Genomic DNA, 54,899 nt, shown 5'->3' with positions numbered 1-54,899 from the left:
CTCGGCTTCCATGCGGTGATGAGCGGCGCCTTCCTGACCGCCTATCTTTCGGGCGGCGAGGATTCCTACGGCATCCACGTCTTCGCTGGCTATACGGTGATCGCGGCGCTGGCCGCGCGCCTGCTGATGGCCGCCTTTGCACCGCGTGGCAGCATGCTGCGCCTGCCCCGGCCTTCGCTCCAGGCGGCGGCGCGCTGGCTCGGCCGCGTGCTGCGGCTGGAGCGGCGGGCGATGGGCGAGCGGAGCCCGCTGCTGCCCTGGATCGCCGTCCTGATCCTGGCCGGCACCGCGGCCGCGGCCCTCTCCGGTGCCGTCGCCGACTATGTCGTCCAGCTCGAGCACCTGCACGAGGCGCTGGGCGACATCGCCCTCTTCCTGGCGATCGGCCATGGCGTCGCGATGTTCCTGCTGGCCGGCCTGAAGCGCCTTTCCATCAAGCGACTGCCGGCCGCCGTCATCACCAAACCCCGCGAGGTCCTGCCGTGAAGAAATTCGTCCTGCCCACCGCCGTCGCCGTCCTGCTCGCCGTCTCGGCGGGCGCCCTCGCGGCCGGTAACGATGCCGCCCGCAAGGCGATCGTCGACGGTTATGCGGCTGCCGCCGGCCCCGGTTTCGCCGGCTTCTCGGCCGACCGCGGCCGCGCCCTCTACATGGGCCCGCATACCGGCGGCAAGCCGGAGACGCCGGCCTGCGCCACCTGCCACGGCCCCGATCCCAGGCTCGCCGGCAAGCATTACCGGACCGGGCGCGAGATCCTGCCCATGGCGGTCTCGACCAACCCGGACCGCTTCACCGTGACGGCCGACGTGGAGAAGCATTTCGCGCGCGATTGCATGAGCGTGCTCGGCCGCGAGTGCACGCCGATCGAACGGGGCGACTTCATCGCCTATCTCTCGGGGCTCTGACCATGCGCCGCCTGTTGCTCGCCACCGCCCTGCTGTTCGCCGGCGGCACCGCCGCGCTCGCCGAGGATTACATTCCCCCGGTGAACGATCCGACCACCGCCAAGGAATGCGGCGAGTGCCACATGGCGTTCCAGCCGGCCCTGCTGCCGGCCGGGAGCTGGCACCGCATCATGGGCAATCTCAGCGATCACTTCGGCGAGAATGCCAGCCTGCCGCCCGCCACCGCGACGGCGATCGAGAGCTATCTCACGGCCAATGCGGGACGCGGCGATCCCAACGTGCTGCGCATCACCGAACAACGTTGGTGGCGGCACGAGCATGACTTCTCGGACCGCGCCTGGAAACGCTCGGGTGCCGCCTCGAAGATCGATTGCGTCGCCTGCCACCGCGACGCCGCAGCCGGCCTCTACGAGGACGACTGATCCCCCTGCTGCCGGCGGCGCGAGCCCTGCGGCAGGCAGCCGGGCCGGTGCGGAAGGGACGCCCCTCACCCTTCCGCGCCGGTCCGGAATAGTTCAGACCGCGGGCAATTCGACCGCGGCGCGGAGCCCGCCGAGCGGCGAGCGGTCGAGGCTCAGCCGGCCGCCATAGAGACCGGCGAATTCCTTCACCACAGCAAGGCCGAGACCGGTGCCCGGCACCGATTCGTCGAGCCGGACGCCGGGTGCCGTGACCGCATCGCGGACATCGTCGGCAAGCCCCGGGCCATCGTCCTCGACCACCACGGTGAGCCGCCCCGCGGCGGCCCGACCGCTCACCAGGACCCGGCTGCGCGCCCATTTACAGGCATTGTCGATCAGATTGCCCAGGATCTCGTCGAGGTCTTGGCGATCGCCGGCGAAGACGAGGTCGGCCGGCACCTCGGTCTCGATCACCAGGTCCTTCTCTTCGCTCAGGCGGCGCAGCACGCGGACGATGCCGGCGGCCGAATCGGCCACCGCCGCCGTGCTGCCCGGAACGCCATGGGTGGCGGCGGCGCGGGCGCGCGCCATGTGACGGTCGATGGTGCGCCGGATCGCCGCCAGGCGTTCGCGGATCGCCCGCGCTTGCGGTCCGCTCAGCGCGCCTGCGTCGTTCGAGACGATGGCGAGGTCGGTCTTCAGGGCATGGGCCAGATTGCCCGCTTCGAGCCGGGCGCGGGCGATGCCCTCTTCTGTCCGGCCGAGCAGGGCATTGAGGTCCTTGACCAGCGGCGAGACCTCCCGCGGCCCTTCGTCGGTGAGACGGCGGCGGCCACCCTTTCGCACTTCGGCCAGTTCGTGCTGGAGCGCCGCCAGCGGTTGCAGCCCGACCTGGACCTGGACGACGCTGGCGGCGATCAGCGCCGCGGCCAGCACGGCGAGGGAGAGCACCAGGACCCGGTCGAAATCGGCCGAAGCGGCCATGGCATCGGCGAGGTCGATGGCGACCGAGAGGTGGAAGCTCAGGTCGCGGTCGGCCAGCGTCACATTGCGTTCGAGGATATAGATGAACTGCTTGTCGGGCCCGAATTCGGCATGGCGGTGGGGCCGCATTTGGACGCCGTTCGGCGGCGGCAGCACGGCATCCCAGAGCGAGCGCGAGCGCAGCATCGTCCCTCCGGCCCCGTCGATCTGCCAATAGAGACCGGAGAGCGGGCGCTGGAAGCGCGGGTCGGAGAGCGCCTGGCGGAGCGTGGGCGCGCCCTTGTCGTCGGCCTCGAGATTGGCGGAGAGCTGGTCGAGGTTGCGGTTCAGCTCGGCCTCGACCTGGTCCTGCATATGGGCACGGAACAATTCGGACAGGCCGAAGCCGGCGACCGCGAGTGCCAGGGTGACCCAGACCGCGGCGCCCGCGAGCAGTCGGAAACGGAGCGAGCGGGCGATGGTCACGCCGCCGGCCCCAAGCGATAGCCGAGGCCGCGCACGGTGGCGATCAGGTCGTTGCCGAGCTTCCGCCGCAGGCGCCCGACGAAGACTTCGATCGTATTCGAGTCGCGGTCGAAATCCTGGGCGTAGACATGTTCGGTCAGTTCGGTGCGCGACACGACCTGGCCCTGGCGGTGCATCAGATAGTCCAGCACCTTGAATTCATAGGCGGTCAGGTCGATCGCTTCGCCGGCCACCGCGACCTTGCCCGAGCGCGTATCGAGCGTGACCGGGCCGCAGGTCAGCACCGGGGCGGAATGGCCCATGGTGCGGCGAATCAGGGCGCGCAGACGGGCCAGCAATTCCTCCATGGCGAAGGGCTTGGCCAGATAGTCGTCGGCACCGGCATCGATGCCCTGCACCTTCTCGTGCCAGGCACCGCGCGCGGTCAGGATCAGCACCGGCGTGGCGATGCCGCGCGCCCGCCAATGCTTGAGCACCGAGAGGCCGTCGATCCGCGGCAGACCGAGGTCGAGCACGATGGCATCATAGGGTTCGGTCTCGCCCAGGAACTGGCCTTCCTCGCCGTCGCGGGCGAGATCGACGGCATAGGCTTCGGCGGTGAGGCGCTGCACCAATTGCTCGCCCAACTCGGGCGTGTCCTCGACCACCAGCAGCCGCATCGCTCACTTCACCCCTTCGTGCCGGCCCCGCCGGTGCAGGAGGGCGCCCGTGGCGGCATCGTATTCGAGCTTCAGAATCCGCCCGTCCGGTGCCAGCAGCTTGATTTCATAGACGAAACCTTCATCCTCGTCTTCCAATTCGACGTCGAGGAGATCGCCACCGAACTGCTGGCGGGCCGCCGCGACGATGGTTTCGACCGGCAGGATGCGGCCGGCGCGCAGCTCTTCGAGCGCGCGGGCGGCATCGTCGTCCGCCGCCGCCGGCAGGGCGAGGCCGAGAAAGAACACGAATGCCAGGAGGATGCGCATGGTGCGATCCTAGCGCCCGCCGCCTGAACCGATGATGAACGGCCGGTTCAGCTTCTCGTCAGGCGACCGCGCCCATGGTGGCGGAAGATTGAAAGGGCAGGACTTCATCATGTCGCGTGTCGTTACCAAAGCCCGGTTGCTCTGGCTGCACCGTTGGCTGGCGCTCGCATTGGCGCCGATCTTCATTCTCGTCATCTTGAGCGGCGGCATTCTGGCCGTGAAGCCGATGCTGGACGACTGGGCAGCCCCGCCGCCGGCCGCCGCGATCGATCCCGCCGCCCTCCTGCGCACCATCACCCAGGCCGACCCGCAGGGCCAGGCCACCATGGTGATGCCCGGGGCGGACGGCGCCAGCGTCACCCTGGTGCAGGGCGGGCGCTGGAAAACCTATGCGCTCGACGGCGGCGCCCAGATCGCCGACCAGCCCGCCCCCTTCGATTTCTTCCGCCTGATCGAGGACCTGCACCGCAGCCTGCTGGTGGGCGCCGGCATCCTGGTCGAGATCGCCGCCTATGCCATGACGATCGTGGTCGTCGTCGGCCCCTTCCTGGCTTGGCCGCGGCTGCGCAACACGCTGCTCGGCTGGCATGGCGCGATCGGCTGGTTCCTGCTGCCGCTGTCCGCCCTGCTGCCGGTGACCGCGGTGCTGATGACGCTCGGCATCGGCCGCCCCTCCCTGCCGCCGCCGAGCGGCGGCGCCACCACGCCCGTCGCGGCCCTGACCCTGGCGGCCCAGACGGTCGACCTGTCCCATCTCGAGGTGGCGCGGAGCTTCCGCCGCGGCCTGGTGATCATCCAGTTGACCGAACCGGCCAAGACCTTCGTCGCCAGCGCCGGCGGCCTGACCGCCTCGAGCGGCCCCGGCCTGATCCAGGAACTGCATGAAGGCACCTGGGCGGGCGGCTGGTCCGGCGCGCTCAACTTGGCCGGCGCCCTGGTGCTCGGCGGCCTGACCGTGACCGGCACGCTGTCCTGGTACCGCCGGCGGCGCTTCGACGCCGCCCGCGAGGGCACAGAAGGGGCCGACGTCCTGATCGCCTATGCGAGCCAGACCGGCACCGCCGCCCGTCTCGCCAAGGCGACCGCCGCCCAGCTCGGCCAGGCCGGCATCGCCACCACGACCGCCTCCCTCGCAGCGGTCGATCCGGGTGAGCTGGCCGGGCAGCGCCTGGTCCTGCTGATCGCCGCGACCACCGGCGACGGCGAACTGCCCGCCGCGGGCGAAGACTTCGTCGCCCGCCTCGGCGACCAGCGGCTGGACGGCACCGCCTATGCCCTGCTCGCCCTGGGCGACCGCCGCTATGGCCATTTCTGCGGTGGCGGCGAGCGGCTGGACGATGCCCTGGTGTCCCATGGCGCCCGCGCCGTCTTCCCCCTGGTGCGCGCCGACGGCGATCCCACCGACGCCTTCCTGGCCTGGAGCGCCGCAGTCTTCGCCCATCTGGACCTGGGGGCACCGGCCGCCGCCGCCCCCGTGGCCGACCAGCCGGCCCACCTGACCCTGGTCCGGCGCGAACGGCTGGACGACCCCACCGTCGAAGGCACGTCGGAAGCCTGGCACCTGGTGCTGCAGAGCACGGAACCCCTCGACTATCGCCCGGGCGACCTCCTCATGGTGACGCCGGAAGGGATGGCGCCGCGCTGCTATTCGATCGGCAGCGCCGATCCGCACTGGGTCGAGCTGACCGTCGGCCTCGCCCGCTACACGGACGAAGCCGGCGTCGAGCACCTGGGCGCCGCCTCCGGCCTGCTGTGCCGGCACCTCGAGAAGGGCGCCGCGATCGAGGCGGCGATCCGCCACCACGAAGACTTCAATCCGCCCCCGGCGGATCGGCCGGTGATCATGGTCGCGGGCGGCTGCGGCGTCGCCCCCTTCCTGGGCTTCCTGGCCGAGCGGCACGCCATGCCGTCTCATGGCCCGGCCTGGCTGTTCTTCGGCAACCGCCATGTCGCGGGCGATTTCTTCCACCGCGAGCGCCTGACCACCTATGTCCGCGAGGGCGTGCTGGACCGGCTCGACACCGCCTTCTCGCGCGATGCCGAACCCGCCCATGTCCAGGACCGCATGGCGGAGGCCGGGCCTGCGCTGTTCGACTGGCTCGACCGGCGCGGGGCCTCGCTCTATGTCTGCGGGCGCCGCGGCCTCGGCATTTCGGTCGAAGAGGCGCTGCTGGCGATCCTGCGCGAACAAGGCGGCCTCGACCTCGAGGCGGCCCGGAACCGGCTCGCCGCCTGGAAGGGCGAAGGCCGCCTCGCCTTCGATCTGTTCGACTGAGCTTCAGGCCCGCCCGGCCGTCAGGTCGCGGCGGGCCAGCTCGATCAGGGCGTCCAGGACCTTGAGCGCGGTCCCTTCGGTCTCGGCCAGGGTGACGCCCGGATTGTGCAGCCACCATTCCACCCCGGCCTCGGCGGCGCCGAGCAGGGCATAGGCATAGGGGCTGACGATGCGGCGGGCGCTCGCCTCGGCCAGGCCCGGCGGGGCGAGCGCCGCCATGGTCATCACCCCGACATGGATCAGCGCCGCGCGGTAGCCGCGGGCGAGATCGACCGCCGGTCCCTCGCCCCGCATGGCGGCGAAGACCACCCGCCAGGGCTCGGTCTCGCCATAGAGCGTGGCTATCAGGCGCTTCACCCCTTCGCGCAGACGTTCCGCCGGATCGGCGACCAGGGCGACGCCGGTCAATTCGGCCAGGATGCGGTCGCCGGTACGCCGCACGAGAGCCGTCATCAGCCCGGGTTTCGAGCCGAAATAGCTGTAGATCATCGGCTTGGTCACGCCACAGGCCGCCGCCACCTCGTCCATGTTGGTGGCATGGAAGCCGCGCGCGGCGAACATCGCCGCCGCCACACCCAGGATCTGCGCCTCGCGTTCGGCCCGGGGCAGGCGCCGGCCGGTCACCGCGCCACCTTGTTTTTGGCGATTGACATAATATTACTCATGCGTAACTTACCCTCAAGTAATAAGGGTGCCCGATCACCCCGGGGGAGGCCAGTCGCTTTTCGCCCCCGTCCATCTTGCCGCACGAGGGCCCGACATGAGCGCCGCCGATCCCGATCCCCACCTGCGTGATCCCCGCCTGCCTGATCCCCGCCTGGAATCCTTCCGCAAGGCCCAGCAGTTCGCCTATGCCTGCGCCGAGGCGGTGGCGGCCGAACTGCGCCCCGGCATGACCGAGCGCGAGGCGGCCAAGAAAATGGCCACCTGGGCCGCCGACCACGGCGTGCGCGAATGGTTCCACGCCCCCTTCGCCTGGTTCGGCGACCGCACCGCTTTCCGCGGGCCGATCGCCTGGCGCGTCTTCGGCGGCTTCAACCCGGCCTTTTTCCCGGGCCTGCGCCGGATCGAGGAGGGCATGGCCTTCATCCTGGACTGCGCCCCGGTGGTCGACGGCGCCGTGGCCGACATCGGCTATTCCGGTGCCCTCGGCCATAACCCGGTGGTCGAGCAACTGCTGGACGACCTCGAAGCCCATCGCAGCCTCATCGTCGCGGAACTGAACCAGGGCCGTACCATGGCCGAGGTTTCCCGCGCGGTCGACGCCCTGTGCCGGCGCCAGGGGGTCGAACCGCGCCACAAGGCCTATCCCTACGGCGTGCTGGCCCATCGGGTCGAGATGCTGGAGGGGGCGCCGTCGCCCTTCGCCGTCGCCCGTTTCGGGCTGCGCGGCGTGACCGAACTCCTGCGCGAGGTTCGGGCCGGCCGGCGCGAGGGCTGGTCGCCCTTCTGGTCCAGCGCCGAAAGCTCCGACCATGCGCCGGTGCCGGGCCTTTGGGCGGTCGAACCGCACCTGGGCTTCCGCGACGTCGGCGCCAAATTCGAGGAACTCATGGTGATCGGACCAGACGGCAAGGCGCAGTGGCTGGACGATGACTTGCCCCATGTCCGGCGCTGGCAGGCACGGCGCGACCTGGCGAAGGCGGCCTGACCATGACCGAGAGCTTCCGCATCGCCTCGGACGAAGTCACCCTTTCCGGCCGCGTCACCGGCAAGGCCGACGGCCCTTCCGTCGTGCTGATCCACGGCTATCCCGACGACAGCACGGTGTGGGACGGGGTCGTCGCCGATCTCGCCGCCGATCACCGCGTGATCACCTATGACGTGCGCGGCGCCGGGGTCTCCACGGCGCCGCAAGGCGTGCGCGGCTATCACCTCGACCGCCTGATGGCCGATCTCGCCACCGTGCTCGATCATGCCGCCCCCAGCGGCAAGGTCCATCTGGTCGGCCACGACTGGGGTTCCATTCAGGGCTGGCAGGCCGTGGTCGACCCGCGCACGCGCCACCGCATCGCCTCCTACACCGCCCTCGGCGCCCCCTCGCTCGACATCGCCTTCGCGACCCTGCGCGAACGGTTGAAGCACGACCGCCTGGCCGCCGTGCCGGCAGCGCTGAACCAGTTGATGCGCTCCTGGTACATCCTCGCCTTTCAATTGCCTTTCCTGGCCCCCGCCTTGTGGCGGGGCGGCGTCGCCCGCCTGTGGCCGCGTATCCTGCAGCGTCTCGAAGGCATCGCGGCCGAGGCGCGGCCGGGACAGATGCGCGACGGCATCAACGGCGTCAACCTCTACCGGGCCAATTTCCGCGAGCGCATGATCGGCCCGAAGCCGCAGACAGTCGACGTGCCGGTCCAACTCCTGGTCGCCACCGGCGATCCCTTCGCCGCCCCCGCCACTTTCGACGGCTTGGCGAAGTGGGTGCCGAACCTGACCCGGGAAGAGATCGCCGCGGGCCATTGGCTGCCCCTGACCGAGCCCGGCCTGCTGGCCGGCCGGATCCGCCGCTTCGTCGCCCGTGTCGAGGGCGGGCGGGACGACGGCAGCTTCCGCCACGGCCGCCGCCTGGCTGCCGGCCGGACTGCCGGCGCCGGCCCGCTCGCCGGGCGCCAGGCCCTGGTCACCGGCGCGGGCAGCGGCATCGGCCGGGCCACCGCGATAGCGCTGGCCGAGCGCGGCGTCGACGTGATCGCCACCGACATCGATCTCGAGGCGGCGGAACGCACCGCGACTCTCGTCCGCCTGGTCGGGGTCGAGGCGGTGGCGCAGCGTTGCGACGTCGGCCGTCTCGCCGAGATGGAGGCGCTGGCGTCCTGGGTGGACGCGGAACGCGGCCCGGTCGACATCGTCGTCAACAATGCCGGCATCGGCCTCGCCGGCTCTTTCCTCGACACCAGCGATGCCGACTGGCGCCGCCTCCTGGAGATCAACGTCCTCGGCGTGATCCATGGCGCCCGCCTTTTCGGCCAGCGCATGGCGGAACGAAAATCGGGCGGTCATATCGTCAATGTCGCCTCGGCCGCGGCCTATATGCCGGCACGCGGCCTTTCCGCCTATGCCGCGACCAAGGCAGCGGTCCTGATGATGTCGACCTGCCTCCGCGCCGAACTGGCCGAGGCCGGCATCGGCGTCACCGCCGTCTGCCCCGGCATCATCGACACCGGCATCACCGACCGCACCCGCTTCGTCGGCGTGAGCGAAGACGAACAGGCCCGGAAGCGCAAGGCCGCTTCGCGCCTCTACGCCCGCCGGGCGCTCACCGCCGAGACGGTGGCGGCCCGCATCGTCGCGAGCATCGAGGGAAACAATCCGGTCGCCCGCGTCGGCCTCGAAGCGGTGTTGGGCGATGCCCTGGGCCGGCTGTCGCCCGCCCTGATGCGCCGGCTCGCCAAAGCCGACCTGATGCCGAAGTGAGGACGCCATGACCCGCCACGCCATCAAGCCCCGCAAGGTCGCCTTCGACTGGAGCCGTACCAAGCCGCAGTGGATCGCGAACGAGCCCTTCGTCTCCCACCTGACCAATTCGACCCATATCCTGCTGCCGATCGCGGAAGCCTGGTTCTGCCAGGTCTTCAAGGAGGCGCTGCCCCATGTGACCGACGATGGCCTGAGGGACGAGGTGATCGCCTTCATGCGCCAGGAAGCGATCCACGGCGGCGCCCACAAGCCGCTGATCGAGCATTTCCTGAGCCACGGCATGGATATCCGCGACGGCGTGGCGAAGACCCAGCGGCTGATCGATTTCCTGTTCGGCGATCCGGCGCGGATCTTCGGCCTGCTGCCCGCCCGGGGAAAAAGGCTGGCGCGCTGGTGGCTCGGCACGAGGGTCGGCGTCATCGCCGCCGGCGAGCATTTCACCTGTATCCTGGGGCGGTTCATCCTGGAGAACCGGGAGATCGACGCGCTGGACCACGATGCCGTCATGATGGACTTGCTGCGCTGGCACGGCGCCGAAGAGGTCGAGCATCGCGCCGTCGCCTTGGAACTCTATCAGCATCTGACCGGGGCGCCGCTGACCAACCGGCTGCTGGTCATGGGCTTCGTCGTTCCCCTGCTCACCTGGTATTGGATCGAATCGACCCGCTACCTGATGGCGCAGGACCCGGATCTCGCGGAAAAACCCGGCTTCTTCGCCGAATGGCGGAAGGCGGCCGGGCGGAACCTGATCCCGTCCGCGCGCACCCTGCTGGGCGGGAGCTGGCGCTTCCTGCGGCCGGGCTACAATCCGGCCAATGAAGCCGATACGGCGATAGCTTTGGATTATCTCGCAGCCTCACCAGCGGTACGCTGAGCGCGGCACCAAAAGGAGCCCGACCCATGACCCTCTGCCCCATCGCCCTCGCCGTCACCTGCAAGCGCTGCCCGGCCTTCGCCGTCTGCCCGGCCAAGAGCATCCTGGGCGACCAGAAGAGACCGGCCCCCGAGACCAAGGAACCGCCCAAGGCCTGACATGGCGGCTGAACTCGACGGCTTCGACAGCGAGAGCCTGACGCTGGACGGCGCCGCGCGCGAGGTCTTCATCCGCGGCACGGGGCCGGCGGTCGTCGTGGTCGCCGAAGTGCCCGGCATCACGCCGGCCGTGGCCCGCCTGGCGCGGACGGTGGCCGACGCCGGCTTCCGGGTCTATATGCCCCAGCTGTTCGGCGTTCCGGGGGCTGAGATGACCGCGGCCGCCATCGCCCGCACCATGGCCCATGTCTGCATCAGCCGGGAATTCCATGTCCTGGCCGCCGACCATTCGAGCCCGGTGGTCGACTGGCTGCGGGCACTGGCCCGTCATGCCCACGGCATCTGCGGCGGGCCGGGGGTCGGTTTCATCGGCATGTGCCTGACGGGCAATTTCGGCATCGCCATGATGCTGGACGCACCGGTGATCGCCCCCGTGCTGTGCCAGCCGTCGCTGCCGATCGGCCTGCTGCCCTGCCAGCGGCGCGGCCTTCACGCCTCGCCCGCCGAACTGGCCGCGGCCCACGACAAGATCGAGCACGAGGGTGCCCGCCTGCTGGGGCTTCGCTTCATCCAGGATTTCATGTCGCCGCCGGCCCGCTTCGAGCGGCTGCGGCAGGAATTCGGCGACGCCTTCGAGGCGATCGAGATCGATGCGCGTCACGCCCGGCCGGGCACCGGCATACCGGCCCACAGCCCGCTGACCACCCATCTGATCGACCGCCCGGGCGAGCCCACGCGGGCCGCCCTGGACCGGACCCTCGCCTTTCTGGCGGAACGCCTGACGCCGGCCGCCTGAAGCGGCCGGCCATTAATGAGCGGTGGTGCGCCGCACCGCGTCGGCCAGGATGAGGCGCAGGTCGTCACCACTGCCCGGGCCATCGATCACGCCCGCGATGCGCCGCCGCGAGCCTTGAGGCGGCAGGCCTTCCGGCCGGCCGCGACCGAGCATGACGACGGGCGCGCGCGACCCGAGGCGGGCCGCCCCGTCGATCATCGCCGAAGAGGACCAGCCCCGCAGATCGGCATCGACGATGATGAGATCCGGCCGCTGCAGCAAAACCTGACGCATACCGGCGTAGGCATCATAGGCCCCAGCCACGCCATAGCCCCACGAAGAAATCAATGCCGAGAGACTGGCCCGCCGCTCGACATCGCTATCGACGATGAGGACTCTCGGCCCGCCGAAATCTGCTGTCGCAGTGAGATGATCCACTATTCCCCTTTCCACTTCCGCGCCGACTTCGACGTCGGCCCTGCCGGAACCCGGAGCAACGGCGGGACGGAAATCATTGCGCCACCAGCCCCGGCCCTGAGCCTTCTTCAATATGGGGCCTGACCGGCGCGATATAGTCCTCCGGAAAGGACCATTTCGCAAGACGAGTGGCAGGAACGGTACCGGAACGGGTCAGATGGTGCACAGGCCCATGGCGCATCGCGATACCGCGAGTGCGCCATGCCCCGCCTTGGCCGATCAGGCGAACTGATTCCGCGCCAGCGCGGTGGTGACCATGTTCAGCAGTTCGCGGGGCGAGCCTTCGGCGTCGACCACACCGGCGATTCGCCGGCGCAGGGCACGCACGCTACTGTCGGGTTCGCGCGCCCCGAGGACGAGCACAGCCGCGCGTGAGCCGAGGCGCGCCGCCCCCTCGATCACGGTGGAGGTCGACCAGCCCAGGAGGCCGTCGTCGACGATGATGAGATCGGGGCGTTCAAGCAGAACCTGGCGCATCCCGGAATAGCCGTCGTAGGCAGACCTGGTGTCGTAGCCCCAGCCGGCCAGTTGCGACTGGATGGCTGCCCGGCGCGACGCGTCGTGATCGACAATCAGGATCTTGCCGGCAGGCTCGCCAGTATAGGGTGAAAAGTAGCTTGCCATGTTCATCCCCCCGTTCTGCGGATCGTGGGCGGATCGGGCTTTACCGTCTCGGCGGCAATCCCCGTTCGCCCGTTGGCGATCTCGTTCTCATGCAGGCAGAAGGTCGCCCAGGCGCCTGACCGACACCTGACGGACCGCCACCCTGCCGGGCAGGTAGCACCATTTCCGGTCGAATCCCATAAGGCGGCAATCAGCCGCCGTTCGGCGGAAGCGCGCCATCCACCTCCTGAAAGGCCAGCAGCCGGGGACACGGTCTTCGTGCCGCCCTTCGTGAATTTCCGCTGGTGGAATCCGGCGGATGCGCCGGCCCGGGTGCTCTTCCTCTACAGCCCCGGCGGTTTCGAGGATTTCTTCCGCGAGGTAGCCGAGGCGGTGGCGCCCCGGGCGGCGCGCCTCCACGACTATGAGCAGACCCTCGCCACCATCACCGCCCTGCACGACCGCTACGGCATGGTCCGGCAGGGCGGCTGATCGCGCTTCAGCCCGCCTTGGCGGCGAGGCGCCACTTGTGCAGCAGGGGCTCGGTATAGCCGCTCGGCTGTTCCCTTCCCTTGAAGACGAGGTCGGTCGCCGCCCGATAGGCGACGCCGTCATAAGCGGGCGCCATCGGCCTATAGGCGGGGTCTCCGGCGTTCTGGCCGTCGACGACCACCGCCATGCGGCGGAAGGTCTCCGTCACCTGAGCCTCGGTCACGATGCCGTGATGCAGCCAATTGGCCATGTGCTGGCTCGAGATGCGGAGCGTTGCACGGTCTTCCATCAGGCCGATGTCGTGGATATCCGGCACCTTGGAACAGCCGACGCCCTGGTCGATCCAGCGCACGACATAGCCGAGGATGCCCTGGGCATTGTTGTCCAGCTCGGCCTGCACCTCTTCGGGCGACCAATTGGTGTCGGCGGCGACCGGGATGGTCAGCAGGTCGGCGGTCAGGTCCGCCGTCTGGCCTTCGAGCCCGGCCTGGATCGCGGCGACGTCGACCGCGTGGTAATGCAGGGCGTGCAGCGTCGCCGCGGTCGGTGACGGCACCCAGGCGGTATTGGCGCCGGCCTTGGGATGGGCGATCTTCTGCGCCAGCATATCCGCCATGAGATCGGGCATGGCCCACATGCCCTTGCCGATCTGCGCCTTGCCGCGCAGCCCGCAGGCGAGCCCGGTCAGCACATTGCTGCGCTCATAGGCGGTGATCCATTTGCTCGATTTCATGGCGCCCTTGCGCACCATGGGACCCGCTTCCATCGAGGTGTGGATCTCGTCGCCGGTGCGGTCGAGGAAACCCGTGTTGATGAAGGCGACGCGATGTTTCGCCGCCTCGATGCAGGCGGCGAGGTTCAGGGTCGTGCGGCGTTCCTCGTCCATGATGCCGAGCTTCACCGTGTAACGTGGCAGGCCCGCCAGGTCCTCGGCCCGGGCGAAGAGTTCGTCGGCGAAGCCGACTTCCGCCGGCCCGTGCATCTTCGGCTTCACGATATAGACCGAGCCGGTGCGGGAATTGCGGAATTTGCCGTCGCCCAGCAGGTCGTGCTTGGCGATGGTGACCGTGATGGCGGCATCCATGATGCCTTCCGGGATCTCGGAACCGTCTTCCAGCAGCACGGCCGGATTGGTCATGAGATGGCCGACGTTCCGCACGAACATGAGCGAGCGGCCGTGCAGCGTCAGCGCCGAACCGTCCGCCGCGGTATAGACACGGTCCGGGTTCATGGCGCGGGTGAAGGTGCGGCCGCCCTTGGTCACTTCCTCCGTGAGGTCGCCCTTCATCAGGCCGAGCCAGTGGCGATAGACCACGACCTTGTCTTCGGCGTCGACCGCGGCGACCGAATCCTCGCAGTCCATGATCGTGGTCAGCGCCGCCTCGACCAGGAGGTCTTTGACGCCGGCCGCATCGGTCTTGCCGATCGGGTGGCTGCGGTCGATCTGGATCTCGACATGGAGGCCGTGATTGGCCAGCAGGATGCCGGTCGGTGCCGCCGCCGAGCCGGTATAGCCCTTGAACTGGGCGGGAGACGCCAGGCCCGCACTGCCGCCGCCGATCAGATGCACCACAAGGGCACCGTCCTTCACGGCATAGCCGGCCGCGAGCTTGTGCGAGACGCCGGCCAGTGGTGCTGCCTGATCCAGGAAATCGCGGGCGAAGGCGATCACCCGGTCGCCCCGATGGGGGTTGTAGCCCTGGCCCTTCTCGGCGCCGCCGCCCTCGGGGATCGCATCGGTGCCATAGAGCGCGTCGTAGAGGCTGCCCCAGCGCGCATTGGCGGCATTGAGGGCATAGCGCGCGTTCATCACCGGCACGACGAGCTGCGGCCCGGCCTGGGACGAAATCTCGCTGTCGATGCCGCTCGTCTCGATCGTGAAGGGCGCCGGCGCCGGCACCAGATAGCCGATTTCGGTGAGGAAGGCGCGATAGGCGGCGGGATCGCCGGCCCCGTTCGCCTTGTGCCAGGCGTCGATCTTCGCCTGCATCGCGTCCCGCGTCGCCAGCAGGGCGCGGTTCTTGGGGGCGAGATCATGCACCATGGCATCGAAGCCGGCCCAGAAGGCGGCGATGTCGATGCCGGTGCCGGGCAGGGCCTCGGTTTCCAGGAAGGCGGCGAGATCGGCCGAGACCTGGAGGCGATGGCGGGCGACGCGCGCGGTCATGGCGACCCCCGCCTCAGGCGCCCAGCGCGGCGATGCCGGCCTTGGCGATCTGGGCATCCTCGACCGACTTGACGCCGGAGACGCCGACCGCGCCGACATGCTGGCCGTCGACCACCACCGGAACGCCGCCCTCCAGCGTCGCCTGGACGACCGGGACCGAAAGGAAGGAGACGCGGCCGCCGTTGATCATGTCTTCGTAGATCTTGCTCTCGCGCCGGCCGAGGGCCGAGGTGCGGGCCTTTTCCATGGCGATATAGGCGCTGATCGGCGGGCAGTCGTCGAGCCGGGCGAGGCCGAGCACATGGCCGCCGTCGTCGACCACGGCGATGGTCACCGCCCAGCCGTTCTTCACAGCCTCCGCCCGCGCCGCGGCCAGGATCGCGTCGACGTCTTCGAGGGTGAGAACGGGCTTGGTCTTCATGGTGAATCTCCGACAGGCTGATCCCGGCACCTTACGAAGGGGGCGCCCCGCCGTCCACCGGCGCCGGCTGGAAGCAGTCTTCGGGCTTTCACGAATAATCGGCGCCGATACGCGACCACGGCAGGGTCACCGGCAGCCCGTCGACGGAAAGATGGCGGGCCTCGATGTGATAGGCCCGGGCCAGATTTTCGTCGTTCAGCACCGCGGCCGCCGGCCCGTCGGCCAGTACCCGGCCTTCGTGCAGCAGCACCAGCCGGTCGCAGTAGCGCGCCGCCAGGGTGAGGTCGTGCAGCACGACGACGACGCCGGCACCGCGCAGCGCCGCCGCCTGCAAGAGTTCCATCGTATGGAGCTGGTGATAGGGATCGAGGGCGGCGACCGGCTCGTCCGCCAGCAGCATCTCTGCCTCGACGGCCAGGGCGCGGGCGAGCAGCAGCCGGGTGCGTTCACCGCCAGAGAGCGTGTCGAAGCGCCGCCCCGCCAGGGCGGTGGTCTCGGTCGCGGCCAGTGCCGCGGCGACGGCGGCGCGATCGGCCGCACTCTCCCCCGCCAGGGGGCGGCGATGGGGCAGGCGGCCCAGCATGACCAGCCGGTCGCCCCGGATCGGCCAATAGGCGTCGGCCTCCTGGGCGAGATAGGCGAGGCGGCGGGCGAGCCTGGGCCGGCCGATCTGGCCGAGGCTCATGCCGTCGTAGGCAACCGTGCCGCGATCGGGTGCGACCAGCCCGGCCAGGCTGCGCAGGAGCGTGGTCTTGCCCGCGCCATTGGGCCCGATCAGGCCGAGCACTTCGCCCGGCCGGCAGGTGAGCGAGACCTCCTGCAGGATCGCCTCGCCGCCCATGGTGACGGCGATGCCCTGTGCCTCGATCCTCATGCCCCCTCCCGCCGCAGGCGATAGATGAGGGAGAACAGGAAGGGCGCGCCGATCAGGGCGGTGACCACGCCGAGCTTGAGTTCCGGCCGGATCCCGATCAGGCGGACGCCGAGATCGGCGGCGAGCAGCAGGGCCGCCCCGCCGAGCCCCGAAACGAAGAGGAGCCGCCCCGGCCGGTGCCCGACCAGGGGCCGCAGCACATGGGGCACGACGAGGCCGATGAAGCCGATCGCCCCGGTCACCGCCACCGCCGCCCCGACCGAGAGCGCGGTGCCGCCGATCAGCATCAGGCGGAGCCGCTTCAGGTCGAAGCCGAGACTCGCCGCGGTATCGTCGCCGAGCGAGAGCCCGTCCAGCGCCCGCGCACCCGAGAGCAGCAGGAGCCAGCCCGCCGCCATGAGGGGCAGCGCCAGCAGGACATGCTCCGTACTGCGGTCGGTGAGCGAGCCGAGCAGCCAGAAGGTGATCTCCACCACCGCATAGGGGTTGGGCGAGAGATTGAGGGCGAGGGCGGTGAGTGCCCCCGAAAAGGCGCTGATCGCGACCCCGGCCAGGATCAGCGTCGTCGTCCCCGCGCCGCGCCCGACCAGGGCATAGAGCAGCAGCGTCGCCAGAAAGGCGCCGGTGATGCCGCCCAGCGGCAGGGCCAGGGTGAAGGCCCCGGCCAAGCCCGAATAGAACACGGTGACGGCGCCGAGCGCCGCCGCCCCGGAAATGCCGATCACGCCGGGCTCCGCCAGGGGATTGCGCAGCAGCCCCTGAAGGGCGGCGCCTGCGAGGCCGAGGGTGAAGCCGGTCATGGCGCCGAGCAGGGCGCGCGGCAGGCGGAGGTCGGCCAGGATCAGGGCCGGCAGCGTCTCCCGCCCGGCCAACAGGTCGCTCGCCGCCGCCCCCACGTCGAAGGGGGCATAGCCGACCGCCGCCGACGCCGCCATCAGCAGGAGGACGAGCCCCGAGAGCCCGCCGATCACCAGGGGCAGCGGCGGTTCGAAGCCGCGGCTCAAGGTGCCGCCTCCATCGCCCGCGCCGCCGTCGCCAGCGCCGCCACAGCATCGGCCACCGCCGGCCCGGCACAGGTCCACAACCGGGAGGGCAGGCCGATCGCTTGCATCCGATAGGGCAGGTGGCGCAGCACCGGATGGCGCAGCACGTCATAGGCCAGGGCGGGACGAGGCGATTCCTCCTCGTCCAGGATGATGAAATCGGGCTTGGCCAGGACCAGGGCTTCCAAGGGCAGTTCCCGATAGGGGGCGAGCGCCGGATCCGCCCCCAGGTTGACGAGGCCGGCCCGCGTCATCACCGAATCGACGAGCGAGCCCTGGCCGACGGTATAGCCGTTCGGCCGCAGCACCAGCCCTTTCAGCGGATGGGGCGCCGGCACCGCCGCCGCCAGCCGCGCGTCGAAATCGGCGACCAGGGCCTCCCCCTTCGCCACCTCGCCGAGCAGCCCGGCAACGGCGCGGATCTGCGCCCGGACCGCGTCCAGTGTGGCCGGCGAGTCGAGCTCGACCACCCGGAGCCCGACCTGTTTCAACAGGGCGACCGTGGCCTGGCTGGTATAGCGCCCGGCCAGCACCAGGTCGGGATCGGCGGCCAGGATCTCTTCCGCCAGGCCGTGGTTGACCGGCACCGTGGCGGCCAGGGCGGCGACATTGGAACCGGCCGGATCACGGGCGAGATAGCTCACCGAACGGATGTGATCCCGTTCGGCGAGCTGCAGCACCAATTCGTCGGCGCAGAGGTTCATCGAGACGACCCGCTGCGGCGCCGCCAGGGCGGGCGCCGCCGTCAGGAGAAGGATCGCCGCGACGAGCCAGCGCGCCATGGCGGCCTCAGAAGCTCGCCTTCACGCCGGCGATCGCGGTCCGCCCGTTCTCGCCGTAGGAATAGACTTCCTCATATTCCTCGTCGAACAGGTTCTCGACCCTTCCGTAGAGCTGGACGCTCTCGGTCAGGTCGTAGGAGGCAGCCAGGTTGACCAGCGTATAGCTGTCCATGGCGACCGCGACCGGGCTCCAGAAACCGTCGAAGGCGCGGTCCTTGAAGGCACCGTTGTAGACGACGCCGAGATCGACCGAGGCCTTGCCGCCCAGGAAGCGATAGGCGACGTCCAGGCTGCCGCCATTGCCGGGGCGGCGGGTGAGCTGCTGGTCGTTCGGGTCGCGCGTCGTCATATGGGTGAAGGTACCGGTCACCGTGAGGTTCCGTACCGGCTCGATCGAGGCTTCGAGCTCGATCCCCTCGGCGCGCGAGGTGCCGGCCAGATTGATCGGCATGATACCGCCACCGGACGCCGCCCCGCTGGAGATCAGATTCTCGGTCACCTGGCGGAAATAGGTGAGGCCCAGGTGGGCCTTGCCGTTCAGGAAGCCCTGCTCGACGCCGGCATCCCAGCCGCGCCCCTTCTGCGGCTCGAGATCCGGATTGCCGCGGAAGGTGCCATAGAAGCCATAGAGCTGGGTGATCGTCGGGTCCTTCACCCCGGTGCCGTAGGAGGTGTGGAACTTGGTATCGGTCGAGGTTACGTAATAGGCCGCGGTCAGGCGGTAGGTGGTCGAATCCGCGAAAGTGTCGTTCCAGTCGTGGCGCAGGGCGCCGGTCAGGCTGAGGTCCTCGAACAGGCCGAGCTGATATTGGCCGACCAGGCTCGACTGGCCGATGTCCTTGTCGAGGTCGGTGCCGAAGATCCCGGGCGAGAAGATGCGCATCTCGTCGTCCCGGTGCTCGGCCGCCAGCGTGATCTGATGGGTGGCATCGGCGAATTCGGGCGTCTCGAAGGAATAGTCGCCCTGATAGTCGTATTTCACCGCCGTGCCGCGGGCGGTATAGGTCACCAGGCCATCCTGGGCGTTGTCGAAACTGTCGTTGTCGTTGTTGAAGTAACTGACACCGAGGCGGTTGGTGAAATGGCCGTCGAACAGGGAGAAGCGGGCCTGGCCGCGGGTGAAGAATTCCTTGCCGCGGTCGCCGGTCTGATCGTCCACCAGGGTCTGCAGGTTGGTCGCGGGATCGACCACCGTCGCCATGTCGCCCTCGCGGCGGAATTCGGTCTCGCGCACGACGACGTCGAAGCCGAGATTGGGCAGCGGGTCGAGGCCGAGTTTGGCGTAGGTGGTGCCGTTCCGGTAGCTGTCGTCTTCCGAATTGCCGCGCCACTTGGCGGCGACCGAGGTGCCGCTGGTGACGTAACCCGAAGCGCCCACCAGGAAGTTGTACTGTTCGCCGCCGCCCGAGACCGAGACGTTGCCGGCCCCGGTATTGTCGCTGCCGCCTTCGGCGCTGATGGTCAGGCGCGGCTTGCCCGCCCCCTTGCGCGTCACGATATTGACCACGCCGCCGACCGCGTCCGAACCGTAGAGCGCGCTCTGCGGCCCGCGCAGCACTTCGATCCGCTCGATATCCTGGGTCAGCAGGTGACCGAAGTCGAAGGCGGAATTGCCGGCCGGATTGTTGACCGGCACGCCGTCGATCATGACCAGGGTCTGGTTCGCTTCGGCGCCCCGGAGCGAGACGCCGGTCAGATTGCCGACCGGGCCCGAACGGTTGACCGAGACGCCGGGAATGAGACGTAGCGCGTCCGCAAGAATGCGGATCTGCTTCTGCTCCAGTTCTTCGGCGGTGATCACGGTGACGGCACTGCCGACCGCGGTCAGCGGCGTTTCGTCCCCGCGGTTGGCGGTGACCGAGACCAGGGGCAGTTCGACCGTCTCTTCACCCCGCGCGGGAAGGGCGGCGGCCAAGGCCGTCAGGGAGACGGCGACGATCGAAGGAAGTGTGCTGCGCGACATCGACTACAACCTCTGCCAGGCCGGTGATCCGGCCGTTGACGACGACGGACGCAGGCCGCCGTTCCGCAGAGGAAAGCTCGGGCGGGAAGCGCGGCACACGTCCATGACGCATCACCGCAGCGGTTCTCCCGCACCGCCAGCTCCTCCGGCTGTCGGTAGAGTGATGCCCCTGGCGGCAGGTCTCCTGGCTCGCGGGTGATCGTCGCGCACCGTCTTCCCGGCCGAAGCCAGTGACTTTTGGTGCCGACTAACCGCTCACAGTTGCGGGGACAGCCACGGCAGACCGCGCAGACGCGGCTTCCGTGTTCCCTTTTAATCCAGGCCCCCGCAGGGGCCCGTCATGGAACCGTCAAGGCAGGCGCAATCTGGGCAAGGGGGGCGCAGCCGTCAAGCGTGATTTCGCAGCGCGGCGAGGCTTCGCCAATGTCTCGGCGGCCAGCGGCGGAAGGTCCGGCGCAGGAAGAGGCGCAGGCGATAGAGCAGCGGCACCCGCGGGCCGGGACGGTTGTCCTTCTCCTCCCGTTCCTCGAGCAGCATGACGGCGATCCCCATCTGCACGCTGCCGAATGTGAGACCGGTCGCGAAGGTCAGGGCGAAGCCGGCGATCCAGCCGTCCGGCGAATGAAACACCAGATGCCCCATGCCGCCGATGTCGAAGGCCAGGATGGCACCGATGAAGACGAAGGCCGCGGCGAAGCCCTGGGCCGCGTTGACGGCCAGCAGGGCGACCAGCGGCGGCCATTTCTCCATACGCTTGCGCATCCACTTCATGGGCCGGCCCATCCTTTTCGGCCACCATTCTCCGGCGCCGGACCGGGATATGGCAAGGCGCAATGCCGTTGACGGCGGCTGCGCCAGCCCGGACACTGTCATGACAAAAAATCAGCAAACCAGGAAACGTCCGTGACCGACATTGCGTCCCCCTTCACGCTGCCCTGCGGCCTCGTCCTGAAGAACCGGCTGGCCAAGGCCGCCATGACCGAGGGGCTGGCCGATGCCCGGAACCGGGCGACCCCGGCGCTGGCAGCGCTCTATGCCCGTTTCGCGCAAGGGGGACCTGGCCTGCTGATCACCGGCAACATGCAGGTCGACCCCGATCACCTGGAACGGGCGGGCAATGTCGTGGTGGCGCCGGGGATCGACGCCGCCGCGGTCGAGGGCCTGCGGGCGCTGGCCGCCGCCGCCTCGGCCAAGGACACCAAGGTGATCGCCCAGATCAGCCATGCCGGGCGGCAGACGCCGATCACCGTGAACAAGACACCCCAGGCCCCCTCGCCCATCGCCCTGCCCCTGCCGGGGCGCCAGTTCGGCAAGCCCCGCGCCCTGACGGAGGCGGAGATCCTGGCCCTGGTCGAGCGCTTCGTCTTCGCCGCCCTGACGCTCCGCGACACCGGCTTCCACGGCGTGCAGATCCACGGCGCCCATGGCTATCTGATCAGCGAATTCCTCAGCCCCCGCTCGAACCAGCGGCAAGACCGCTGGGGCGGCACGCTGGAGAACCGGGCGCGCCTGCTGCTCGACGTGGTGCGGGCGGTGAAATCCGCCGTCGGACCGGGCTTCGCCGTGGGCGTCAAACTGAATTCGGCCGATTTCATGAAGGGCGGCTTCGGCGACGACGAAGCGGTCACCGTCGCCCGCTGGCTGGAGGCGGAGGGGATCGACTTCCTCGAAATCTCCGGCGGCTCCTATGAGCGGCCGATGATGATGGGCAACGAGTCGATGTCGACCGATGCCGCCGCCAACCAGGCCCGGCGCGCCTCGACGATCGCCCGCGAAGCCTATTTCATGGACTATGCGGCCACCATGCGCGCCGCCGTGAAGACGCCCCTCATGGTGACCGGCGGCTTCCGCAGCCGGGCCGCCATGGATGCGGCATTGGCCTCCGGCGCCTGCGACCTGGTCGGCCTGGGCCGCCCCCTCTGCGTCGAGCCGGCGAGCCCGCAGGAACTGCTGGAGGGCAGGCGCGCCAAGCTCGACGACTGGGAAGACCGGCTCCGCGTCGGCCCGGGCCGCTGGCTCGGCCCGGCCTCGCCGATCGACATCGTGAAGCTGCTGAACGGCTTCGGCGTGCAGGGCTGGTTCTGCCTCCAACTCAAGGAACTGGCGGCCGGCCGCGAGCCGGATACCGGCCTCGGCGTGCTGCGCGCCTTCCTTCGCTACCAGTCCCAGGAGGCGGCGGCGGCGAAGGCCATGCACACCGCCCGCAGGGCGGCTTAGGGGCCATGCACACCGCCCGCAAGGCGGCGTAGGAGGAAGCCCACGCCGCCCGCAGGGTGGCCTAGCTGTAAGCCACCTCGGTCATCATGCCGGTCGCCATATGCAGCAGGTTGTGGCAGTGGAACAGCCAGCGTCCCGCATTGTCGGCATCGAAGGCGATGGTGACCGACTGGCCGATCGGCACCAGCACGGTATCGCGCATCGCCCCGGCGAGCTTCTGGCCGCCGATCGCGACGACGGCGAAATGGTGGCCGTGCAGATGCATCGGATGGGCCATCTCGCTCTCGTTCGCGATCTCGACCTGGACGCGGGCCCCCGGGGTCACCTTGATCGGGTCGCGGTCGGCCCAGCTCCGCCCGTCGATGGTCCAGACATAGGGCATCATGCTGCCGGTCAGGCGGATACGCCGGGTGATGTCCGGCGCCTTCTCCGCCAGCGGCGTGGCGGCGCGGAGCTTTTCCTCGAGCGAGAGGTCGGCCGGGGGCACCGCCGTCTCCGCCATGCCGGCGACCTTGGCAACGGTGGCGCCGGGGCTGGCCAGGACGATGCCGGTGCGCGCCCGGTCCCCCTCGCGCTGGACCAGGACCGGGAAGGCGCCGCCTTCGGCCGGCAGGCTCAGGACGATGTCGACCCGCTGGCCCTGGGCGAAGGGCAAGCGCGAGACCATCACGGGCACCACGGGATTGCCGTCGACCGCGACCACGCTGCCGGTCAGCGCGCCGAGGTCGAGCCAATAGGCGGTCGCGGCCGAACCGTTGATCAGCCGCAGCAGCACCCGCCCGCCCTTCTCGACCTTGACCACCTCGGGATCGTCCAGGGTGCGGTCGTTGGCCAGATAGGCGTCGAATTCGATGTCGTTCAGGTCGCCGCCGGCACCGTGGTTCATGCCGGGCATGGCGCCCATGCCCGGCATCGCCGAATGGTCCATGCCCGGCATCGACATGTCCATGCCGTGGCTCATCATGCCCTGGCCGAGGCCGGCGAGCAGTTCTTCCGGCGCCTTGAAGCTGAAATCATGCAGCAGGACGGTGACTTCCTGCCGGTCCTCCGCCTGGTCTTCCGGCCGGCGCACGATCAGGGGTGCCGCCAGCAGGCGCATTTCCTGGAGCCCGTGATGCGAATGCATCCAATGGGTGCCGGGACGGGGCGCGAAGTCGTAGTCCACGGCGGCGCCATCGGCGATCGGCGTGGCATAGCCGGTGTCGGTCACGCCGTCCTGGGCGGCCGGCGGGGTCTGGCCGTGCCAGTGGATGATGGTGGGGGCGCCGATCCGGTTGTTCAGGCGGAGCGAGAAACGCTCGCCCGGATCGAGGAAAAGGCCGGATCTGCCGTCGGCTTGGCGAAGGCCCAGCACATCGGCCGACCGCCCCTTCACCTCGATGGTGCGGCGTTCGGCGGTCAGGGTGAAGCGGGGCGTTTCGGCGTGCGAATAGCGGTAGGCGACGGGCAGGATGGCAGCCGCCGCAGCCGAGGCGACGAAGCCCCGGCGGGTGAGACGAAGGGTCATGGCAAGACTTTCGACCGAGGGGAACCGGAAGGATTCGAATCACTCAGGCGACAAGACGGGGCGGCCGGTCGGGTGGCGCGGTGGCGGTGCCGGCCAGGGGCACCGCCCAGGCCGGACGGAAGGCGACGGCAGCGGCGGCCCGGCGCCCCGGCAGGCCGACGCCGGACGGCCCCGGCACCGCGGCGAACATCAGGCAGGCGGTACCCAGGCAACAGCCGAGCGGGCGGGCCTTGTCCGCCCCATGATCGGGACAGGGCGCCGACGGCGCAGCCATGGCGACCTGGACCATCGCCGGCGCCGGCGCCGCCGCGGCCGGCACCACCGAGACCGCGGCCAGGACGACACAGGCGACCAACGCCAGCAGCGCGGCGAAATGCCGGCCGGCCCGTCGGAGCATCGCTGTCCATGCGGTCGAAGTCATGCCCCAGGATCTTTGTCCTCCGCCGCCCGAGTGCAAGCCCCATCGACGCGGCGCGACGAAAAAACACGGATCCCGCGAAATATTGACCCAGCGCAAAGTCGCGCCGCGCGAAAAGTCCGATAAAGATCTTGCCCGCGTTGATGGGCAGTGATGACAGGAGGCTCCCATGAATGTGCGGACTCTTCTGACACGGGGCGGGATGCCGATGGCGACCGCCCGCGATGCCAATCCGTTCCGTGCCCTGCAGCGCGAAATGGAACGCCTGTTCAACGATTTCGCCGTCGACATGACGCCGATGGCGATGATGACGGAAGTAATGCCCAAGCTCGACGTGACCGAAACCGCGGACGCGATCAAGGTGACGGCCGAACTCCCGGGCCTCGAAGAGAAGGACGTGGAAATCACCCTGGCGAACGACATGCTGACCATCCGGGGTGAGAAGAACGTGGAACATGAAGACAAGGGCGAAACCCGCCATGTGGTCGAACGGGCCACCGGCACTTTCGCCCGGGCTATCCAGGTGCCGGCCGGCATGGATCCGGCGGCGGTCAAGGCGACCATGGACAAGGGCGTGTTGACCGTGACGATGCCGAAACCGGCGGCCGCACCTGCGGCCCAGAAGATCGAAGTGACGCGCGCCGCCTGAAAATGGTCGCGTGAAACGACCAAGTCCTGGTCGCGGCGCACGCGAAGGGCGATCGGCCTCTCCCCTCCCCCCGGGCCGGTCGCCCTTTTTTTGCCGAAAATTCGCCAGATGGCCTGTAAGCCGGGTTCTGTGACGGCGGTTGCCCGCCGACGGTGACCATTCCTCTAGGACGGCGATTGCTCGCCGTCTCGAGCGACCGACCCGGGCGACGGACCGGAAACAGGTCCTGCCGGCAAAGCCGGCGTGCCGCCCCTATTTGGTCTTGCTCCCGGTGGGGTTTACCGTGCCGCTCCTGTTGCCAGGAACGCGGTGCGCTCTTACCGCACCCTTTCACCCTTGCCGGCCGGCCGGGTTCGCACCCGGCGTTCCGGCGGTCTGCTCTCTGTGGCACTGTCCCTGGGGTCGCCCCCGCCGGGCGTTACCCGGCACCGCATTTCCGTGGAGCCCGGACTTTCCTCCCCCGCTTGCGCGGCGGCGGTCACCCGGCCATCTGGCGGCTCAGGCTCTAGCGGTTTCCGTCAGGCTGCGCAAGAGGCGGGCGAGGCGGCCGCGGGTCTCGGCGTCGGCGATGCCGTCGACCGACGACTGGCGCCAGTGGCGCTGGAAGGCGGTGACGACGTCGCGCGTCTCCGGCCCGAACTTGCCGTCGACCCGGAGCGCGTAGCCGAAGGCGGCGAGATCGGCCTGGAGGCGGGACACCAGCAGGCCCGATTCGCCGAAGCCGAGCCTGCCGTCCGCCACCGGATCGGCACCGCCGACCCAGGCCCCCACGCCCTGTTCGGCGAGCCAGCGCCAGTCGAAGAATTCGCCCGGGTCTGTCTTGCGGCTGGGCGCCGAATCAGAATGGCCGATGACGTCGAAAGGGGCGATCGCATGGCGCGCCACGATGTCCCTGCCGAGCGCCGCCAGCGCCACCATCTGGGGCCGGGGAAAGGGCCGGTAGCCCCATTCGTGGCCCGGGTTGACCAGCTCGATGCCGATCGAGCGGTGATTGACCCGCTCGAAACCGCGCCAAGCGCCGAGCCCGGCGTGCCAGGCCCGCATCGCCTCGTCGACCAGGCGGAAGACCGTGCCGTCCTCCTCGATCAGGTAATGGGCGGAAACCTTGGCGGCGGGATCGCACAGGCGCTCGAGCGCGGCCACCCCACTGAGCATCCCCGTATAATGGATCATCAGGATGGAGACGGGCGCGCCGTCCCGGCCGTCGAAATTGGGCGACGGGCGATCGACGACTCCGCTCATGTCGCGACCCCGACGGGCCGACCTTCGCGCAGCATGATGATGGCGACCCCGATCAACGTCATGACGCTGCCTGCAATCATCCGCGTGGTCAAAGTGTCGTTCAAGAGAGTGACCCCGAACAGGATGCCGAGCACGGGCGAGAGCAGCATCATCGGCGCCGTCAGGCTGACCGGATAGCGCTGCAACAGCCGGTAGTTGCCGACATGGGCGATGAGTGAGGAACCGAACACGGTGTAGAGCACGGCGGCCCAGGCGAGCGTGCTGGCCTCCGCGATCGCCTGCCCCTGTCCCTGCTCGAAGAGGAGGGAGAAGACCAGCATGGAAGGCCCCGTGATCAGGCCCATCCAGCCCTGCAGGGCGAAGGCGCCGACCCCGCGCAGTTGGCGCATGATGATCATGGCGACCGCCATCGAGAAGGCGGCGGCGACGCAGAGCAGCAGCCCGTCGCCATAGGTCAGCACGCGGGGATCGAAGCCGATCAACGCGACCCCGGCGAAGGCAAGCACGATCCCGGAAATGCGCCGCCAGCGGATCGTCTCCTTCAGGATCAGCACGCCCAGGATCGTCGCGAAAGGAATGTTGAGCTGGATCGCCACCGCGGCCGACGAAACGTCGCCGACCCGGGCGATGCCGACGAAGAGCAGGCCGAAATGACAGATCCCCGCCGTCAGGGCGATCGCCAGCACGGGCCGGATCTGGTCCCGCGGCACCCTCGGGATCAGCGGCGCCAGGACGAGGCCGAGCAGGCAGAAGCGGATCCCGGTCAAGAGCATGGGCGGCAGTTCGCCCACGCCAATCTTGGCGGCGATGAAATTGAACCCCCAGAGCAGGTTGACCAGGAGGACGAGGGCGAGGTCGATCGGCGCCATCCTCGTCACATAGCAGCACGCCTTCCCTGCGACCATTGCGCCTCTTGCATGACGGAGGCTCCGGCGCGACCGAATGAACTTGCCGGGCCCGATGCGGCGCGGCAAAGTCTTGGCTACCACCACCGCTGGAAGAGGCCCGCCATGACCCGCACCTGCCTGGTGTTGCGCCACGTCGCCTTCGAAGACCTGGGCCTGATCGCGCCCCTGCTGGCGGAGCGACATGTCGCCGTCCGCCTGATCGAGGTCGGAGTCGACCCGCTGGAGACGCTGGACGCCGCGGCCGACGACATGGTCATCGTGCTGGGCGGCCCGATCGGCGTCTATGAGGACGACCTCTATCCCTTCCTTCATGCCGAACTGGATTTCATCCGCCGCCGGCTGGCCAGCGGGCGGCCCCTGCTCGGCATCTGCCTCGGCGCGCAGTTGATCGCCGCCGCCGCCGGCGCCGCCGTCTATCCCGGCACGGAAAAGGAAATCGGCTGGGCGCCGGTCACCCTGACCACGGCCGGCCACGCCTCGCCGCTCGCCGCGATCGACGGCGTCGAGGTGCTGCATTGGCACGGCGATACTTTCGACCTGCCGGAGGGTGCCGTCCGCCTGGCCTCGACCGGGCTCACCCTGAATCAGGCCTTCGCGATCGGCGAGTCGGTGCTGGCCCTGCAATTCCATGTCGAAGTCGACCCCGCCCGGATCGAGGGCTGGCTGATCGGCCACCGGGTCGAGCTCGGGGCGGCGCCCAATGTCGCGATCCCGGCGCTCCGGGCCGAGACGCTGCGAGTCGGCGCGCGCGCCGCCGCGGCCGGGCGCAGGGCGATCGCCGGAGCACTCGATTTCATCGGCCTCCGGGCGCCGGAGGCCTAGGGCCGCCCCCTCCTATTGACGCCTGGAGGTGCGACGTCGAAGGTGACCGGATACCGATTCGGCCGCCACACCGCCTTCTTCGAGGACTTGCCTCTTGTCTGCCTTTCCGCCACCGACCCCTCCCGATTCGCCGCGCGGTGGCGGCAATCCCCTGCTCCGCACCATCGTCCGCCATTCGCTGGAAGAACGGCGCCTGCCTTGGATGCGCCTTGTCCTGCTGGTGCTCGTGGCCAGCGTGATCGGCATCGGGGTGGGTGTCGGCGTGGGCGGCCTGTTCTCCCTCCACCCGACCGAGGAGCAGGCGAGCGAGGCGGCGCTCGAGGACGTGACGGCCGAGGACGCCGCCGCCACCGATGCCCCGGTCGAAGCCCCGGCACCCGAGGACATGGCCGACGGCGCCCCCGACCGCCAGGACATCACGGTCGAGAACGGCGACACCCTGGCCTCCATCCTGAACAGCGCCGGCCTGGCCCGCACCGAAGCCTTCGAAGTGGTCGAGACCCTGCGCCCGCTGTTCGACCCGCGCGCCCTCCGCGTCGGCCAGACCATGACCCTCGTGCTGCTGCCCGAGCCGGCCGACGGGGCGGAGGATGGGCCGCGTCTCGCCTCGCTCTCGCTCGATACCGACGTCGACCGTCGGGTCGAACTCACCCGCGGGGCCGACGGCAAGCTGGCCGCGACCGAGGAACGCCAGGACCTGACGGTGACCCTGGCCCGCGTCACCGGCACGATCGACGACAGTCTCTTCGCCTCGGCCGGGCGGGCCGGCCTGCCGCCCACGGTGATCGCCGACCTGATCGCCATGTTCAGCTATGATGTCGACTTCCAGCGCGACATCCAGCCGGGCGACCGTTTCGAGGTGCTGATCGAGAGCCACCGGGACACGGACGGCCGCATCCTGAAATGGGGCGACATCCTGTTCGCCAAACTGACCCTGGGCGACGGGCCGATCCCGATCTATCGCTACGCGCCCGCGGACGACGGCATCCCGGATTTCTTCGATCCCAAGGGCGAGAGCGTGCGCAAAGCCCTGCTGCGCACGCCGATCGACGGCGCGCGCATCTCTTCGGGCTTCGGCCTGCGCCGGCATCCCGTGCTCGGCTATACCAAGATGCACAAGGGGATCGACTTCGCGGCACCCACGGGCACGCCCATCCTGGCCGCGGGTGACGGCGTGATCGGCCTGATCGGCCGGCGCGGTTCCTACGGCAATTACATCCAGCTCCGCCACGACGGCAAATATGCCACCGCCTATGCCCATCTCTCGCGTTTCGCCAAGGGGCTGAAGCCGGGCAGCCGGGTGCGCCAGGGTCAGACCATCGGCTATGTCGGCACCACCGGGCGCTCGACCGGGCCGCATCTCCATTACGAGATCCTGGTCGACGGCTCCCAGGTCAATCCCAAGGGCGTGCGCTTCCAGTCGGGCCGGCGCCTGACCGGCAAGGAACTGGCCGCCTTCACCCGCCGCCGCCACGAGGTCGACGCCCTGCTGGCGACCGCCCCCGTGCTCGCCGCCATGGCCGAGACGCCGCAGGCGGACGCTGGGCACTGAGGCCGTTCAGGCAGCCGCTGGGCGACGGAACAGAAGGGCCAGTTCGGTCCCGTTGACCACCAGCATGTAGGCCGGAAACAGCAGCACGAAGACGGAATCGGTCGCCCAGTCGACCGTCGCCATATTGGCGACGCAGGCGAGGACGGTGAGTACCCAGGGCCGCACCGGTTCCGACTCCGGCTCACGCCAACTCTTGTCGAGGGTGGCGAAGGCCCCGAAAAAATCGACCGCCAGAAAGGCGCAGAGGGCGATCCCGGCATTGCCGGAGAGCAGCCAGACGGCACCGCTGGCCGCCGCCCCCGCCATGCAGACGAGATCGCGCCGGTTCCAGCCCCCGACCCCGAAGGGGATCGTCAGGCCGGCGATCACCACGCATTCGACGCTGAGCGCCGCCGCCATCCAGCCGGACTGACTCGCCCCGGCGGCGAAATAGCTGGCGGTCAGCAGCAGATTGGCCGCCGCCCAGATGAACCAGGTCGCCCGCGACGGCCGGTTTTCCCGGTCACGCAGGATGGCCAGGCAATAGTCGGTGCCCCCGGCCAGGGTCAGCACGGTCGCGGCATAGCCGGCATAATCCCGGAAGGCAGCATCCATCTCGTCCAGCCATCGCGATCCGAACCCGCGCAGGTTGTAGCACGGCTGCGGCAAGCGGGCCATGGCGCCGCGATTGACATTCCGCCGCACTGCCATGATGATCATCATACAAAGAACGGCAGATGCGATGCGCTATTCGACCGACCACAAGGAACGCTCGCGCGAGAAGATCCTGCGCGAGGCTTCGATCCTGCTCCGCGAGCGCGGCGTGGACGGCGTCGGCGTGGCCGAGATCATGGCCAAGGCAGGCATGACCCACGGCGGCTTCTATGCCCATTTCGCCAATCGCGACGCCATGGTGGCCGACGCCCTCTCGGCCGCGCTGGACGCCACCTTCGAGCGTCTGCGCAAGCTCGTCGCGGAGCGCCCGCCGGAAGCCCGCCTGGCCACCCTGGTGCGCGCCTATCTCGGCCGCTATCACCTGGAACATCCAGGCGACGGCTGCTGCTTCGCCGCCCTGGGCAGCGAGATCCACCGCCTGCCGGTCGAGACTCGGCAGATGCTGGGCCGCCACTACCGCCGCCTGGCCGGCCTGCTGGCCGGGGCGCTCGCCGATGCCGGCCGCCGGCGGGAAGAGGCGCCCATGGTGCTCGCCTGCATGGTCGGCACCCTGACCATGGCCCGCGCCGCCGACGATCCCCAGGCCGGCGAACGCCTGCTGGCCGAAGCCCGCCGCCATCTGCTGAGCTGAGTCCGCCCGGCCGACGCCTCCTCGTTTTCTCGCGCCACATTAAATGTCGATCATCATGCAAAGGAATGACCGATGACCCTGGCCGACCATCCGACGATCCGCCGCCTGCAAGAGCGGGCACCGGCGGCACCAACCGCAGCGCTCGGCCAGGACGAGTTGCACGCGCTGGCGCTCGCCTGCGGGGCAGACGATGCCGCCGCCCTCTCGCTCGACAATCCGGCCCTGGCGGGCCAGCGGGCGGATATCCTGCGCTGTTTTCCCGAAACCAGGAGCGTGCTCGCCCTGGTCTGCCGCATGAATGCGGAACCGGTGCGCTCGTCCGTCCGCTCGATCGCCAATGCCGAATTCCACCACGGTTACGACGCGGTGAACCATGCCGCGCGCGCAATCGTACGGCGCCTGCGCGACCGGGGCATCGCCGCCCTCAACACGGTCGCCGCCTTCCCGATGGAGGCGCAGGAATTCCCGGGCAAGACCTGGGTCGTCGGCCACAAGCCGATCGCGGAGGCCGCCGGCCTCGGCCGCATGGGCATCCACCGGAACGTGATCCACCCCCGCTTCGGCAATTTCATCCTGCTCGGCACCGTGCTGGTCGCGGCGGAGATCGAGGAAGAGGCCCAGCCGCTCGACTACAACCCCTGTCTCGGCTGCAATCTCTGCGTCGCCGCCTGTCCCGTGGGCGCCATCGGGCCGGAGGGCGATTTCAACCTGACCGCCTGCTACAGCCACAATTACCGGGAATTCCTCGGCGGCTTCAAATCCTGGGTCGACACGCTGGCGGATTCGCGGAATGCCGAGGATTACAACCGCCGCGTCGCCCCCGGCGAGACCGTCTCGATGTGGCAGAGCCTGGCCTACAAGCCGAATTACAAGGCGGCCTATTGCATCTCGGTCTGCCCCGCGGGGGAGGAAGTGATCGGCCCCTATCTGGCCGACCGCCGCGCCTTCGTCGAACGGATCGCCCATCCCCTGCGCGACAGTGCCGAGACGGTCTATGTCCTCCATGGTTCGGACGCCGCCGAATGGGTCGCCAAGCGTTTCCCGAACAAGCGGGTGAAACTGGTCGCGCCCTCGATGCGGCCCAATTCGATCGGCGCCTTCCTGTTCGGCCTCCGCCTGTCGTTCCAGTGGCGCCGGGCCAAGGGCCTGGACCTAACCCTGCATTTCCGCTTTACCGGCCGCGAGGCGCTGGACGCCACCGTCCGGATTACAGGCGGCAAGCTCCAGGTCGCCGACGGCCTGAAAGGCGCGGCCGGCCTGACCGTGACGGTCGATTCCGACTATTGGTTGAAGATCCTGGCCAGGCAGGCCAAGCCCTGGCGCGCGGTGATCGCCGGCAAGCTGAAGCTCACCGGCGACCGCGCCTTGCTGCACGCCTTCCGGCGATGTTTCCCGGGCTGATTATCGACGTCGCCAGACCCGACCCGATCGCCCCTCTCCAAGACCGTCATGCCCGGGCTTGTCCCGGGCATCCACGTCGGGACGCGCCACCGTCGTCGACGCAAGAGGCGGTTTGGCCGCGTGGATGGCCGGGACTTCGCCCGGCCATGACGAATTCAAACGGTGAGGGATGGAAGAAAGCCGCGTATGGGTCGCCGCCCGTCACATGCGGAAGACGCCGAAATGCGGCCGGTCGATCGGCCTGTTCAGCGTCGCACTGAGCGTGATACCGAGCGCATTCCGCGTGTCGACGGGATCGAGGATGCCGTCGTCCCACATCTCCGAGGTCGAGTAATAGGCGCCGGAGAGGCGGCGGTAGTCTTCCAGGATCGGTTCGCGGATCGCCGACACGGCCTCGGCCGAGAGCGTGTCGCCGCCCCGTGTCGCCTGGCGGACCTTGAGTTCGGTCAGCACATTGGCGGCCTGGTCGGCGCCCATCACCGAAATCTGGCTCTGCGGCCACATGAAGAGGAAGCGCGGGTCGAAGGCACGGCCCGACATGCCGTAATTGCCGGCGCCGAAGGAGCCGTTGACGATCACCGTGATCTTCGGCACTTCGAGACCGGAGACCGCCATGATCATCTTGGCGCCGTCCTTGGTGATGCCGCGGTGCTCGTATTCGCGCCCCACCATGTAACCTGTGATGTTTTGCAGGAACAGGATCGGCGTGCGGTTCTGGTCGCACAGCTGCATGAAATGGGCGCCCTTGAGCGAGCTGTCGTTGAACAGCACGCCGTTGTTGCCGATGATGCCGACCCTCATGCCCCAGAGATGGGCGAAGCCGCAGATCAGCGTGGTGCCATAGGCCGGCTGATATTCGTGGAAGCGGCTGCCGTCGACCAGGCGGGCGATCACTTCCCGCATGTCGAACTGCACCTTGATGTCGCGCGGGATGATGCCGTAGAGCTCCTGCGGGTCGTAATGCGGATCTTCCGGGCGAATCCGCTCGATCTTCAGCTTCTCGGCCCGCTTCCAGGTGCCGACGATATCGCGCGCGATGGCGAGCGCATGGCGCTCGCTGTCGGCCGGATAGTCGGCGGTGCCGGAGATCTGGGTATGGGTGTCGCAGCCGCCCAACTCGTCGACCGTGACCACTTCGCCGGTCGCCGCCTTCACCAGCGGCGGACCGCCCAGGAAAATGGCGCCCGTGCCGCGCACGATCACATTATATTCGGACAGCGCCGGGATATAGGCGCCGCCCGCCGTGCAATGGCCGAGCACGATGGCCACTTGCGGCACGCCCAATTTCGACAGGATCGACTGGTTACGGAAGATCCGCCCGGCCAGATATTTGTCGGCGAAGAGATCGGCCTGGAGTGGCAGGAAGCCGCCCGCGGAATCGCAGAGATGCACCACCGGCAGGCGGTTCTCGACCGCGATGTCCAGCGCCCGGACGATCTTCTTGACCGAGAGCGGATACCAGGCCCCGCCCTTCACCGCCGGATCGTCGGCATGGATCACCACTTCCTGGCCGGCGATGATGCCGATGCCGGTGACGATCGCCGCACCGGGCACCTCGCCGCCATAGGCCTGGTTGGCCGCCAGCGTCGAGAGTTCGAAGAAGGGCGTGCCGGGGTCGAGCAGGGCTTCGATCCGCTCCCTGACCGTCATCTTGCCCTGGCGGGCGAGACGTTCGAGGTCGCGCACCGGGCGCTCGAAACGGGCCTTGCGGTGGCGCTCGCGCAGGCCCTCCGCCAGGTTCCGGTTGTGGGTGGCATTGGCCTGGAAATCGGCCGAGGTGGTGTCGATCAGGCTCTCGATCAGGCGCATCAGGTCACTCCGCGGCCTGGAGGGCGATCAGGGCCGCCCCCTTGTTGAAGGTCTTGGCGGGCGCCACATGCACGGTCTCGATCACGCCGTCGCGCGGCGCCTTGATCGCAGTCTCCAGCTTCATGCTCTCGATCACCATGAGGACCTGGCCGGCATGGACGGCATCGCCCGCCGAAACCGCGACCGAGACGACCGAGCCGGGCATGGGAGCGGCGATCGAATCCGCCCCGCCGCCGACCGCCCCCTTGGCGAAACGGTCGATCGCATCGCGGAATTCGACCCTGTGGGCGCGGCCCCGGAAATGCACGAAGGCGACATTGCCGTCGACCGCGACCGCGACCTTCTCGCGGGCAGGGCCGACCGTCAGCACGGTACCTTCGAGCGAGACGGGGATGATTTCGTCGCCCAGCAGCAGGCGATAGGCGCCGTCGCCATCGCCGGTGGGGGCGGGGACCAGGCCGATTTCATATTCGGCCTCGTCGATCAGGAGGAGGTGACGCATGGCGTATCGTCTTCTCAGTTGCGCCAATGGCCCATGGCGGCGTGAATCTCAGGAATTCGGTCGGCGGCGTCGCGGGTCGGGCGGAGCGACAGGCCGGCGGCGGCCAGCACGCCCGTCACTTCGGCGGGGGTCAGGGCCGGTTCGGCGGCGATGTCCGGCCTCGCGTCCAGCGTGCCGGTATGGACTTCGCCCTCGGCGAAGACCGGATCGGCCAGCAGGCGGTCGAGGAAGCCCGTGTTGGTCTCGCAGCCGAGCAGCACGGTGTCGCGCAGGGCCGCGCGCGCCTTGGCGATGGCGTCGGCCCGGTCGGTACCGTGCACGATCAGCTTGGCCAGCATGGGATCGAAGGCGGTGGTCACCGCCTGGCCCGCGGCGATGCCGGAATCGACGCGGATGCCGGGGCCTTCCGGCCAGGCGAGCGCCAGCACCTTGCCGGTGGTGGGCACGAAGCCGCGCGCCGGGCTTTCGGCATAGATCCGAAGCTCGATCGCATGGCCCTTGCTCGGCACCTTGTCCTGAGTCAGGGGCAGCACTTCGCCCGCGGCGACGCGGAGTTGGATCTCGACGAGGTCGAGGCCCGTGATCTCTTCGGTCACGGGATGTTCGACCTGGAGGCGGGTGTTCATTTCGAGGAAGTAGAATTCACCGCCGCCATAGATGAATTCGACCGTGCCGGCGTTCCGGTAGTTCGCCGCCTTGGCGATGCCCGCCGCGGTCTCGCAGATCGCCTTCCGCTGCTCCGGCGTCAGCGCGGGCGACGGCGTCTCTTCGACGATCTTCTGGAAGCGGCGCTGGACCGAGCATTCGCGCTCGTGCAGGTGGATCACATTGCCATGGGCATCGCCCATCACCTGCACTTCGATATGGCGCGGGTTCTCGACGAAGCGCTCGACATAGAGGCGGCCGTCGCCGAAATAGCGCTGGCCTTCCGAGCGGGCGCGCAGGATTTCCTCGTCGAGCACGGCGAGGTCGCGCACGATGCGCATGCCCTTGCCGCCGCCACCGGCCGACGGCTTGATGAGAAGCGGCGCACCGACCGCCCGGGCGCGTTCGACGAAACTCGCCGGATCGTCGTCCTCGATCGCCGAAGGCGCGACCGGGAAGCCGCGGTCGGCGACGAATTTCCGGGCGCGGACCTTGTCGCCCATCAGTTCGATCGCGGCCGGCTCCGGCCCCACGAAGGCGATGCCGGCAGCGGCCACGGCGCGGGCGAAGCCGGCGTTTTCCGACAGGAAGCCATAACCCGGGTGGATCGCCCCGGCGCCCGCCGCCCTGGCCGCGGCGACGATCTGGCCGGCGTCCAGGAAGGCGGCCACGGGGCTCGGCCCCTTGATCTCGATCGCGATGTCGGCGGCGGCGATCGCGGGTGCGCCCTTGTCCGCCGCATGGAACACCAGGGCGCCCTTGAGCCCCAGGCGCTTCACCGTGCGCAGGATGCGGAGGGCGATTTCGCCCCGGTTGGCGACCAGGACGGTGTCGAAAGGAAAATGATGGCTCATGTCTCAGGCCTTGGGGGTGAGGCAGATGCCGCCGCAGATCAGGGCGGTGACGGTGGCGGCCGTGGCGGCGACGTCGAGGCGGCCGTCGCCGTTCACATAGGGCCAGGCGATATGCTCGATGGCGCCGAAGATGACGTCGCGCACCAGGCGGGCGGAAACCTCGGGCTTGACCTCGCCCTTGGCGATGCCGTCCTCGATCAGGGCGGTCAGGACCGCGGCATAGCGCCGGTGCAGCGCTTCGATCGCCGAGCCCCGGTAGTCGCTGGCGATGCGGACTTCGGAGAGGAACAGGCGGCACAGGCCGCGGTCGGCGACGAAGGTTTCCAGGTGGCGGCGGATCAGCTGGTGCAGCTTCTCCTGAAAGCTCTTACCCTTGGCCGTCTCGGCCGCGAGATCGCCCACCACGCGCTCGTAGAAGGCCTGGAGCACGCGGTAGAGCAGGTCGCGCTTGTTCGAGAAATAGCGGTAGATCAGCCCGTCCGAGACATCGGCCGTGCGCGCGATCTCGGCGATGGAGGCGGCTTCGAAGCCCTTGGCGGCAAAGACGGTCGACGCGGCCTCGACGATGGTGTCGATCCGGTCCTGCATCCTCTTCGCACTGATCACGGGCATTGCGCTTCCCCCCTTGCCTCTCGGGCCATATTGAATATGCTTCATTTTGAGCATGTCAACCGGGGAACTGAACCCCGGCCCGGAGGAGACCACCATGACCGCCGTCGCAGCAGACCTGCGCGTGAACGCCACCACCCTGAACGGCTTCCGCCTGACCCCCGACCAGCAGGAAGTACTGGACCAGGCCGACCGCTTCGCCAAGAGCGACCTCTACCCCCTCGCCCAGAAGATGGACGACGAGGAATATTGGCCGCCGGAAGCCATGCCGGCGCTCGCCTCCATGGGCTTCCTGGGCGTCACGGTGGAGCCGGAGCTGGGCGGTGCCGGGGCCGATTTCTTCACTTCCGGCCTGATCGCCCAGGGCATCGCGCGCTGGAACCACGCGATCGCCCTCTCCTATGTCGCGCACGAGAATCTGTGCCTGAACAACATCGCGCGGAACGCCAATGATTCGATTCGCCAGCGCTACCTGCCCGGCCTGATCGACGGCACCAAGATCGGCGCCCTCGGCCTGACCGAGCCCGGCGCCGGCTCGGACGCGCTCGGCTCCATGGCCACCACGGCCAGGCGGGAGGGCGACCATTACGTGCTGAACGGGCGCAAGCTCTTCATCACCAACGGCCCGGTGGCCGACTATCTCCTGGTCTATGCCAAGACCGACAAGGCGGCGGGCGCCAAGGGCATTTCGGCCTTCGTGATCGAGAAGGACTTCCCCGGCTTCGCGGTCGCCCAGAAGCTCGACAAGATGGGCTTCCGCGGCTCGACCACGGCCGAACTGGTGTTCGACGACTGCATCGTGCCGGCGGAAAACCTGGTCGGGACCGAGAATCGGGGCGTCGCCGTCGTCATGTCCGGCCTCGACCTCGAACGTGCCATCGTCGCCATGATCAACCTCGGCATGGCGGAGCGGGCCTTCGACCTCGCCCTCGACTATGCCAAGACGCGCCAGCAATTCGGCAAGCCGATCGCCTCCTTCCAGATGATCCAGGCCAAGCTGGCCGACATGTGGACCACGATCGAGACGATGAAGACCTACTGCTACCGCACCCTGGCCGAGGCGAACGGTCTCGAGGAAGGGGCCGGCGGCCGGGGCGACATCCACAAGCTGACCGCCTCCTGCATCCTCTATGCGGCGGAAGGCTGCACCCGCGTCGTCTCCGACGCCGTGCAGATCTTCGGCGGCGCCGGCTATATGCGCGAATCGGAAATCAACCGCCTCTACCGCGCCTCCAAGCTGCTGGAGATCGGTGCCGGCACGTCCGAAGTCCGCAAGCTGATCATCGCCGGCGAACTGCTGCGGTAAGAACCGGCCTCCGTCGCCCTTCTCCAGTCGTCATGCCCGGGCTCGTCCCGGGCATCCACGCGAACACTGTCGGCGACGAGCGAACGTGGATGGCCGTGTCAAGCACGGCCATGACGGGTTCGGGGTGCGAGGATCGAAAGGGTCGAGGGGCCTACCCCTTGATGCCCAGGTCGGCCAGGCCCTGGTCGACCGAGACGCGCGGGCGGTAGCCGAGTTCGGCCGCCGCCTTGCCGCCCTTCAGGGTGCAGTCGCGGCACATCACCATGGCGGCGTGGCGGGTCAGGGGTGGCGCGTCCTTGAGGGCGAACAGGCGCCACACCGTCTCCAGCAGCGTCGCCGCGGCGAGCGCCAGCCAGCCGGGCATGGAGCGGTCGGGCAGGGCCAGCCCGGTCGCCGCCGCCATGCCGGAAATCATCGCGCGCATCGTGCGGCTGCCGTCGTCGAGGATGTAATAGGCCTCGCCCGGCCGCCCGTGATCGAGCGCCAGCACGATGGCATCGACCAGATTGTCGATATGGGTGGTCGAGGTCACCGCCCGGCCGCCGTCGAGCCAGACCCATTTGCCCGCCGCCGCCATCTCCCTGATCAGGGGCAGCAGGGTCTGGTCCCCCGGGCCCCAGATGAAGCGCGGGCGCAGCACGATCGTCTCGAAGCCGGTGGCGGGGGCGCTGGCCGCGCGCACCGCCATTTCGGCCAGCGCCTTGGTCCGGCAATAGGGATAGGGGCTGTCGGGCGCCAGCGACATCGTCTCGTCGGCGTCGCGCACATGCTGGCCGCGCACGACGGCGGCTTCGGTGCCGATGTGGACGAAGCGCCGCACCCCGGCAGCCCGGGCCGCCGCCAGCATGTTTTTCGTGCCGCCGACGTTGATCCGGTCCCAGGCGTCGCGCGGGCCCCAGGGTTCGACGAAGGCGGCGGCATGGACGACGGCGTCGCTGCCATCGAGATGGTGGGCCTCGACCCTTTCGAGGTCGGCGCGTACCGGCGTGCCCCCCAGGGCCTCGATCTTGCGGTCGCTCGCCTCGCTCCGCGACATGGCGACGACGCGGTGGCCCTCGTCGGCGAGGCGGCGGCAGGCGGCGCCGCCGACGAAGCCCGAAGCCCCGGTCACGAAGATCTGCACGGCTGCCTCCCGCCTCTGTGGCCGGGGCAGGATCGCCTCATTCGCCCCGGTCGTGCAATTCCTTCATGCGCCGCAGCGCCAGCACCGCCTGGGTCCGGCTGGCAACGCCGAGTTTGTGCAGCACGGCCGAGACATGGGCCTTCACCGTCGTCTCCGAGACCGAGAGGATATGGCCGATCTCCTTGTTCAGCCTGCCCTCGCCCAGGAGTTCGAGCACCCGCATCTGCTGCGGCGTGAGCGTGCCGATCTTGGCGAAGGGCTCGCCGGAGACGCGGCCCTTGGGCACCGGATTGGCGGCGGCGGCGACATGGGCGCGGTCGGGCGTGAAGATGCCGCCGGCCAGCACCAGCTCGATCGCCTGGCGGATCCGCTCGCGCCCCAGGGATTTCGGGATATAGCCGGCCGCGCCGCAGGACAGGCAGCGCGCCACCGTATCCTCGTCGGCGAGGCCGGAGACGATCACCACCGGCAGCTCGGGCCGCGCCTTGCGCAGCGCGATCAGGCCCGCCAGCCCGTCCATCCCCGGCATGCGGAGGTCGAGCAGGGCGAGATCGAAATCATCCTCGTCCCGCACGAGGTCGAGCACGCCCGGCAGATTGGCCGCCTCCACCACCAGCGCATCGGCCCGGACCGCCAATACGGCGCCCTGCAACGCCTCGCGGAACAGCGGGTGGTCGTCGGCGATCAGGACACGCAGCATGCCGTTCCTCCCTAGCCGTCGAGCAGCGCGGTCATCAAGGCCCGCAGTTTCGCCGGCTTGACCGGTTTGTAGAGGAGCCCGCAACGCTCCAGCCCGGCCACATTCTGTTGCAGTTCGGGGCTGCGGTCGGCGGTCAGCAGGGCTGCCGGCACCGCACCGCCCAGGCGGGCGCGAAGGGCGCCGATCGCCTGGATCCCCGTCTCGCCCCGATCGAGATGATAATCGGCCAGCACGATGTCCGGCGTGCGGCGGCCGGCCGCGGCCACGGCATCGCGCATGCCCCGCGCCACCATGACGTCGAAGGACCAGCCTTCGAGCAGGGCACGCATGCCGTCCAGGATCGCCTGCTCGTTGTCGATCACCAGGACCCGGGTGCCGGCGCGCGAGGCCGGCACCAGGAAGGGCATGGGCAGAGGCGCCGGTTCGGCCGGAACGGCGCGGGTGACCGGCAGCTCGACCGAGAAGACCGAGCCCCGCCCGGGCGCCGAGCGGACGGCGATCCGATGCCCCAGCAGGCGGGCGATGCGGCGCACGATGGAAAGCCCCAGGCCGAAGCCCATCGTGGTGCCGTCCGGCTGATCCAGGCGGCGGAATTCCTCGAAGATGTCTTCCAGCCGGTCGGGCGGAATGCCGATCCCGGTATCGCAGACGTCGAGCCGGATGGTGCCCCCGCGCCGCCGCCCGCCGACCAGGATGCGGCCCTGCCGGGTGTAGCGGATCGCGTTTGAAATCAGGTTCTGCAGGATCCGGCGAAGCAGCCGCGGATCGGTCCTGACCGCGACGCCGGGGGCGACCACCCGAAGCTCGATCCCCCGGGCGCGGGCGAGCGGCCCCATCTCTTCCACGAGGCCGGCCAGCAGCGGGCCGAGGGCGACCACCTTCTCCTCGACCGTGACGCGGCCGGCGTCGAATTTGGATATGTCCAGCAGAGTCGCCAGCAATTCCTCCACCGCGGTCAGGGAATTGTCCAGCTTGCGGGCCAGCACGGCACCTTGGGTGGAGAGCGGCTGGTCGGCCAGCGAGGCGACGAAGAGGCGGGCGGCATTGAGCGGCTGCAAGAGGTCGTGGCTGGCGTCAGCCAGGAATTTGGTCTTGGACAGATTGGCCCGCTCCGCCTCCTGCTTGGCCTGTTCGAGTTCGGCCGAGACGCGCTCGCGTTCCGCGATCTCGCTGCGCAGCGTGTGGTTCAGGGTGACCAGGCTCGCCGTCCGTTCGGCGACGCGGCGCTCCAGCATCTCGTTCGCCTCGGCCAGCAGGCGTTCGGCACGGCGCCGTTCGGTCACGTCCTGGATCAGGGTGAAGAAGCCGATCACGCTGCCGTCGTCGGCGATATGGGGGACATAGGTGGCGATGCCGAAGCGGCCCCGGTCGGGCAGGTCCAGCTCGAAAGTGGTGAAACGCCCGGCCAGGGCTTCCGCCATGCGGCCCCGGCGCGCGGCATATTCGCTGGGTGTCAGCACCTCGCCCACCGGGCGGCCGACCGGATCCAGGCCATTGGCGAAAGTCTCGCGGTAGGGCCGGTTGGTGAAGCGATAGACCTGGGCCGCATCGACATAGCAGATCATCGCCGGCATGGCGTCGGTCACCAGGCGGATGCGGCGTTCGCTGTCGCGGAGCGCCAGTTCGGCCTCCTTCCGGGTCGTCACGTCCTCGAAAGAACAGACGAAGCCGCCGTCCGGCATACGGTCGCGCTTGACCGCGAACCAGCGGCCCTGCCAAGCCCGCTCGTCGGCGGCCCCAGCCTCGGGGATCAGGGCGTCGGCCCCGCGGCGCCGATTGAAGCGGCGGAATTCCTCGAAGGTGGAGCCCGGCATGGCGAGCACCGGCGGCAGGTCGAGCAGGCGCCGGAAACGCTCGTTGGCATGGACCAGCATGCCCTTGGCGTCGAACACCGCGACGCCGAGCGACATGCTCTCGATCGTCGCCTGGAGGTGGAGGGAGCGTTCGGCCAGGGCCTGTTCCCGCTCCTCCGTCTCGGCCCGCTTCAGGTCGGTGATGTCGGTCAGCACCGAGGCGATGCCGCCCTCGGCCGACAGGCGGTCGTTCATCTGGACCCAACGGCCGTCGCGAAGCGCATGGATCGAGCGTGCGGCGACACCGGCCCGGACTTCGCTCCGCTCCACGAGGCGGCTGCGGATCCAGTCGGCCGCGAGATCCCCGGCCATGGCGATGTCGCCCGCCCGGAAGCTCTGGGTCAGCAGGTCATGATAGGTGATACCGGCCCGGATCCGCTCGCGCTGCGACGGCCAATAGTCGAGGAATTTCTGGTTGAACAGGATCAGCCGGTCGTCGCGGTCGAACAGGGCGAAGCCTTCCGACATCGAATTGATCGCGTCGTGCAGGCGGTTCTGTGCCGTCTGGCTGGCCATCATGGCGGCCGAAAGGTCGTTGTTGGTGCGTTCGAGCGAGCGCATCGCCTCGGTCAGCTCGTGGGTCCGCTCATTCACCTTGCGGTCGAGGTGGATCGCCGATTCGAAGAGCGAGAAGGCATTGGCGTGGAAGTCCAGGCTGCGCTCGACCCGCCCCATCAAGGCACGGTTGATCTCGGTCAGCTTGGCGATCCGGCGTTCGAGGTCGGCGATGCGGCGGCTCTCGCTCATGGCTCGCCGCCCCGGCCGAAGGCGATGCCGGTGAAGGTCTGGTTCACATGCATCATGCCGAATTGTTCGCCATAGGTGGAAAAGCCGGTCACCCGGTTCTCGGCGAAGAGGTTGGAGACGGTGCCGAGCAGTTGGCGCTGTTCCATTTCGAGGTAGCGGAACACGCAATCGAAGCCGAGCACGGCTTCGAGCGGGCCGACCGCCCGCTTCAGCCCGTCGAAGGTGTCGTTCAAGGTCGCAACGAGGTCGACCGAGCGGGCGACCGCCAGCACCAGCCCCTCGTCGATCGCGCAGAAGAAGGACAGGCTGCCGTCCGGATGCACGCGCTGGATCGAGCGGACATAATCGCGCCCGGCCGCCCGCACCACCAGCGGATGGGCGGCGAAGACGGCGGGAGAGAGGTCGGCCTCGCAGATGCCGACCAGGCGGGCGTATTCGGCGGCGGCCGGCTCGGCGTTGATTTCGGCCACCCGGCGGCGCGACGGATCGGCCCTGGTCACCACCAGCTTTTCGCTGGAGGCGACGAAATGCTGCGACTGGAAGAGCTGGAAGGGCAGGTCGGTCGAGATCAGGGTGACGATTGCCGCATCGCGCCGCGTGGCACCGTCCAGCACCACCTTGGTCTCGCGGAACATGAGGTCGTCCCCGGCCGAGCCGCCGACCAGGGGGATCGGCCCCAGGGCGTCGCCGAGGATGGAGACCACCCGCTCCTCGCTCATCGAGAGACCGTCGGAGACCAGGAGGGCGAAGGTCCCGCCGACCATCGGGCCCCCGTCCTCGTGGCGGCGGCGCATCTCATGCACCAGGCCGCGCCCGTCCTCGAAACTGAAGGCCGAGAGATTCTCGATCAGGCGGGGAGTGGCGCGGAAACGATCGGCCGAAAAGGCGATCGCGGTGACCGTGCCCGTGCGATAGCCGAAGGGCGTGATCTCGCCCGCCGTGGTACAGCCGACGACATGGACGCCGGGCCAGGTGGCCCCCAGGCCGACCGCGATCTCGGCCAAGTCGTGGGCGGGCGAACAGAAGAGCAGCAGCAGGGCGACCGGCGCGGGCCCCAGCGCCGCCGCGACCTCGGCCACGGCGAGGCCGACCGCGGTGGCATCGCTGGTGGCGCGGCGGATCGCCTCGCCTCCTGGCGCTGCCGCGGCGGCCCTCGTGCCTGCCTCCATCGCGTGATCTCCCGTCGGTACGGCGCCGATCATGGCGCCCGGGGCCTGAAGCCGTCTAGTGATCGAAAGTTCTATCGCCGTCCCGATGGTCGGCACGGGCATGCCGTGCCCCACCCCCAGCGCGGTTTCCGGCAAAGTGGAAACCGGCTTGCCGCAAGAAACCGCGCTATTCAAAGACATTTGAGCCGATTGCCGATTCTCTGAATCGGCAATCGGCTCTAGGATCCGCCCCCAAAGGGAGAAAACGGGGCGGTCATGCACGCGTACACGAAAAGAGCACCCACGATTCTGCTCGCCCTGGCCGCGCTCGGCGGTTGCGGCAAGCCGCCGCTGCATTACCAGGCAGGCCCGCCCGCGGCCCTGACCGGCGAATATCTGGTCGCCCACCCCGAGGACAGTTGCCGCCAGGCCCAGGCCCGCTGGTTCGAGCGAGCCGACCGCAACAAGGACGGTTTCGTCGATCTGGCCGAGGCCAAGGCGGACGGGCTGCAGTATTTCAAGGCGGCCGATGCCAACGGAGACGGCGTGGTGACGCCGGTCGAGCTGACCAACTACCGGAATTCGGTCTTCCCCAAGGAATATCTGGGCGCCCTGGCAGCACCCCAGCCGCCCGACAAGCCGCCGGTCAAGACGCCGGGTGGCACACCGATGCAGGACCCGGAACTGCGCCGCTACCTGCTGACCCCGATCACGGTCGATCCGGTCATGGCGGCCGATTCCAATGCCGACTTTCGCGTCACCCAGGACGAATTCGTTGCCAAGTTGACCGAGCGCGGCGCCAAGCTCGACAGCAATGGCGACGGCAAGCTGTCGCTCGAGGAAGTGGCCGCCGGCTGTCCTTGAGCGGACTCAGCCGCGCTTGCGTCCGGTGACCATGGCCCGCACCAGGTTTTCACCATGGCGCAGGCTGGCGAAGGCGACGCCCGCCAGATGCAGGCCGATGCAGCCGAGCAGGACGTTCGACAGGATCTTATGTGCCTCGATCACCGAATAGTCGCCGAAGAACGCGTCGGTGACCGACATCCAGCCCGTGACGGCCGTCGCCGCGATCAGAGCCATCAGCACGACGACCATGATGCCGCCGGCCGGATTGTGTCCGAGATAGCGCCGGCCGCGCCCCTGAAATTCCGCGATCAGGTAACGGAGGGCGAAACCGGGCGGCTGCAGGAAGTCGATGAAGCGGGCATGGCGCGGCCCGATCAGGCCCCAGATCAGGCGGAAGCCGACCAGGCCCAGGGCGGCGTAGCCGGCGACGCGGTGCAGGATCTCGCCGTCCTCGTCGAGCCAGACGATCGCCATGGCGGAAACAAGGGACCAGTGGAACAGACGGACCAGGGGATCCCAGACCGTCACCTCGCGAGGCGTGCCGTCGCTCATGAACGCTCTCATCCACAAAAAAAAGAGTGGCGGCCCCCGCACCCGCCGGGTAGGGCAGGGGGCGGATGTGGGGGCCGCGCATAGCATCCGGAAGGGGCAGTCACCGGATGCCAATTCTATCGAGGCAGATCAATAGGTCTTGGTCTTCACCACCTCACCGGTCCACGGGTTGACGTATAGCTCGACCTTCTTGCCGTCCGAGTCGGTTCCCTTGATCTCGTAGCAACCGTCCAGGCTGCCCAGAGACCTGATCTGATACCCTCGCCCTTCGATCGTCGCCCGGACCTCGGCTTCTGGCTTCTGCGTGCCCGAGCCGCTGCACAGGTCGGCGGCGGATACGCTGCCTGCGCCGAGCGACAGAAGAGCAAGAGCGAGGAACGCGGCTCTTGCCGGATGACGCATGAGGAACTCCTCGGTACGCTTCACCGGCGGGGAGAGAGGCACCACCGGCGATAGACCGATAATGGCGCCAAATGCTGACGCCTGCCTGACAGGCAGGGAGCGGGGTGGGAAAATGCGCATTCTGCTGGTCGAAGACGATGCCGACCTCGGCCCCATGGTGGCGGAAAACCTGCGCCGCGACGGCTTTGCCGTCGATCTCGCCGGCTCCGTCGCCGATGCCGCCGCCCTGGCCAAGGCGGGACGCTTCGACGCCGCGGTGATCGACCGCCGGCTGCCCGATGGCGAGGGCCTGAGCCTGGTGCCCCTGCTGCACCGCCTGCACCCCGGACTGCCCATCCTGGCGCTGACGGCGCGCAACCAGATCGAAGACCGGGTCATGGGCCTCAACGCCGGGGCGGACGACTATATGGGCAAACCCTTCGCGCAGTCCGAGCTGGTGGCGCGGCTGCACGCCCTGTTGCGCCGTCCGCGCGACAGCCTGACGCCCCGCCTGAGCCTCGGCAATCTCACCTATGACGCCACCAATGGGGAAGCCGCCGTCGCCGGCACGCCCCTGGTGCTGCCCCGGCGCGAACGCGCCCTGCTCGAAGTCCTGCTGCGCCGGGCCGGCCGAGTCGTGCAGAAGGAAGCGGCGCTGGACACGCTCTACGGCCTCGACGACGCGGTCGAGCCCAACGCATTGGAGGCCGTGGTCTCGCGCCTGCGCCGGCGTCTGATCGAAGCCGGGGCGGCAGCCGAGATCGTCACCGTCCGCGGCGTCGGCTATGTCCTGAACGAGAAAGCCTGATGGTCCGCAGCCTGAGCAGTCAGATCACCCGCTCGCTGGTCGCTGCCAGCGTGATCGCGCTCGCCGGCATCATCGTGGGCTTCACCGTCTCGGGCTACGCCGACCGCCGGAATCAAGTGACCGAATCGCTGCACCGCCTGGCCTCGGACTTGGCCGATGCGCTGACCGTGACACCCGACGGCCATCTCACCGTCGATCCTTCGGTCTCCACCTGGCGCGTCTCGCGGGCGGCCAACCCCGACATCGCCTATATCGTCCTCGATCCCCAGAACGACGAACTGATGCTGGGCTCCGACAGCGAACTGGCCAGCCAGCTCGGCAATGCCTGGCTGCACGAATGGCGCGAGAGCCTGTTCACCGTCGCCACTCCCAGCGGCCGCGAGATCGAAGGCGTGGCGACCACCATGTCGGTCGAAGATCGTCCGGTCAGGGTCATCGTGGGACGCCTCAGCAGGCCGGCCGTCGACCTTCTGGCCTGGCTCGGCGACGAAATCCTGGGCGAGATCCTGCCCTCGGTGCTGCCGGCGCTGGCCGCGTCGCTGGTCTTCGTCTGGCTCGCGGTCCGGCAGGCCACGACCCCGATCGCAGAAACCGTGCAGGCGCTCCGCCATCTCGATCCCACCCGGGGCGAAACCCGCCTCGACGTGCAGGCGGTGCCGCGCGAAATCCGCCCCCTGGTCACCGCGGTCAACGACGCCATGGCCCGCAGCGCCGCCGCCTTCGACCACGAACGGCGCTTCCTGGCCGATGCCGCCCACGAGTTGAAGACGCCGGTCGCCGTGCTCCGCGCACGGATCGACGGCATGACGCCGGGCGAGACGCGCGATCGGCTGGCGGCGGACGTCGACCGCGTCGGCCGCCTGATCGAGCGCCTTCTGTCCTCCGCCCGCTTCGACAGTGGTGCGATCCGCCGCCAGCTCTTCGATCTCGCCATGACCACGCGCAGCGTGGTCGCCGAACTAGCCCCGATGGTCATCGCCGCCGGGCGCGAGATCGCCTATGACGGTACCGATGGCGCCCTGCCCTTCGGCGGCGACGAGGCCGGCATCGCCGAGGCCCTGCGCAACATGATCTCCAACGCGCTGCGCTTCGCCCCGGTCGGCAGCACGATCGAGATCGCCCTCGAGAGCGGGGTCGACACCGTCGTGCTCGAAGTCCGCGACCGCGGCCCCGGCCTGCCGACCGGCCAGCCGGACGACCTGTTCAGCCCCTTCGTCACCACGGCGCCCAGCGGATCCGGCCACGCCGGCCTCGGCCTCGCCACCGTCGCCGCCGTGGCGCGCCGCCACAACGGGCGCTGCGACGCGCTGAACCGCGAGGGCGGCGGCGCCATCTTCCGCATGATCCTGCCCATCAGCCCCGCGGCCGTCGCTCCTGGTCTGGCCTGAGGGCCAGATCCGGATCGAGGTAGTGGCCGAGCACCGTGGCACGGTCGAGCCCGATGTCCGCGAGCAGGGCCTGATCGGCACCGAGCAGGAGGGCCATGGCCCGGCGGTGGTCCCGCCGGGCCTGCCACCGGGCACGGGCGGCGCCCAGGCCATGGCCCAGGCGGCGCAGCGCGGCAATGATCGTCGGGCGCGCGATACTGTGAACTTGATTGAACATTTCGAAGCTCCGTCCATTCGCTTCAGATGCCCAATTTTCCGAGAGTTTCAGTGCCTGGACAAAGCAGAAGCATTGACCTAACCTGTGAATCAAATTGACAGATTGGGCGTGCCATGGACCGCCTGCCGCTGAATTCCCTGCGCGCCTTCGAGGCGGCCGCGCGCCATCTCTCCCTGACCCGGGCGGCGGAGGAACTGCATCTCACCCATGGCGCGATCAGCCATCAGGTGCGGGCGCTCGAAGCCCTGATGGGCACCGCGCTGTTCCTGCGCCGGGGCCGCGGCGTCGTCCTGTCGGAGGCAGGGCAGCATCTGGCCGGCACGCTGACCGCGGCCTTCGGCCAGATCGACCAGGCGATGCAGTCGGTGCGCCGCCAGGCCGCCGGCTCGCTCACCGTCTCGGTGCTCACCTCTTTCGCGGCGCGCTGGCTGGTGCCGCGGCTGGAGCGGTTTCACGAAGCGCATCCCGAGATCGTGCTGAACCTGCAGACCAGCCGGCAACTGGCCGACCTCCGGCGCGACGGCATCGACCTCGCGGTCCGGGCCGGGCGCGGCGCCTATCCCGGGCTCGACACCCGCTTCCTGATGAGCGAGGACCTCTACCTGGTCGCCTCCCCCCGCCTTGCCGGGGGCCTGCCGAAGACCTTGGACGATCTCCGCCGCTACACGCTGCTGCGCGATTCCTTCGACGATTGGGAAATGTGGTGCAAGGCGGCCGGGGTCGACATCAAGACCCTGAAATTCGGCACCGCGATCCAGGATTCGGCCGTGCTGCTGGATCTCGTCGCGGGCGGCGGGGCGATCGCCTTGGCGCGCAGCGTGCTCGCCGCCTCCGACCTCGCCACCGGGCGCCTGGTCCGCCTGTTCGACGTCCAGGTGCCGCGGGTCTTCTCCTATTGGACGGTGACCCTGCCGGAGCGGCGAGACGAGCCGGCGATCAGTCGTTTCCGCGCCTGGCTGGAGGCCGAGGCGGCGGCCTTCGAGGCCACCGCGCTCGTCTGATCAGGCGGGACGGTCAGCGGGCCGCGACGACCTGGATCTCGACCGTGTATTGGGGCGCCGCCAGCTTGGCTTCGATGGTGGCGCGGGCCGGCGTCTGGCCGGGCACGACCCAGGCTTCCCAGACCTTGTTCATCTCGCCGAAGGTGCCGATGTCGGCCAGATAGATGTTGGCCGAGAGGATCTTGGTCTTGTCGGTGCCGGCGCGGGCCAGCAGGGCGTCGATCTGGCCCAGAATCTCGTGCGTCTGCTCGGTCACCGAGGAACCGGCCTTGGTCTCGGCCACCTGGCCGGCGAGATAGACGAGCGAGCCATAGGCGACGCCCTGCGACATGCGCGGGCCGGGATCGAGGCGTTCGATGGTCATGATGCAACCCCTTGCGTTGGACCTGCGCCTTGTGCCGCGACCGCGCCGCCTTGTCCAGGGGGCCCGATGTGCCAATATGACTCTCCAAGGGGCAAGAAGAAGCAGACGCGGGAGGCACGACCATGGCCGATGGCGCCACTGTTCCATCCGCCGTCACCCTGGACGACAAATACCGGCGGCGGGACGGCCGCATCTATCTGAACGGCATGCAGGCGCTGGTGCGCCTGGCGCTCGAACAGCATCGCCGCGACGTGGAAGCCGGGCTCGACACCGCGGGCTTCGTCTCGGGCTACCGCGGCTCGCCGCTCGGCGGTTTCGACCTCGAACTCGGCCGGGCCAAGGCGTGGCTCGATGCCGAGAAGATCCATTTCCAGCCGGGCGTGAACGAGGACCTGGCGGCGACCGCGATCTGGGGCACGCAGCAGATCGCCCTCGGCAAGACACCGACGGTCGACGGCGTCTTCGGCCTCTGGTACGGCAAGGGCCCCGGGGTCGACCGCACGGGCGACGTCTTCAAGCACGCCAATCTGGCCGGTACCGCGCCCCGGGGCGGCGTGCTGGCGATCGCCGGCGACGACCATACCTGCAAATCGTCGACCACCGCGCATCAGACCGAATATGCCTTCGTCGATGCCATGATCCCCGTGCTGGCCCCCGCCAGCTTGGCCGAGATCATCGATCTGGGTCTCGCCGGCATCGCCCTGTCGCGCTTTTCGGGAACCTGGGCGGCGCTCAAGCTGATCGCCGAGATCGCCGACACCTCGGCGACGATCGAGGCCGCCCCCGCTTATCCCGGCTTCGTCACCCCGGCCGATTTCACCCCGCCGCCCGACGGGCTGCACATCCGCTGGCCCGACACGGCGCAAGCCCAGGAAGCCCGCCTGCATCTGGCCAAGCTGCCGGCCGTGCTCGCCTTCGCCCGGGCCAACCGGCTGAACCGCACGGTGGAGCGGCCGGCGGGTGCCCGTCTCGGCATCGTCACCGCGGGCAAGGCTTGCGGCGACCTGCTGGAAGCCTTCCGCATGCTCGGCCTCGACGCGGGCCGGCGGGTCGAACTCGGCATCGCGATCTACAAGGTGGCGCTGGTCTGGCCGCTGGAACCCCAGGGCCTGGCCGAATTCGCCGAAGGCCTCGAGGAGATCCTGGTGGTGGAGGAGAAGCGGCCGCTGATCGAGGATCAGGTCAAGGCCCTGCTCTACGGCCGTGCCACCCCGCGCGTCACCGGCAAGCACGACCTCGAGGGTCGCGTCCTGCTGAAATCGCACGACGAGATTTCGCCCGCCGAAGTAGCCGCGGCGCTGGCCCGCCGCCTGGCCGCGCTGACCGGCGACGGGGCCTGGGATTCGACCGCGGCGCGGATCGCCGGGCGCAACCTGCCCGAACCGGCGCCGGCCAAGCGGACCCCCTATTTCTGCTCCGGCTGCCCGCACAACACCTCGACCGTGGTGCCTGCGGGCAGCCATGCCCATGCCGGCATCGGCTGCCACTACATGGCGACCTGGATGGACCGTTCGACCGAAACCTTCACCCATATGGGCGGCGAAGGGGCCAATTGGATCGGCATGGCGCCCTTCGTCGAGACGAAGCACATCTTCCAGAACCTGGGCGACGGCACCTATTTCCATTCGGGCCTGCTCGCGCTCCGTGCCGCCGTCGCGGCCAAGGTGCCGATCACCTACAAGATCCTGTACAACGATGCCGTCGCCATGACCGGCGGCCAGCATCACGACGGCCCGCTCTCCCCCGCCATCATCGCGGCCCAGGTGCGCGCCGAGGGGGTACAGCGGATCGCCCTGGTGGCGGAAGACGTGAGCCGTCACAAGCCGGCCGACTTCCCGCCCGGCGTGACCTTCCACGACCGTTCGGCGCTGGATGCCGTGCAGCGCGAACTGCGCGAGATCCCGGGTGTTACCGCGCTGATCTACGACCAGGCCTGTGCCGCCGAGAAGCGGCGGCGGCGGAAACGCGGCCAATTGGCCGATCCCTTGCGCCGCGTCGTCATCAACGAGGCGGTGTGCGAGGGCTGCGGCGACTGCGGCAAACAGTCGAACTGCCTCTCGATCGTGCCGGTGGAGACCGAATTCGGCCGCAAGCGCCAGATCGACCAGGCGTCCTGCAACAAGGATTATTCCTGCCTGAAGGGCTTCTGCCCGGCCATGGTGACGGTCGACGGCGCCGCCCTGAAGACACCGCATCCGAAAGGCGGCGACCTGCCCGATACCGGCCGCCTGCCCACACCGGCCCGCGCCCCCCTGCCCTGGGCCGGGCTCGCCCTCGGCATCGGCGGTACCGGCATCGTCACGCTGGGTGCCCTGGTCGCCATGGCGGCCCATCTCGAAGGGCTGGCGGCGAGCGTGCTGGACCAGACCGGCCTCGCCCAGAAGGGCGGCGCGGTGACCAGCCACCTGCGTATCGCCCGGACACCCGCCGACATCGCCGCCGTGCGCCTGCCGCCCGACGGCGCCGACCTGATCCTCGGCTGCGACGTCGTGGTGGCGGCGGGGGTCGACGCCCGGCTCCGCATGCGCCAGGACCATACCGCCGCCGTGGTCAACAGCCACGAAGGCTCGATCGCCGAATTCACCCATGACGCCGAAGTGCGCCTGCCCCTGGCCGCCCTGCTCCGCCAGATCGCCGATGCCTGCGGCACCGCCCCGGTCACCGCGGTCGACGCCAGCCGGATGGCGACCGAGCTTTCGGGCGATGCCCTGGCGACCAATCTGTTCCTGCTCGGCATCGCCTGCCAGCAGGGCCTGCTGCCGCTCGCCCCTGCGTCCATAGAAGCGGCGATCGCCCTGAACAGGACAGCCGCGGCCGAGAATACGCGGGCCTTCCGCTGGGGCCGCCTGTTCGTGGTCGATCCCGCATCCGTCGAAGGCGCGGCCCGTTCGGTCGAGGGCGCGGCACTGCCCGCGCATCACCGCCTGTCGGCCACGCTGGACGAATTCGTGACCCGCCGCGTCGCCGAACTGACCCGCTATCAGGACGCCGCCTATGCCGCCCGCTACCGGGCCGCGGTCGATGCGCTCCGCGCGGCCGAGACGCTGCTCGTCCCGGGCCGGGAGGAACTGGCGCGAGCGGCGGCCGACGGGTTGTTCCGCCTGATGGCCTATAAGGACGAATACGAAGTCGCCCGGCTCCAGGCGGACGGCGCCTTCGCCCGCCAGATCGCCGGCATGTTCGGGCCCGGTGCCCGCGTCTCGCTTCACCTGGCGCCGCCGCTCACCGCGCGCCTGGACCCGGCGACGGGACGGCCGGCGAAACATGCCTTCGGCCCCTGGATGTTCCGCGCCCTCGGCCTGCTGAGACATTTGAAGTTCCTGCGCGGCACCGCCCTCGACCCGTTCGGGCGCACCGCCGAACGGCGAGCCGAGCGGGCCTGGCGGAACGATTACCTGGCGCTCGCGGTCGAGATCGCCCGCGACCTGTCGCCCGCGAACCATGGCACCGCCGTGGCGCTCATGGCGCTGCCGGCCAGGATTCGCGGCTTCGGCCCGGTCAAGGCGGCGGCGCTGGCCGAAGCGGCGGCGGCGCGGACCCGCCTGCTGGCCGACTTCCGCGGCGGTGACCCGCCCGGTACCCTGGCACGCGCGGCGGAGTGATCGCCGCCCCGTCGCGTGACTGCCGTCACTGACCGTGCACGAACGATCGATAGGATGACGATACCGACCGGCGGTGCCGGCGGCCTTTCGACAATTCGGCTGATTCAGCGATGGAGGGCACCATGGCGCGCGGTATCATTTTGGGTTCGGTGACCAATTCGGTGGGCGACCCGATGTCGGGCGACGTCTCGCTGAGCAGCATCCGGGGCGGCGACAGCAACGGCATCCTGGTTCAATATTCGGTGCCGATGATCGAGCAGAAGGTCGGCTCCTGGCCCTTCGACACCAAGGTCAAGGTGGCCTCGCGGAAGCTCGTCGCCGGCTGCTTCGCCATTCCCTTCTCCTGGCCGACCACGCCGGACAATCTGGCCCGCGCCGCCGCCGTCGACCTGCTCGACGTCAAGGTGACGGTGATGGACGAGTCCAGCAACTACAAGACGTTCTGGGGCAAGGCGGCCAAGGTGATCGACGGCGTGCAATTCGTGAACAACGTCAAGGCCGGCAAGGTCATGATGTCGGGATCGCCCGAGGACATCCTGAAATCGCTGAAACCCGACCTGAAGAAGGCGATCAAGGGCGACGAGCTCGACCAGATCCCCTATACGCTGCTCTCGGTCGACCAGATCGCGATCCTCGGCCTGATGCCCGGCCTCCAGTTCTGAGCGCACGGGCGCTTGAACGGCCGGTGCGGTGGCACCATTCTGGCGCCCCAGCCCGGCAGACAGGTGCCCCATGCGCAATTTTCCCGCCGCCTATCAGGCCGGCAAGGGTTCCGCCCTCGCCGTCGACCGCGACTTCTACCGCCGCGTGGCCGAGGCGCCGGGCCGCGAGATGGTCGAGAGCTTCGAGATCGGGGTCCGCACCGGTCGGGCCTGGAAGGTGCCGGCGGGCCACGTCTGCCGCATCGTCACGACCAGCGGGCCGCAGGTCGGCGACCTCAACATCTGGAACGCGGAAAACCCGCGCGAGCGTTTCTGGGCCGCGCGCACGCGCCAGCTCCAGGCCGCCCATGTCACCACTTTCGACCGCCTGTGGTCCTGCCTGCCCTATCTCCGCCCGCTGGCGACGATCACGGCAGATTCGCTCGCCGGCTACGGCGTCGACGAATATGGCGGGCGGGTGCACGACCTCCTGGGCACGCGCTGCGATCCTTACGTGAACCGGCTGCTGACGGGCGAGGATTTCCACTTCCACTGCCATTCCAACCTGTGCCGGGCGGTGCTGCCCCATGGGCTCACCGAATTCGACGTGCACGACGTGCTGAACGTCTTCCAATGCACGGGGCTCAACCAGGACGACAAATATTTCATGCGCGACTGCCCGGCGAAACCGGGCGACTTCCTGGAGATCTTCGCCGAGATCGACCTGCTCTGCGCCCTTTCGACCTGTCCGGGCGGCGACCTCTCGGTGCCGCTGTGGGGGCCGGAGGCGCGCGATCCGATCGACGTCTGCCGTCCGCTCGGGATCGAGGTCTGGCGCCTCGACCCCGCGGTGCTGGAGGGCTGGGCCCCGCCGCCCGTGGCCGCCTATCGCGGCAACCACGGTCTGACGCCGCCGAAGGGGGCCTGGGAAGCTTAAGCCTTCGCCGGCACTTGGGCGCCGTAGTGGTTGGCGATCACCGAGACGATCACGAGCTGCAGGAAGTGGTAGAGCATGATCGGGGCAATGATCAGGCCGAGCGCCGGTGTCACCCCGAAGATCACGCCGGCGAGCGGCACCCCGGTGGCCAGCGATTTCTTCGAGCCGCAGAAGAGGGCGGCGATCCGATCCTCCCGGTTGAAGCCGAGGAGGCGGCACGGGATCATGAGGAGGCCGTAGACCACGGCGAAGAGGGCGACGGCACCCACCGCGATCTCGACCAGGAGCAGCGGGTCATGGGCGCTCCAGATCCCTTCGGCGACGGAATCCGAGAAGGAATTGTAGACGATCGACAGGATCACCGCCCGGTCGAGGATCTTGATCGCCTTGGCATGGCGATGCGCCCAGGCGCGTAGCGGCTTGTGCAGCAATTGGCCGAGCAGGGTCGGCACCAGCACCAGGAGCACGACCTTCAGGATGACCTGGCCGAGCGGCAGGCTGGGCGCGCCGGAGCGGGCCAGGAACCAGGCCATCAGGGCGGGCGTCGCGAAGACGCCGATCAGGCTGGACAGGCTGGCGTTGAACAGGGCGCCCGGGACATTGCCCTTGGCGATCGAGGTCATCGCGACCGAGGACGACACGGTCGACGGCAGAGCCGCGATATAGAAGAAGCCGATCCAGACTTCCGGCGGCAGCAGCGGCCGGACGACCGGCCCTGCGGCGAGCACGACGAGCGGGAAGAGCACGAAAGTGCCGAGCACGACGACCAAGTGGAGCCGCCACTGCATCAGGCCGGCGCGCATCTTCTCGGGCGCCAGCGACAG

55 protein-coding genes, 1 other RNA gene and 1 riboswitch (1 of these 57 running past the window's edge) are annotated in these 54,899 nt (G+C 69.2%); of the genes, 24 read left to right on the top strand and 32 right to left on the bottom strand.

The window, feature by feature from the left end:
- The 3 genes in view from WC493_RS01320 to WC493_RS01310 are tightly spaced (at most 2 nt apart) and all read left to right on the top strand, a layout consistent with a single transcriptional unit that may run on beyond the window.
- Positions 1-486: the 3' portion of a hypothetical protein gene (locus WC493_RS01320; RefSeq protein WP_373061712.1), read on the top strand. The gene continues 48 nt to the left of window position 1, outside the view; the window shows 486 of its 534 coding nt (coding positions 49-534); its start codon lies off the left edge, out of view; the stop codon is at positions 484-486.
- Positions 483-905: a DUF1924 domain-containing protein gene (locus WC493_RS01315; protein ID WP_373061710.1), complete on the top strand. Its 423-nt coding sequence runs from the start codon at positions 483-485 to the stop codon at positions 903-905. The genes WC493_RS01320 and WC493_RS01315 overlap by 4 nt, the downstream gene beginning before the upstream one ends.
- Positions 906-907: 2 nt before the next feature.
- On the top strand, positions 908-1,327 hold the full coding sequence (locus tag WC493_RS01310; protein WP_373061708.1) for a cytochrome C: 420 nt from the start codon (positions 908-910) through the stop codon (positions 1,325-1,327).
- 93 nt (positions 1,328-1,420) lie between these two features.
- Here the strand turns inward: WC493_RS01310 and WC493_RS01305 are convergent, their stop codons facing one another.
- From WC493_RS01305 to WC493_RS01295, 3 genes are read right to left on the bottom strand one after another with little or no spacing between them, the layout of a single operon-like run.
- Positions 1,421-2,755 carry a sensor histidine kinase gene (locus tag WC493_RS01305; protein ID WP_373061706.1) on the bottom strand — a complete coding sequence of 445 codons (1,335 nt, stop codon included), beginning with the start codon at positions 2,753-2,755 and terminating at the stop codon, positions 1,421-1,423.
- A complete protein-coding gene (locus WC493_RS01300) occupies positions 2,752-3,414 on the bottom strand; it encodes a winged helix-turn-helix domain-containing protein (RefSeq protein WP_373061704.1) in 663 nt (220 codons plus the stop codon). Before WC493_RS01300 ends, WC493_RS01305 begins: the two co-directional genes overlap by 4 nt.
- A 3-nt stretch (positions 3,415-3,417) precedes the next feature.
- Entirely contained in the window at positions 3,418-3,723 is a 306-nt protein-coding gene (locus WC493_RS01295; protein ID WP_373061702.1) for a PepSY domain-containing protein, read from the bottom strand.
- A gap of 109 nt (positions 3,724-3,832) precedes the next feature.
- Between WC493_RS01295 and WC493_RS01290 the strand changes: the two genes are divergently transcribed.
- Entirely contained in the window at positions 3,833-5,998 is a 2,166-nt protein-coding gene (locus tag WC493_RS01290) for a PepSY domain-containing protein (RefSeq protein ID WP_373061700.1), read from the top strand.
- 3 nt (positions 5,999-6,001) lie between these two features.
- Here WC493_RS01290 and WC493_RS01285 read toward each other — a convergent pair whose 3' ends face one another.
- Positions 6,002-6,622, bottom strand: a complete 621-nt coding sequence (locus WC493_RS01285; RefSeq protein ID WP_373061698.1) for a TetR/AcrR family transcriptional regulator — start codon at positions 6,620-6,622, stop codon at positions 6,002-6,004.
- Positions 6,623-6,758: 136 nt separating this feature from the next.
- Between WC493_RS01285 and WC493_RS01280 the strand changes: the two genes are divergently transcribed.
- The 5 genes from WC493_RS01280 to WC493_RS01260 are packed head-to-tail and all read left to right on the top strand — an operon-like array spanning position 6,759 to position 11,240.
- Entirely contained in the window at positions 6,759-7,649 is an 891-nt protein-coding gene (locus tag WC493_RS01280) for a M24 family metallopeptidase (protein ID WP_373061696.1), read from the top strand.
- 2 nt (positions 7,650-7,651) lie between these two features.
- The gene (locus WC493_RS01275) at positions 7,652-9,409 is read left to right on the top strand and encodes an SDR family oxidoreductase (RefSeq protein WP_373061694.1); all 1,758 of its coding nucleotides are present in this window, start codon (positions 7,652-7,654) and stop codon (positions 9,407-9,409) included.
- Positions 9,410-9,416: 7 nt separating this feature from the next.
- A complete protein-coding gene (locus WC493_RS01270; RefSeq protein ID WP_373061692.1) occupies positions 9,417-10,286 on the top strand; it encodes a metal-dependent hydrolase in 870 nt (289 codons plus the stop codon).
- A gap of 26 nt (positions 10,287-10,312) precedes the next feature.
- Positions 10,313-10,444 (top strand): hypothetical protein, encoded by a 132-nt coding sequence (locus WC493_RS01265; RefSeq protein ID WP_373061690.1) that lies wholly within the window; start codon positions 10,313-10,315, stop codon positions 10,442-10,444.
- A gap of 1 nt (position 10,445) precedes the next feature.
- On the top strand, positions 10,446-11,240 hold the full coding sequence (locus tag WC493_RS01260; RefSeq protein WP_373061688.1) for a dienelactone hydrolase family protein: 795 nt from the start codon (positions 10,446-10,448) through the stop codon (positions 11,238-11,240).
- 12 nt (positions 11,241-11,252) lie between these two features.
- On the opposite strand, the gene WC493_RS01255 is transcribed toward WC493_RS01260, so the two are convergent.
- Together WC493_RS01255 and WC493_RS01250 are read right to left on the bottom strand one after the other, a co-directional pair.
- On the bottom strand, positions 11,253-11,768 hold the full coding sequence (locus WC493_RS01255) for a hypothetical protein (RefSeq protein WP_373061686.1): 516 nt from the start codon (positions 11,766-11,768) through the stop codon (positions 11,253-11,255).
- Between the two features lie 147 nt (positions 11,769-11,915).
- A complete protein-coding gene (locus tag WC493_RS01250) occupies positions 11,916-12,320 on the bottom strand; it encodes a hypothetical protein (protein ID WP_373061684.1) in 405 nt (134 codons plus the stop codon).
- Between the two features lie 258 nt (positions 12,321-12,578).
- Between WC493_RS01250 and WC493_RS01245 the strand changes: the two genes are divergently transcribed.
- Positions 12,579-12,791: a hypothetical protein gene (locus WC493_RS01245; protein ID WP_373061682.1), complete on the top strand. Its 213-nt coding sequence runs from the start codon at positions 12,579-12,581 to the stop codon at positions 12,789-12,791.
- A 7-nt stretch (positions 12,792-12,798) separates the two neighbouring features.
- Here the strand turns inward: WC493_RS01245 and WC493_RS01240 are convergent, their stop codons facing one another.
- From WC493_RS01240 to WC493_RS01210, 7 genes are all read right to left on the bottom strand, one after another.
- A complete protein-coding gene (locus WC493_RS01240; RefSeq protein WP_373061680.1) occupies positions 12,799-14,958 on the bottom strand; it encodes a malate synthase G in 2,160 nt (719 codons plus the stop codon).
- A gap of 13 nt (positions 14,959-14,971) precedes the next feature.
- Positions 14,972-15,379, bottom strand: coding sequence for a heme-binding protein (locus tag WC493_RS01235; protein ID WP_373061678.1), 408 nt, complete (start codon positions 15,377-15,379; stop codon positions 14,972-14,974).
- An 88-nt stretch (positions 15,380-15,467) separates the two neighbouring features.
- Positions 15,468-16,253, bottom strand: coding sequence for an ABC transporter ATP-binding protein (locus WC493_RS01230; protein WP_373061676.1), 786 nt, complete (start codon positions 16,251-16,253; stop codon positions 15,468-15,470).
- Positions 16,250-17,257 (bottom strand): FecCD family ABC transporter permease, encoded by a 1,008-nt coding sequence (locus WC493_RS01225; RefSeq protein ID WP_373061674.1) that lies wholly within the window; start codon positions 17,255-17,257, stop codon positions 16,250-16,252. Before WC493_RS01225 ends, WC493_RS01230 begins: the two co-directional genes overlap by 4 nt.
- On the bottom strand, positions 17,254-18,078 hold the full coding sequence (locus tag WC493_RS01220; RefSeq protein ID WP_373061672.1) for an ABC transporter substrate-binding protein: 825 nt from the start codon (positions 18,076-18,078) through the stop codon (positions 17,254-17,256). The genes WC493_RS01225 and WC493_RS01220 overlap by 4 nt, the downstream gene beginning before the upstream one ends.
- 7 nt (positions 18,079-18,085) lie before the next feature.
- On the bottom strand, positions 18,086-20,041 hold the full coding sequence (locus WC493_RS01215; RefSeq protein ID WP_373061670.1) for a TonB-dependent receptor plug domain-containing protein: 1,956 nt from the start codon (positions 20,039-20,041) through the stop codon (positions 18,086-18,088).
- Between the two features lie 156 nt (positions 20,042-20,197).
- A riboswitch (cobalamin riboswitch) is annotated at positions 20,198-20,407 on the bottom strand.
- 21 nt (positions 20,408-20,428) lie between these two features.
- Complete coding sequence (locus WC493_RS01210; RefSeq protein WP_373061668.1) at positions 20,429-20,812, bottom strand: hypothetical protein; 384 nt, start codon at positions 20,810-20,812, stop codon at positions 20,429-20,431.
- Positions 20,813-20,944: 132 nt separating this feature from the next.
- Here WC493_RS01210 and WC493_RS01205 point away from each other — a divergent pair, with 132 nt between their 5' ends.
- A complete protein-coding gene (locus tag WC493_RS01205) occupies positions 20,945-22,258 on the top strand; it encodes an NADH:flavin oxidoreductase/NADH oxidase family protein (protein WP_373061666.1) in 1,314 nt (437 codons plus the stop codon).
- 61 nt (positions 22,259-22,319) lie between these two features.
- Here the strand turns inward: WC493_RS01205 and WC493_RS01200 are convergent, their stop codons facing one another.
- Positions 22,320-23,765, bottom strand: a complete 1,446-nt coding sequence (locus tag WC493_RS01200; protein WP_373061664.1) for a multicopper oxidase family protein — start codon at positions 23,763-23,765, stop codon at positions 22,320-22,322.
- Between the two features lie 43 nt (positions 23,766-23,808).
- Entirely contained in the window at positions 23,809-24,186 is a 378-nt protein-coding gene (locus WC493_RS01195) for a hypothetical protein (protein ID WP_373061662.1), read from the bottom strand.
- Positions 24,187-24,352: 166 nt separating this feature from the next.
- Here WC493_RS01195 and WC493_RS01190 point away from each other — a divergent pair, with 166 nt between their 5' ends.
- Positions 24,353-24,832 (top strand): Hsp20/alpha crystallin family protein, encoded by a 480-nt coding sequence (locus tag WC493_RS01190; protein ID WP_373061660.1) that lies wholly within the window; start codon positions 24,353-24,355, stop codon positions 24,830-24,832.
- A gap of 100 nt (positions 24,833-24,932) precedes the next feature.
- On the opposite strand, the gene rnpB is transcribed toward WC493_RS01190, so the two are convergent.
- From rnpB to WC493_RS01175, 3 genes are all read right to left on the bottom strand, one after another.
- Positions 24,933-25,326, bottom strand: an RNA gene (gene rnpB / locus WC493_RS01185) — RNase P RNA component class A.
- Positions 25,327-25,330: 4 nt separating this feature from the next.
- On the bottom strand, positions 25,331-26,074 hold the full coding sequence (locus WC493_RS01180) for an N-acetylmuramoyl-L-alanine amidase (RefSeq protein ID WP_373061658.1): 744 nt from the start codon (positions 26,072-26,074) through the stop codon (positions 25,331-25,333).
- A complete protein-coding gene (locus WC493_RS01175; RefSeq protein ID WP_373061656.1) occupies positions 26,071-26,943 on the bottom strand; it encodes a DMT family transporter in 873 nt (290 codons plus the stop codon). Before WC493_RS01175 ends, WC493_RS01180 begins: the two co-directional genes overlap by 4 nt.
- A 141-nt stretch (positions 26,944-27,084) precedes the next feature.
- On the opposite strand from WC493_RS01175, the gene WC493_RS01170 reads away from it, so the two are divergent.
- Both WC493_RS01170 and WC493_RS01165 read left to right on the top strand, forming a co-directional pair.
- Positions 27,085-27,804, top strand: a complete 720-nt coding sequence (locus WC493_RS01170) for a glutamine amidotransferase (RefSeq protein ID WP_373061654.1) — start codon at positions 27,085-27,087, stop codon at positions 27,802-27,804.
- Positions 27,805-27,898: 94 nt separating this feature from the next.
- Entirely contained in the window at positions 27,899-29,356 is a 1,458-nt protein-coding gene (locus WC493_RS01165; RefSeq protein WP_373061652.1) for a M23 family metallopeptidase, read from the top strand.
- A gap of 6 nt (positions 29,357-29,362) precedes the next feature.
- Here the strand turns inward: WC493_RS01165 and WC493_RS01160 are convergent, their stop codons facing one another.
- Positions 29,363-30,046, bottom strand: a complete 684-nt coding sequence (locus WC493_RS01160; protein WP_373061650.1) for a hypothetical protein — start codon at positions 30,044-30,046, stop codon at positions 29,363-29,365.
- A gap of 31 nt (positions 30,047-30,077) precedes the next feature.
- Here WC493_RS01160 and WC493_RS01155 point away from each other — a divergent pair, with 31 nt between their 5' ends.
- Both WC493_RS01155 and WC493_RS01150 read left to right on the top strand, forming a co-directional pair.
- Positions 30,078-30,641: a TetR/AcrR family transcriptional regulator gene (locus WC493_RS01155; protein ID WP_373061648.1), complete on the top strand. Its 564-nt coding sequence runs from the start codon at positions 30,078-30,080 to the stop codon at positions 30,639-30,641.
- Between the two features lie 72 nt (positions 30,642-30,713).
- A complete protein-coding gene (locus WC493_RS01150; protein ID WP_373061646.1) occupies positions 30,714-32,042 on the top strand; it encodes an SCP2 sterol-binding domain-containing protein in 1,329 nt (442 codons plus the stop codon).
- Positions 32,043-32,243: 201 nt separating this feature from the next.
- Here WC493_RS01150 and WC493_RS01145 read toward each other — a convergent pair whose 3' ends face one another.
- Genes WC493_RS01145 through WC493_RS01130 form a run of 4 tightly spaced genes read right to left on the bottom strand, consistent with a single transcriptional unit; the run spans position 32,244 to position 36,464 of the window.
- Positions 32,244-33,851 (bottom strand): acyl-CoA carboxylase subunit beta, encoded by a 1,608-nt coding sequence (locus WC493_RS01145; protein ID WP_373061644.1) that lies wholly within the window; start codon positions 33,849-33,851, stop codon positions 32,244-32,246.
- A gap of 4 nt (positions 33,852-33,855) precedes the next feature.
- The gene (locus WC493_RS01140) at positions 33,856-34,353 is read right to left on the bottom strand and encodes a biotin/lipoyl-containing protein (protein ID WP_373061642.1); all 498 of its coding nucleotides are present in this window, start codon (positions 34,351-34,353) and stop codon (positions 33,856-33,858) included.
- A 14-nt stretch (positions 34,354-34,367) separates the two neighbouring features.
- Positions 34,368-35,852 (bottom strand): acetyl/propionyl/methylcrotonyl-CoA carboxylase subunit alpha, encoded by a 1,485-nt coding sequence (locus tag WC493_RS01135; RefSeq protein WP_373061640.1) that lies wholly within the window; start codon positions 35,850-35,852, stop codon positions 34,368-34,370.
- Between the two features lie 3 nt (positions 35,853-35,855).
- Positions 35,856-36,464, bottom strand: coding sequence for a TetR/AcrR family transcriptional regulator (locus WC493_RS01130; protein WP_373061638.1), 609 nt, complete (start codon positions 36,462-36,464; stop codon positions 35,856-35,858).
- 94 nt (positions 36,465-36,558) lie between these two features.
- On the opposite strand from WC493_RS01130, the gene WC493_RS01125 reads away from it, so the two are divergent.
- Positions 36,559-37,767: an acyl-CoA dehydrogenase family protein gene (locus WC493_RS01125; protein WP_373061636.1), complete on the top strand. Its 1,209-nt coding sequence runs from the start codon at positions 36,559-36,561 to the stop codon at positions 37,765-37,767.
- 151 nt (positions 37,768-37,918) lie between these two features.
- Here WC493_RS01125 and WC493_RS01120 read toward each other — a convergent pair whose 3' ends face one another.
- From WC493_RS01120 to nosP, 4 genes are read right to left on the bottom strand one after another with little or no spacing between them, the layout of a single operon-like run.
- The gene (locus WC493_RS01120) at positions 37,919-38,890 is read right to left on the bottom strand and encodes an NAD-dependent epimerase/dehydratase family protein (protein ID WP_373061634.1); all 972 of its coding nucleotides are present in this window, start codon (positions 38,888-38,890) and stop codon (positions 37,919-37,921) included.
- Positions 38,891-38,927: 37 nt separating this feature from the next.
- On the bottom strand, positions 38,928-39,590 hold the full coding sequence (locus WC493_RS01115; RefSeq protein WP_373061632.1) for a response regulator: 663 nt from the start codon (positions 39,588-39,590) through the stop codon (positions 38,928-38,930).
- A gap of 11 nt (positions 39,591-39,601) precedes the next feature.
- Positions 39,602-42,190, bottom strand: coding sequence for a NahK/ErcS family hybrid sensor histidine kinase/response regulator (locus WC493_RS01110; protein ID WP_373061630.1), 2,589 nt, complete (start codon positions 42,188-42,190; stop codon positions 39,602-39,604).
- On the bottom strand, positions 42,187-43,359 hold the full coding sequence (nosP, locus tag WC493_RS01105; protein WP_373061628.1) for a nitric oxide-sensing protein NosP: 1,173 nt from the start codon (positions 43,357-43,359) through the stop codon (positions 42,187-42,189). The genes WC493_RS01110 and nosP overlap by 4 nt, the downstream gene beginning before the upstream one ends.
- A gap of 255 nt (positions 43,360-43,614) precedes the next feature.
- Here nosP and WC493_RS01100 point away from each other — a divergent pair, with 255 nt between their 5' ends.
- Entirely contained in the window at positions 43,615-44,202 is a 588-nt protein-coding gene (locus WC493_RS01100) for an EF-hand domain-containing protein (RefSeq protein WP_373061624.1), read from the top strand.
- A 6-nt stretch (positions 44,203-44,208) separates the two neighbouring features.
- On the opposite strand, the gene WC493_RS01095 is transcribed toward WC493_RS01100, so the two are convergent.
- Together WC493_RS01095 and WC493_RS01090 are read right to left on the bottom strand one after the other, a co-directional pair.
- Positions 44,209-44,736, bottom strand: a complete 528-nt coding sequence (locus WC493_RS01095; protein ID WP_373061622.1) for a cytochrome b/b6 domain-containing protein — start codon at positions 44,734-44,736, stop codon at positions 44,209-44,211.
- Positions 44,737-44,865: 129 nt separating this feature from the next.
- Positions 44,866-45,138, bottom strand: a complete 273-nt coding sequence (locus tag WC493_RS01090; RefSeq protein WP_373061619.1) for a PepSY domain-containing protein — start codon at positions 45,136-45,138, stop codon at positions 44,866-44,868.
- A 112-nt stretch (positions 45,139-45,250) separates the two neighbouring features.
- On the opposite strand from WC493_RS01090, the gene WC493_RS01085 reads away from it, so the two are divergent.
- Together WC493_RS01085 and WC493_RS01080 are read left to right on the top strand one after the other, a co-directional pair.
- On the top strand, positions 45,251-45,925 hold the full coding sequence (locus WC493_RS01085; RefSeq protein ID WP_373061617.1) for a response regulator transcription factor: 675 nt from the start codon (positions 45,251-45,253) through the stop codon (positions 45,923-45,925).
- The gene (locus WC493_RS01080; protein WP_373061615.1) at positions 45,925-47,313 is read left to right on the top strand and encodes a sensor histidine kinase; all 1,389 of its coding nucleotides are present in this window, start codon (positions 45,925-45,927) and stop codon (positions 47,311-47,313) included. The genes WC493_RS01085 and WC493_RS01080 overlap by 1 nt, the downstream gene beginning before the upstream one ends.
- Here WC493_RS01080 and WC493_RS01075 read toward each other — a convergent pair.
- Positions 47,279-47,530, bottom strand: coding sequence for a hypothetical protein (locus WC493_RS01075; protein ID WP_373061613.1), 252 nt, complete (start codon positions 47,528-47,530; stop codon positions 47,279-47,281). The genes WC493_RS01080 and WC493_RS01075 overlap by 35 nt on opposite strands.
- A 113-nt stretch (positions 47,531-47,643) precedes the next feature.
- Here WC493_RS01075 and gcvA point away from each other — a divergent pair, with 113 nt between their 5' ends.
- Positions 47,644-48,531: a transcriptional regulator GcvA gene (gcvA, locus tag WC493_RS01070; RefSeq protein ID WP_373061611.1), complete on the top strand. Its 888-nt coding sequence runs from the start codon at positions 47,644-47,646 to the stop codon at positions 48,529-48,531.
- A gap of 13 nt (positions 48,532-48,544) precedes the next feature.
- Here gcvA and WC493_RS01065 read toward each other — a convergent pair whose 3' ends face one another.
- On the bottom strand, positions 48,545-48,895 hold the full coding sequence (locus tag WC493_RS01065; protein ID WP_373061609.1) for a RidA family protein: 351 nt from the start codon (positions 48,893-48,895) through the stop codon (positions 48,545-48,547).
- Positions 48,896-49,017: 122 nt separating this feature from the next.
- Here WC493_RS01065 and WC493_RS01060 point away from each other — a divergent pair, with 122 nt between their 5' ends.
- The 3 genes from WC493_RS01060 to WC493_RS01050 all read left to right on the top strand — a co-directional run bounded on the left by WC493_RS01060 (position 49,018) and on the right by WC493_RS01050 (position 54,075).
- Positions 49,018-52,497 carry an indolepyruvate ferredoxin oxidoreductase family protein gene (locus tag WC493_RS01060; protein ID WP_373061607.1) on the top strand — a complete coding sequence of 1,160 codons (3,480 nt, stop codon included), beginning with the start codon at positions 49,018-49,020 and terminating at the stop codon, positions 52,495-52,497.
- A 122-nt stretch (positions 52,498-52,619) separates the two neighbouring features.
- Positions 52,620-53,159 (top strand): hypothetical protein, encoded by a 540-nt coding sequence (locus WC493_RS01055; RefSeq protein WP_373061605.1) that lies wholly within the window; start codon positions 52,620-52,622, stop codon positions 53,157-53,159.
- A 70-nt stretch (positions 53,160-53,229) separates the two neighbouring features.
- Positions 53,230-54,075: an urea carboxylase-associated family protein gene (locus tag WC493_RS01050; protein ID WP_373061603.1), complete on the top strand. Its 846-nt coding sequence runs from the start codon at positions 53,230-53,232 to the stop codon at positions 54,073-54,075.
- On the opposite strand, the gene WC493_RS01045 is transcribed toward WC493_RS01050, so the two are convergent.
- Positions 54,072-54,899 (bottom strand): bile acid:sodium symporter family protein (locus WC493_RS01045; RefSeq protein WP_373061601.1); only part of this gene is annotated, 828 nt, incomplete at its 5' end. The two genes, WC493_RS01050 and WC493_RS01045, sit on opposite strands and share 4 nt — an antisense overlap.

The organism is Zavarzinia sp. (assembly GCF_041650655.1).
GTDB lineage: Bacteria > Pseudomonadota > Alphaproteobacteria > Zavarziniales > Zavarziniaceae > Zavarzinia.
Note: the sequence above shows the minus strand (reverse complement) of the source record. Positions and strands in the feature narration are given on the sequence as shown.

Bases quoted from the DNA above. Each gene is read 5' to 3' on its own strand.
- WC493_RS01265 (WP_373061690.1), top strand. From the start codon at position 10,313: ATGACCCTCTGCCCCATCGCCCTCGCCGTCACCTGCAAGCGCTGCCCG.
- WC493_RS01110 (WP_373061630.1), bottom strand. From the start codon at position 42,190: ATGAGCGAGAGCCGCCGCATCGCCGACCTCGAACGCCGGATCGCCAAG.
- WC493_RS01125 (WP_373061636.1), top strand. From the start codon at position 36,559: ATGACCGCCGTCGCAGCAGACCTGCGCGTGAACGCCACCACCCTGAAC.
- WC493_RS01135 (WP_373061640.1), bottom strand. From the start codon at position 35,852: ATGAGCCATCATTTTCCTTTCGACACCGTCCTGGTCGCCAACCGGGGC.
- WC493_RS01155 (WP_373061648.1), top strand. From the start codon at position 30,078: ATGCGCTATTCGACCGACCACAAGGAACGCTCGCGCGAGAAGATCCTG.
- WC493_RS01215 (WP_373061670.1), bottom strand. From the start codon at position 20,041: ATGTCGCGCAGCACACTTCCTTCGATCGTCGCCGTCTCCCTGACGGCC.
- WC493_RS01060 (WP_373061607.1), top strand. From the start codon at position 49,018: ATGGCCGATGGCGCCACTGTTCCATCCGCCGTCACCCTGGACGACAAA.
- WC493_RS01275 (WP_373061694.1), top strand. From the start codon at position 7,652: ATGACCGAGAGCTTCCGCATCGCCTCGGACGAAGTCACCCTTTCCGGC.
- WC493_RS01065 (WP_373061609.1), bottom strand. From the start codon at position 48,895: ATGACCATCGAACGCCTCGATCCCGGCCCGCGCATGTCGCAGGGCGTC.
- WC493_RS01290 (WP_373061700.1), top strand. From the start codon at position 3,833: ATGTCGCGTGTCGTTACCAAAGCCCGGTTGCTCTGGCTGCACCGTTGG.
- WC493_RS01080 (WP_373061615.1), top strand. From the start codon at position 45,925: ATGGTCCGCAGCCTGAGCAGTCAGATCACCCGCTCGCTGGTCGCTGCC.
- WC493_RS01095 (WP_373061622.1), bottom strand. From the start codon at position 44,736: ATGAGCGACGGCACGCCTCGCGAGGTGACGGTCTGGGATCCCCTGGTC.
- WC493_RS01260 (WP_373061688.1), top strand. From the start codon at position 10,446: ATGGCGGCTGAACTCGACGGCTTCGACAGCGAGAGCCTGACGCTGGAC.
- WC493_RS01235 (WP_373061678.1), bottom strand. From the start codon at position 15,379: ATGAAGACCAAGCCCGTTCTCACCCTCGAAGACGTCGACGCGATCCTG.
- WC493_RS01055 (WP_373061605.1), top strand. From the start codon at position 52,620: ATGGCGCGCGGTATCATTTTGGGTTCGGTGACCAATTCGGTGGGCGAC.
- WC493_RS01090 (WP_373061619.1), bottom strand. From the start codon at position 45,138: ATGCGTCATCCGGCAAGAGCCGCGTTCCTCGCTCTTGCTCTTCTGTCG.
- WC493_RS01145 (WP_373061644.1), bottom strand. From the start codon at position 33,851: ATGCGCCTGATCGAGAGCCTGATCGACACCACCTCGGCCGATTTCCAG.
- WC493_RS01240 (WP_373061680.1), bottom strand. From the start codon at position 14,958: ATGACCGCGCGCGTCGCCCGCCATCGCCTCCAGGTCTCGGCCGATCTC.
- WC493_RS01210 (WP_373061668.1), bottom strand. From the start codon at position 20,812: ATGAAGTGGATGCGCAAGCGTATGGAGAAATGGCCGCCGCTGGTCGCC.
- WC493_RS01250 (WP_373061684.1), bottom strand. From the start codon at position 12,320: ATGGCAAGCTACTTTTCACCCTATACTGGCGAGCCTGCCGGCAAGATC.
- WC493_RS01270 (WP_373061692.1), top strand. From the start codon at position 9,417: ATGACCCGCCACGCCATCAAGCCCCGCAAGGTCGCCTTCGACTGGAGC.
- WC493_RS01170 (WP_373061654.1), top strand. From the start codon at position 27,085: ATGACCCGCACCTGCCTGGTGTTGCGCCACGTCGCCTTCGAAGACCTG.
- WC493_RS01100 (WP_373061624.1), top strand. From the start codon at position 43,615: ATGCACGCGTACACGAAAAGAGCACCCACGATTCTGCTCGCCCTGGCC.
- nosP (WP_373061628.1), bottom strand. From the start codon at position 43,359: ATGGAGGCAGGCACGAGGGCCGCCGCGGCAGCGCCAGGAGGCGAGGCG.
- WC493_RS01280 (WP_373061696.1), top strand. From the start codon at position 6,759: ATGAGCGCCGCCGATCCCGATCCCCACCTGCGTGATCCCCGCCTGCCT.
- WC493_RS01310 (WP_373061708.1), top strand. From the start codon at position 908: ATGCGCCGCCTGTTGCTCGCCACCGCCCTGCTGTTCGCCGGCGGCACC.
- WC493_RS01230 (WP_373061676.1), bottom strand. From the start codon at position 16,253: ATGAGGATCGAGGCACAGGGCATCGCCGTCACCATGGGCGGCGAGGCG.
- WC493_RS01140 (WP_373061642.1), bottom strand. From the start codon at position 34,353: ATGCGTCACCTCCTCCTGATCGACGAGGCCGAATATGAAATCGGCCTG.
- WC493_RS01180 (WP_373061658.1), bottom strand. From the start codon at position 26,074: ATGAGCGGAGTCGTCGATCGCCCGTCGCCCAATTTCGACGGCCGGGAC.
- WC493_RS01220 (WP_373061672.1), bottom strand. From the start codon at position 18,078: ATGGCGCGCTGGCTCGTCGCGGCGATCCTTCTCCTGACGGCGGCGCCC.
- WC493_RS01200 (WP_373061664.1), bottom strand. From the start codon at position 23,765: ATGACCCTTCGTCTCACCCGCCGGGGCTTCGTCGCCTCGGCTGCGGCG.
- WC493_RS01075 (WP_373061613.1), bottom strand. From the start codon at position 47,530: ATGTTCAATCAAGTTCACAGTATCGCGCGCCCGACGATCATTGCCGCG.
- WC493_RS01115 (WP_373061632.1), bottom strand. From the start codon at position 39,590: ATGCTGCGTGTCCTGATCGCCGACGACCACCCGCTGTTCCGCGAGGCG.
- WC493_RS01160 (WP_373061650.1), bottom strand. From the start codon at position 30,046: ATGGCAGTGCGGCGGAATGTCAATCGCGGCGCCATGGCCCGCTTGCCG.
- WC493_RS01175 (WP_373061656.1), bottom strand. From the start codon at position 26,943: ATGGCGCCGATCGACCTCGCCCTCGTCCTCCTGGTCAACCTGCTCTGG.
- WC493_RS01195 (WP_373061662.1), bottom strand. From the start codon at position 24,186: ATGACTTCGACCGCATGGACAGCGATGCTCCGACGGGCCGGCCGGCAT.
- WC493_RS01050 (WP_373061603.1), top strand. From the start codon at position 53,230: ATGCGCAATTTTCCCGCCGCCTATCAGGCCGGCAAGGGTTCCGCCCTC.
- WC493_RS01190 (WP_373061660.1), top strand. From the start codon at position 24,353: ATGAATGTGCGGACTCTTCTGACACGGGGCGGGATGCCGATGGCGACC.
- WC493_RS01300 (WP_373061704.1), bottom strand. From the start codon at position 3,414: ATGCGGCTGCTGGTGGTCGAGGACACGCCCGAGTTGGGCGAGCAATTG.
- WC493_RS01295 (WP_373061702.1), bottom strand. From the start codon at position 3,723: ATGCGCATCCTCCTGGCATTCGTGTTCTTTCTCGGCCTCGCCCTGCCG.
- WC493_RS01085 (WP_373061617.1), top strand. From the start codon at position 45,251: ATGCGCATTCTGCTGGTCGAAGACGATGCCGACCTCGGCCCCATGGTG.
- gcvA (WP_373061611.1), top strand. From the start codon at position 47,644: ATGGACCGCCTGCCGCTGAATTCCCTGCGCGCCTTCGAGGCGGCCGCG.
- WC493_RS01130 (WP_373061638.1), bottom strand. From the start codon at position 36,464: ATGCCCGTGATCAGTGCGAAGAGGATGCAGGACCGGATCGACACCATC.
- WC493_RS01150 (WP_373061646.1), top strand. From the start codon at position 30,714: ATGACCCTGGCCGACCATCCGACGATCCGCCGCCTGCAAGAGCGGGCA.